Consider the following 57,671-nt stretch of genomic DNA (forward strand, 5'->3'; position numbering starts at 1 on the left):
ATCGATGATATTTTGAATGCGACTGAAGCGTCAGGCCAAGATGACATCGATGATATTTTGAATGCGACTGAAACATCAGGCCAAGATGATATCGATGACATTCTTGGCGAAACAGAGACCTTGCTTGATGAGTTGGTTGATGACGTTGACGAAAACGGCGAGGCGATAGTATCAGAAGAGATCGACGATAGTGACGATCTCTCTATCACGTCGGACAGCGATGATGTCGACATTTCAGAGTCTGATGCCTTGCTTGATGCGTTCCTCAATGGTGACGATGACGAAGATGCATTGGACGAAACCACGCTGCTTGATGAATCTGTGGATGACGACGATCTTCTTGACGAGGTGCTTGGCGAATCCGCGGATGATGAAGAAGTTGATCTCGGAGAAACCGATGTTCTGCTTGATGAGCTTCTGGGTGACGATGATCTCGACGACGAGAGTGCTGTTCTAGACGAACTGCCAGAAGATGGCGATGACTTGCTATCACTTGACGACGAAGACCTGCTATTAGCGTCTTCCGACGCTGATGAAATGTCATCTGACGACCTTTCCTCGTTTGATGATCCATTAGACATTGATGGGGTGACGGACTCTGCTGATGATGACAACACGACATCAGAGGATACTGACGAAAAAAAGTCTGAAGAGACGTTAGATGCTGACACCTTGTCAGCCCTTGATGTGATGGATGATCCGAGCGAATCGGATGATGATGTTGAGGCGCCACTCGAGACGCCTGTCGATGAAGCGCTGGAGAGTGATGAGTCGGCCGATGAGCTTTCAGCATTACTGGATTCTGTTGCAGAAGACGAGACAACGGATGAGCAAGCTGATGCTTCCTCCATTGATACCGACGAATTGGACGCGCTGGTTTCTGATGGTGTTGAATCTGATGAGATTGTTCCAGAGGCGTCTGAGACCGAAATGGGTCTGCTTGATGATGTGCTTGAAAATAGCCTGGACGAAGAGAACGATGCTTCTTCAGAGCTTGAAGACACCGTTAATGTCGATGAAGAGGATATCGCGGGCTTAATCGCAGAGGATGAGTCTGTTGAATTAGAGAGCGAAACCGAGGCATCGGACAGCGATTTAGCGTTACTGGATAGCCTGCTTGATGACGTCGATGATTCTGACGAAGAGCAACAAGCGGAAGAAAGCGAAAAAGCGGTTGAGTCTGCTGGTGATACAGAGCCATTGGAAGTGCCAGCCTCATATGCAGAGCTTCACGTTGCAGATGACGATACGCCGCTAGACCTGTCTGATTTCCCTGAATATGACGAAGAAGCTGCGCTGGCTGACAGTGAATCAGACGCGTCAAATGCTGAACGTGAATCGACAGCGCCTGACGCTTCAGCCTCTGATGAAGAGCAAGATGCATCAGATGATGAGTTCGACCTATCATCACTGTCTGAATATACGGAAGAAGATGCTGCGGCTGAGTTCGATGTACCTTCTTCTCGCAATGATCTCGATGTACCCACGTCTTCGCTTATCGAACAAGCCCTGCGTAACAATGACGTTGCGGTTGAAAGTGAGAATGAAACTGGCGTTGAAGATAACGTCTCTGCACCTTCTGATCTTGGTGACACCGACTTAGGCGAAGCTGACATAGGTGAAGCTGATTTCGGCGCTACAGAGAATCACACGTTAGCCTTCCCGCCTGTTGACGCCATTAGCATTGATGACTTGGGTGAATTTGACGAAGAAGATGCTCTCGGTGCAGCGCTTGATGAGCAAAGAGAGTTGGATGAGGCTGTTCCACCGAATAGCCATGGCGAGTTTTCACAACCGAGCGCACCGCAATCTCTGGCAATGGAGATGGATGAGCTTTCTTCCCTTGAAGATGACGCGCATCAAGTCGCGGGTCTCAACATGGATGCCTTACTCTCTGAGTCGATGGACGATGAGCCGATGGCATTGAATGGCTTTGAGACAGACAATGACTTAGCAACGTTAGAAACACTAGAAACGGATGACGAAGCAAGCTTCGACTCTGACGACCTGTCTTTCCCTGATGACGAGAGTGACATCTGGCAAGCCGAAATGGAGCCAGAGCCTGAGCTTGAAACGGAAGATTGGTCTGAGCAACCCGAAATCCTTGGCAATGATGTCAAAGACATGGATTTGGATGGTGATCTTGAAGGGTTGTTGGAAGACGCAGAAAGTGAGTTGATTGAAGAGTCTTCATCAGACGATGCTTACATCAGCATTGAAGAGCTGATGAAAGATGATGGCTCACCACAAGATGATCCTGATACTGTGCCGATGGACCTCAATGTCGGCTTAGATGATTTCCCCGATGTATTGGGGGACATTGAACCTGCTGACGTGGACAGTAGCGGAGAGGCTGCTACCAATATGGATCTCGCCAAAGCTTACTTGGAAATGAACGATGTGGATGGCGCACTTCAATTACTTGAAAAAGTGATGCGAGGTGACGATGCGGCACTTAAAGCTGAAGCCAAACAGATGATTGAGAATCTGAATTAAACACGCTCATTTTATAGCGATTGAAAAAACGGCAGGTAACCCTGCCGTTTTCGCATTTTGAATGGGTGTTCTTTTTCATCGTTGTTAGTCTACGGGTCATTGTCGCTGCATATTGGGTAGGTTTGGGTATAATGCGCAGCTTGAAATTGATAAATCAGTAATGCAGAGACAGAAAAATGAGAATTGCCCTGGGTGTGGAATATGATGGTGCGCAGTACTTCGGCTGGCAGCGACAGCGTGAGGTGCCCAGTGTGCAAGAGCATTTGGAAAAAGCCCTGACGAAAATCGCGAATGAGCCGATTGAAGTGCAATGTGCAGGTCGAACAGATGCTGGCGTGCACGGCACGGGTCAAGTAGTGCACTTTGATGTGAACTGCGACAGGCCAATGCGTGCATGGACGATGGGCGTTAATACGCACCTTCCTGATAGCATCGCAGTGCGTTGGGCAAAAGAAGTGCCTGAAGCGTTTCATGCGCGTTTCACCGCAACGGCACGTCGTTATCGTTACATTATCTTTAATAACGCATTGCGCCCGGGCATTTTACGGCACGGTGTGAGTCACTATCATGGTGACCTTAATGAAACACTGATGAATGAAGCGGGGCAGTACCTGCTTGGAGAGAATGATTTTACGTCTTTTCGTGCCGCGCAGTGCCAATCTAATTCTCCTTGGCGAAATATTCATCATTTAAATGTGACTCGACAAGGCGCATTCGTGATCATAGATATCAAGGCGAATGCTTTCGTGCATCATATGGTACGAAATATAACAGGAAGTTTAATAGCTGTTGGCTTGAAAGAGCAAAAACCTGAATGGATAAAATGGCTATTGGAAGCCAAAGATCGCAACCTTGCCGCTGCTACGGCAAAAGCAGAAGGGTTGTATTTGGTTGAAGTGGATTATCCCGCCGAGTATGCACTGCCTAGTTCTCCAGCGGGTCCGCTGTTTCTTCCTGATTCAAAGTGATTGTTTTATAAGGTGTGCCGATGCACACCTTGTTTTTAATGTCACGTAATTCACTGAAAAAAAGACGTAATTCACGAAGAGTTACGCCAGATCATCTTGAATCACACATAGTGGTAGAAATAATACGGTGCGTACACTGTGTGAGAAAGGCTAGACAAAAAATAGGTAGTACCAGTTTTTTGTCCAAAGTCTTAACAAGTTGTGTTTTAATTCTTGGTTGAATTCGTAGAAATCTAGGCCACTTGCCGCTAATACCTGCCCTCGTCATTAAGCACTTTCAAATGCAACAGGGACGCAACGCAGGCAAGTGCTCCAAATGAAAAGGTCGTTCATGAGCTGGCTTGAAAAAATTCTTACAAAAAGCAACATCGGTTCTTCAAGAAAGGCGTCCATTCCTGAAGGGGTATGGACCAAATGTTCATCTTGCGAACAGGTGCTTTACCACGCTGAACTAGAGCGCAACCTTCAGGTGTGTCCTAAGTGTGACCACCACATGCGTATGAGCGGCCGTCGTCGCCTTGAAACCTTCCTAGACAAAGATAACCGCGTTGAGTTGGCATCCGATCTTGAACCTAAAGATTTGCTGAAATTCCGCGATTCTAAAAAATACAAAGACCGTATTTCTGCTGCGCAGAAGTCGAGCGGTGAGAAAGATGCACTGATCGTCATGAAAGGTGAATTACTTGGGATGCCAGTGGTTAGCTGTGCGTTTGAGTTTTCGTTCATGGGCGGTTCAATGGGCGCCGTTGTTGGTGCGCGATTTGTTCGTGCGGTCGAACAAGCGATCGAAGACAAGTGTGGCCTTGTGTGTTTCTCTGCCAGTGGCGGTGCACGCATGCAAGAAGCATTGATGTCTCTGATGCAAATGGCGAAAACCAGTGCAGCCCTTGAGCGTCTTTCGAAAGAAGGTTTGCCGTTTATCTCAGTACTGACCGATCCGACGTTTGGTGGTGTCACAGCAAGCTTCGCGATGTTAGGCGATGTAAACATCGGTGAGCCAAAAGCGCTTATCGGTTTTGCTGGTCAACGTGTTATTGAGCAAACCGTGCGTGAAAAGCTGCCAGAAGGTTTCCAGCGTAGCGAGTTCTTGCTTGAACACGGCGCTATCGACATGATTGTTGACCGCCGTGAAATGCGTCAACGCATCGGTGGTATGCTCGCTAAAATGACCGGCCATGAATCCCCATTGGTGGTGTCGGTTGACAAGCCATTGGAAGGTGAGGTTGTCGAAGCTGAACCGGTTGATGAAAATACCGAACAGTAAACGGTATTAAGGCAAGAAGTACGCTATCGCAGCACAGCTTCAAACCTTCACGTCTAAAAAGAGCGCCTTATGGCGCTCTTTGTCTTTTAGCTGATATGATTGATGTATTACTAGCTGTAGTAGATTACTGATGTCAGAACATATTTCGCCCAACGCAAACGCACCACTTTCGCAGTGGCTGGCGTATTTAGAGGCACTGCATACCAGTGCGATTGATTTGGGATTAGACCGCGTATCCGCGGTTGCTCAAAAAGGTCAACTTACCAAACCTGCACCGACAGTGATCACGGTAGCAGGAACCAACGGTAAGGGTTCGACCTGCGCCATCATTGAAGCAATTTTGCTGAAAGCAGGCTACAAAACGGGCGTGTACAGTTCACCGCACCTGATTCGTTACAACGAGCGTGTTCGTATTAACGGTAAAGAATTGGATGACGAACGCCATTCAGAGGCATTTGCCGTCATCGAAGCATTGCGTGGTGAAACGAGCTTAAGTCTGTTTGAGTTCGGCACGCTTTCAGCGCTTTGGCTATTTTTGGATAACCGCGTTGATGTTGTGATCCTTGAGGTTGGTCTGGGTGGGCGTTTAGATGCCACCAACGTTGTCGACCACGACGTTTCGGTTATTACCAGCTTAGCCATCGATCATGTTGACTGGCTGGGGGATGACATTGAAGTCATTGGCTTCGAGAAAGCAGGCATCTTCCGCACCAATAAGCCTGCTGTGTGTGGTCAACCTGAGCCGCCGGCCAGTGTTGCCGCTCATGCGGATGACATTGATGCACAATTGCATCAAGTGGGTTATCAATTCGATTACCAAAAAGAAGGCGACGTCTGGCATTGGCAATGCGGTGCATTTGATTTGCGTGACCTTCCTGTTCCGAATCTTCCTCTTCCTAACGCAGCAACCGCGTTGATGGCGTTGGGCCTATCTGAATTAAATGTCACCGATGAGCACATTGTTGAGGGGCTAGCCTCTGTCAAACTCGCAGGCCGTATGGAGCGTGCTTTTGAGTCACCGTTGGTGCTGCTTGATGTGGCGCACAATCCGCATTCTGCGGCATACCTCGCCACACAACTGGCTGAGCTTAAGAAAGGAAGTGACGTTAAGGTGCATGCGGTGGTCGCTATGTTGCATGATAAAGATATCACCGCCACGCTTGAAGAAATGAAAGCCGTGGTTGATGTATGGTATCCAGCGTCATTGACTGGCCCTCGAGCGGCTTCTGCGTCGCAATTGGCCGAGCATTTACCAGAACATGTTATCTGTTTTGATTCACCGACTGCCGCTTTTGAGTCTGCAAAAGCTGCACTTAATGGGGTTTCTGATATGGTGATTGTGTTTGGTTCTTTTTATACCGTCGGTGAAATCGCCGATCTCCTATCTAAAGCGGAGTAATTGTGGCAACTCAGTTTCAACATCGTTTAGTCGGCACGCTTGTCTTGGTCTCTCTTGGCGTTATTTTTCTCCCAGACGTCTTTGATGGTGAAAAAGCACATTATCTAGAAAATTACGAAGCGATACCGCTGCGTGAAGACTTTGATACTGAACTACTCACTGCGCCCGTTGAAGCGCCTGAAGATGTTGAAGCCTTCATGCCGCAAGAGCCTGTGACGGTGACGATCAATGAATCTACCGACTCACCTCAACCTGAATCTGAGCCTGCGGCAGTTGCGCAGGTGGAAGCATCTGTCCCGAAGGCGGGCTATGAGGATTCGGCCTGGATCATCCGCTTAGGCACTTTTAGAAATATAGAAAATGCAAAAAACTTGGTTTCAACACTTCGAGGCAAAGGCTACCCCGCACAGCTTATGCCTCGAGATGTGAAGCAAGGTGAGCTCGCGCGCGTGGAGGTTGGCCCTAATGTGTCGAAAGACAAATTAGAGGCAATGACTGCAGATTTGGAGTCTTTGACCGGCTTGAAAGGTCAACTGCTTAGATTTAACCCACTCAACCCTTAAGAAAACGTTTGCGTCGTCATTTTTTCTGTTAAAATGCGGCGAATCGCTCAGATGAAATAAAGAATGAATTGGATTGATTACGTCATTATCGGAGTGATCGGCTTCTCAGCATTGATTAGCTTGGTCCGTGGATTTGTGAAAGAAGCACTGTCGTTGGTGATTTGGTTTGGTGCTTTTTTTGTTGCCAGCAATTTTTACCCACAATTGGCTGCTTATTTTTCGAATATTCAGGATGAAATGATTCGAAACGGGGCTGCGATTGCAGCGCTGTTTATTGCCACCCTGATAGTTGGTGCCGTCGTGAACTATGTCATTGGACAATTGGTCCAAAAGACTGGCTTGTCAGGAACCGATCGTGTTCTTGGCGTGGTATTTGGAGGGATTCGAGGTGTGCTTATCGTAGCTGCACTCCTATTCTTCCTTGATGCTTTCACCAGCCTTCCCGGCGCCAGCGAGTGGAAACAATCACAATTAATCCCTAAGTTTGGGGTAGTGATTGAATGGTTTTTCTCGTATTTGGAGCAAAGCTCCAGCTTTTTGCCCAAAGTAATTTAGGGCTCCCTCTAGCGTTACAAGGAACTGCAAACATGTGTGGGATTGTTGGAATTGTAGGTGAAACCTCGGTTAATCAGTCGATTTACGATGCGCTAACGGTGCTTCAGCATCGCGGCCAAGACGCTGCTGGCATTGTGACTATCGACGAAAACCGCTTTCGTCTAAGAAAGGCAAATGGCTTAGTCAAAGATGTTTTCCAACTCAAGCATATGCAGCGCTTGCAAGGAACAGTAGGGATAGGGCATGTGCGCTATCCCACTGCGGGAAGTTCAAGTGCATCAGAAGCGCAGCCTTTTTATGTGAACTCTCCTTACGGTATTACCCTCGCTCACAATGGAAACCTTACTAACGCTAATCAACTTCGAGAATCTCTTTTTGCTCAAGACCGCCGCCACTTGAACACCACGTCTGATTCTGAAGTGCTTCTTAACGTACTTGCGCATCAAATTGATAAAGCAAAGTCGCACCCAGTTACCGAAGACGATGTGTTTAACGCAGTGCGTTCAGTGCATGAGCAAGTGATGGGTGCGTATGCGGTTGTTGCGATGCTCATCGGTCATGGTTTAATCGGCTTTAGAGACCCTGACGGCATTCGTCCTTTGTGTTTAGGTAAGCGCAAAGTGAATGGTCGTGATGAGTACATGCTTGCTTCTGAATCCGTTGCACTTGATGCGGTGGGTTTTGATTTCGTGCGTGATGTTGCGCCAGGTGAGGCGGTTTACATTACGCTTGATGGCCAGCTATTTACGCGTCAATGTGCGGCTACGCCGTCTTTGTCGCCATGTATTTTTGAATTTGTTTACTTCGCCCGCCCTGATTCCTTTATCGATAAGATTTCGGTCTATGCGGCTCGCGTCAACATGGGTAAGAAGCTGGGTGCTAAAATTCGCCGCGATTGGGAAGACCTAGACATTGATGTGGTTATCCCCATTCCAGAAACGTCTTGTGATATTGCGTTAGAAATCGCTCAAGTGCTGGACAAGCCATATCGTCAAGGCTTTGTTAAGAACCGTTATGTTGGACGTACGTTCATTATGCCGGGTCAGCAACAGCGCCGTAAATCCGTTAGACGTAAGTTGAACGCTATTCGCTCCGAGTTCAAAGACAAGTCAGTACTGCTGGTGGATGACTCTATCGTCCGTGGTACCACGTCAGAGCAGATCATTGAGATGGCACGTGAAGCCGGCGCAAAACACGTCTATATGGCATCTGCAGCCCCTGAAATTCGCTTCCCGAATGTGTATGGTATCGATATGCCAAGCGCAAACGAGCTGATTGCTCACGGCCGTGAAGTGGATGAGATTGGGAGCATCATTGGTGCTGATGGACTTATCTTCCAAGATTTGTCTGATTTGGAAGAGGCGGTTCGTGAAGGCAACCCTGATATTCAACAGTTCGAAAGCTCAGTGTTTAGTGGTCATTATGTAACGAAAGACGTAAATCAAGAGTACCTAGATTACCTTGAAAGTCTTCGTAATGATGATTCGAAAACAGTTCGTGAGCAGCAGCAAGAGCTGGCGAACCTTGAGATATATAACGAAAGCTGATTTCAGTGCTTTTGCTAAAACTGGCCAAGTTCCAAATGGCTTGTGGCTGAAGTATAAATTGAAAAAGCGCAGAGAAATTTGCGCTTTTTTTGTGTTTGGTCAAATGTGTTTTTTTGAGGTGCGTGCTTGCCGTTAATTCATGAACATTGGGCCGAAGCCAACATTCCACATGATGACCGAGCTGGCGAGAATCGCTACCATCAGCACCAGTCCGCACGTCACAACGGAGCTCGCGTAGATAAAGCCTCTATCTTCAGGTATGTGCATGATGATGGGCACGCCGGTGTAAAGGAGGTATACCGAATAAGCCACCCCAGCAAGCCCTACCAACATAATAAACCATACGACAGGGTACAGCGCTGCTAAGCCAACCATGAACACTGGCGTTGCTGTGTAAGCAGAAAGCTCCAGTGCTTGCGTATATGTAGGCTCAGAACCGAACGTTCGACTCATCCATAACGTTAAGTAAGCGAGTGCCATAACGCCGGTAATCAAGGCGAAATACATGGCAAAACCTATGATCAGCGCACTTTGCGAGGTCAGGAAAATAGGATCCCCAACGCCAATTTTCCAGCCAAGATGAACGCTAGCGTAATAAGCACAAATGGGGGGAATTAGCGCGATGATGGCAATGTGACCAAGGCTGCTTCCTGTGCCTTCGTGACGGTCATAAATTGTCTGCCATTCTTCTTTTGGATGTGTGTAGAGGCCGAGCAAATGTCCCAAAATCATAGTTACTCCTTCCGAACATTGTTGTTGTCGTGAAGTAGCACATCAAAAGATGCATCACTGCGAGGTATTGGTACTAAATCAGTCAACAAGATCGATTTACATACCTATAACAATTAGCTCTGCGAACGATGCTTAGCAAGTTTTATAGTACAAAACTTAGTTGATTTTTTAACCACTTATCGTATTTGGGACATTTGCGGATGACGGTCACATTTTTAATGTGTTCTTTTGAAAATACTCAAGCGTAAAGTCAATAAATGCGCGCAATTTTTCCGGTAAATTACATTTATCATGATACATCAGATAGATATCTCTGGGGTTTGACGTCCAATCAGAAAGAACTTGAACGAGCTTTCCTGACGCAATGTCTTGATTCACGAGAACATCTGGCATGAGAGCGATGCCTAATCCATCTTTGGCGGCGGTTCTTACAACGCCTAACTCGGTGGATTCAATCCGCCCTTGTGTCGTAATACTGAGTTGTTGCCCTTGGGAGCTGGTTAAACGCCAACGTCTGAGCGGGTCACCCTTTAACAGTTGGTGGGTATCAAGCATCGTTGCGTCAGTAATAGGCGCTTGATTGGCAACGTACTGAGGGCTTGCGACGAGTATGTCTTTCACACATTGGAGTTTACGAGCAATCAGTGAAGAATCTCTTTGAGGGCCAATACGAAAAAATGCATGACGTTCTTCACAGTGATCTGGCGATGCGTCATTGGAAAGTGATAAGTCGAGCTTTATCTCTGGGTACTGCAGAAGAAATGCATTAAACAGAGGGTGGAGGAGCTTGGTGGCAATGTTGGAAGGCGCACTTATACGCAAGACACCTGATGCACCCTTACAGCTCTCTGAGAGTGTCTCTGTTGTGGCGATCAATTGCTCAAGCAAAGGACGGCAAGACTCATAAAATGAATGTCCTGCGTCAGTAAGTGATAGCCTTCGAGCATCTCTATGCAAAAGACGGATCTGAAGGTCGTCTTCAAGTGCTTGAATTCTTCGTGTTAATGTCGCGACAGGTATGCCTGTTTTCTTTGATGCCGACGTATAGTTTCCGTTTTCCACGATTAAACGGAACAAATTTAAATCATCTAGTTTCATTTGATTTCACGATCTTGCGATGGCCTTCACTGAAAGACACTGAAGGTGTCATTTCAAATTAACATGTGGGACTTTTCGTTGTCTCATATCAAGAAAGCGTTATTGTAATGTGTGAAAATGTATGCATATTTACGCATAAGAAGTTTTCAATGGTTCGTCTATCGCATTAACTTTTTTCTTCGGGTATACATCGTCTTAAGCACATTGTGTATGGGTTTTCTACTTACGGAACAACGCCCCGTGCTTTTTCAATCTATCCTAAGAATAAAGATATCCCTTTCCTTGGCAAGCATTACAAGGAGCGAGAAAGCGAATCCTATTTAGACAGGAGAACAAACAGTGTTAGATGGCAAAGAAGTTCTCATTGTTGAAGATGATCCGGTGTTCAGCAAGATCATCGCAAGTTTCCTTCGTCATGAAGGATGTGTCGTTAGAGAAGCGGAAAATGGTTTAGATGGATTGAAAGCATTGAGAGAAGGGATCCCTGACCTTCTTCTGAGCGATCTCTCTATGCCTGTAATGACGGGTTTAGAATTCGTGGAGGAAGTCAGTCTCGAGTATCCCATGCTTCCTGTCATCGTCATCTCAGGCACAGGAGGCATGTCTGATGTCGCCCAAGCTTTACGATTTGGTGTGAAAGATTTCCTCATTAAGCCTATTGACGACATCATGGTGGTTAAATCGGCCATTTTGTCGGTTCTGGAAGAGTCAGACAGCTGCACAACCACGGATACCGATTTTTCCCAGCAGTGGTTCAAAGTGAGCCAAAACGCTGAGCAGCCTCTTACTGAGGAACTCAAGTGGCACCTCGATGACCTATTAGATAACCCGGGCAGTGCACGTGACTTGCTGATGGGGTTAATGCCTGAACAAGATTCCCAACAGGGTGATTGGCGCCTGTCTTACCATTCGCTTCAATCGGCTGATTCTAATCCAGTTGTCCTTGATTATATGTGGATGATGGATGGAAAAATGGCGTTTTACATGGTCGACAGTGGTTCAGCTGGCAAAAATGGCACAGCCACGACACTGATGATTCGGGCTTTTTTCAACGAATACCTTCGATCTCAAGATGCTGATGAAAGAGGCTTTATTCACCTTGTTCATCAGATAGAGCACGCAATCAAGAAATCAACATATGCCAGCCCAATCAGAGCGATGTTTGGTATTTTGAATGCGTCAGATAATCAACTTGATGTGCTGTCCGCTGGCTTAAACGCAGTAGTAGATGGAACCGGCAATGCGGTCATTGTGAAGAATGATTTCTTACTAGGAATAGATGCAGCAAGCACCCAGTTTCAAGCGATAGACCTATCAGGTGGAAGCGTCCGCGTTTCTCTGAGTGAAGTTGGTTTAACAAGTTTTAGCCTAGATATACAGAGACTTACCGCCTAATCAGCATTTGAAGATGAAACAAAAAGCCGCTGCTTATGCAGCGGCTTTTTTGTGCGTAAAATGAGAAGTTCAATGTTTTGCTAATGAAAACATGAACCAGTGCAGACAAAATGACCAGTTACTGAGACTACGCTTGCTGCGAGGTTTCGAGCCTAATATACTCATGCGTTGCATCGCAAAGACGATGTAACATCGAATTGGCTAGAAAATCGGCGAGACGTATAATGAACCCATGGTATCTGCTCTATTGTAAACGCAGCGAGCAACAACGCGCAGAGCAGCACTTAAAACGCCAAGGCGTCGATTGCTATTACCCTCAAGTTTCTGTCGAGAAAATTCGACGTGGAAAGCGTTCCTCTATCTTAGAACCTCTCTTCCCTAACTACGTGTTTGCCTCGTTTGACCCAGAGAAAATTTCATTTACAACTATACGTTCGACGCGTGGTGTTGTTGATTTTGTTAGGGTTGGAGCTTTGCCTCAATTAGTGCCTGTAGACCTTATTAAAAACCTGATGGTTATCGAAGACAATGATGATCAGCGAGAGCGTCTAAGTGAAGTTTGGAAGCATGGAGATGCCATCGCTATCTCACAAGGGCAGTTTGAGGGTATGGAAGCTATCTACAAAGAAGCTGATGGAGAGTTGCGGTCAATTCTGATGATCAACTTGCTCAATAAGCAGGTTGAAGTCTCACTGGAAAACGAGGTTTTGGATAACAAATAGGGCAGTTTTAAGCCCGTAACAAGATGAATTTTCGTGCTTTGGGAACGACACCTAAGGGCGGTAGCGTACAAGAAATTTAAGGTAGCGAAAGTGACGGATAATAAAATGCAAGGAACTCAGGAAGGTTTAGAAGATCACAATTTGTATACTGAGTCTGATATATTTGATTTTAAGAAGCTATCTAAGTCGGTTTGGGATGGCAAAGTTATCATTCTATCCACGATTTTTGTGTTGTTACTTCTCTCTGTATTTTACGCGTTAAAATCCCAAGAGTGGTGGACCTCCAAAGCCACCGTAACAGAACCAACATTAAACAGTATTGTTTCTTTTTCACAGTTGGTTAAAAGCTATCAGCCTGCATTTAATATATTGGATGCGGATAGCGTGTTAGTATCAAGCGGAAAAGAGTTAGATGACCTTATAGATACAAAATACATATTTGACCGATTTCTACTCTCATACAACTCGACTGAACAGAAAAGAAAATTCTTATCAAGTAGTGAGATCTTTAAGGAGATGCTCTCTAAAAATGAAGATAGTGAGGTTAAGCTTGATCCGCTAACTATTGAACGTTGGCTGGGGAAAATCTCATCAGAAACTAAAGAGAACAAAATTAGTAAAACGTATATTGCTTATTTGGAATTCGAAGCGTATACGGCCGAAGAGTCAAATCTTCTACTCAGAGAGTATGTGGATTTCACAAATAGAAATGTAGCAGAAATTGTATTTAATGAACTTTTCTCTATTGTGGAAGTGAAGAAAAACGAACTTCAACAGCAATTGAGCTTTGACTTGAATTTAGTCCAGCGTAAGGTAGAGAAGGAAATTTCGCTTTCTGAGGTTGCGTATGAAATTGCGAAAGGAGCGAATATATCTAGGCCTGTTTCGAATCTTCAATTGAATGAATTACAATCCATAGCTTTAGGAACGGATGCTTTGGCTGCAAAGATTGAGACACTAAAATCATTAAAAGATTTTACGAGTTTTTCTCCTAACTTGGAACGAGTCAGTTCTCGCCTTGATATATTAAACAGAGAGCTTCCTAGCTTTGATAACTTTCAACAGCTTCAACTCTTCACTTACTTACAGTCGCCTACATTGCCTTTAAACCGAAGTGAACCTAACAGGAAGCTCATTGTAATATTAGGTTCTATAGTCGGATTATTGCTAGGCCTTTGTATAGTAATACTAAGAGCTTTTAGAACTGGTTTTAAAGAGAATAAATAATTAGTGTGTCAGAAAAGGCTGAGATAAAAATGAATGACAAGAAAAAGATTAGGATAGCGGTGGTTGGTTGTGGTCGTATATCAAAAAATCACTTTGGTTCAATTCAGCAACTTGATCAAGAATTTGATCTCATTGCAGTTTGTGACACTGATCTCGACACGCTAAAAGAGCATAGCGAACGTTACAATGTTCCAGGTTATTCATCATTGGACTCACTTCTTGAAAAAGAAAACGTTGATTTGGTAACGCTATGTACACCAAGTGGGGTTCACGGCCAACAAGCAATAAAAGCCGCAAAGCATGGCGTTCATGTAATCACTGAAAAGCCAATGGCTACAAAATGGGAAGATGGTTTGGCGATGGCACGAGCTTGCGAACAGGCTGGTGTGAAGTTGTTTGTAGTCAAACAGAACAGAAAAAACTCTACGCTACAAATGCTCAAAAGAGCCGTGTCTGAGGGGCGGTTCGGAAAAATTCATATGGTTCATCTCAATGTTTTCTGGACTCGTCCTCAAGAATACTATGATCGCGCTGAGTGGTCTGGTACGTGGGACATGGACGGCGGGGCATTCATGAATCAAGCAACACACTATGTAGATTTATTGCATTGGCTTATTGGTCCTGTAGAAAAAATCCATGCGTTTACATCAACTCACCGTCAAATTGAAGTCGAAGACACAGGGGTTGTAAACATCAAGTGGCGAAATGGTGGCATTGGTTCGATGGCTGTAACTATGTGCACATATCCAAAAAACCTAGAGGGTTCAATTACCATACTTGGTGAAAAAGGCACAGTGAGAATCGGTGGTGTCGCCGTTAATGAGATCCAAGAATGGAACTTCGAAGACGAAAGGGATTACGACGTTGAGGTAGCGAATGCAAACTATCAGACTACCTCCGTTTATGGTTTCGGTCACCCACCATACTTCCAAAATGTAGCAGACGTGTTGAATGGAAAGGCTAAGCCAGAAACAGATGGTCGAGAAGGGTTGAAATCATTGGAATTGTTGATAGCAATCTATCGTTCTGCTCGTGATGGTGTCGAAGTAGGCTTGCCTCTAAATATTTGAATATCTGGAATTTAAGATGAAATTAGAAAACCTTAGAATTGGTATAATCGGCCTCGGATATGTTGGCTTGCCGCTAGCCGTAGAATTTGGAAAGCAATACCAAACCATTGGTTTCGATATTAATTCTAGTAGAGTAAAAGAGCTCAAAGAAGGAAAAGACGCTACGTTGGAATGTACTCCTGAAGAATTACGAAGCGCCGAACTCTTGAATTACACAGATTCACTAGAGGAAATCCGAGATTGTAATTTCTATGTGGTTACTGTGCCTACACCGATCACAGAAGAGAATACACCTGACTTATCTCCATTAAAAAAAGCATCATTAGCACTTTCAAAAATTATCTCTAAAGGAGATGTCGTTGTTTTGGAGTCGACGGTGTACCCAGGAGCAACAGAGGAAGTGTGTATACCAATCATCGAGAAGCATTCTAAATTAAAATACAACGAAGACTTCTTTGCTGGCTACAGCCCAGAACGAATTAACCCTGGTGATAAAGTCAATAGATTAACAACAATTAGGAAAATTACGTCAGGTTCGACTTCTGAAATTGCTGATTTCGTCGATCTCGTATATGGCACTATTATTCCTGCGGGTACCCATAAAGCCTCTTCTATTGCAGTTGCTGAAGCTGCTAAGGTTATTGAGAATACTCAGCGTGACTTGAATATTGCAATCATTAATGAATTTGCGAAAATCTTTAATAAATTAAATATAGATACAGAAGAAGTTTTAAGAGCAGCAGGAACGAAGTGGAATTTTTTACATTTCAAGCCTGGTTTAGTAGGTGGTCACTGTATAAGTGTAGATCCATACTATTTGACACATAAAGCGCAAGAAGTTGGATATAGGCCTGAGGTTATCCTCGCAGGCCGAAGAATAAATGATGGTATGGGTGAGTATGTCGCCACACAGCTTGTAAAAAAACTAGCAAGCAAGAAAATTCACATTGATGAAGCAAATGTGCTGATCATGGGCTTTACATTCAAAGGTGATTGTCCTGATGTTCGGAATACAAAAATTATTGATATTGTAAGAGAGCTAAAAGATTACAATATGAATGTTGATGTTTACGATAGTTGGGCTGATAAGCGCGAAGTATTAGAAGAGTACGGCATTGACTTGATTGATGAATTGCATGAAGGGAAATATGATGCCATCGTACTTGCAGTTGATCATAGCGAAACAAAGAAAATGGGTGTCGATGCTATTCGTAGTTTGGGTAAAAAAGGGCATATCCTATACGACGTCAAACATGTTCTTAATTTAGGTGATGCAGACATACGTCTTTAACTGTCTAAGAATAAGGTAAATAAATGACTTATTTTAAGCATGACACCGCTATCGTTGATGACGGTGCGAAGATAGGGCAAGACAGCCGCATTTGGCATTGGGCGCATGTTTGTGCTGGAGCTGAAATTGGAAAGAGTGTGTCATTGGGGCAAAGCGTATTTATTGGCAACAAAGTTACAGTTGGTGATTTTTGCAAAATACAGAACAACGTTTCGGTCTATGACAACGTTCACCTAGGAGAGGGTGTTTTTTGCGGGCCAAGCATGGTCTTCACAAATGTATATAACCCTCGATCTTTGATCGAGAGAAAAGACCAATACCTCGATACTATCGTTAAAAAAGGAGCGACTTTAGGCGCTAACTGTACGATTGTTTGTGGTACAACGATTGGGGAATATGCCTTCATCGGTGCGGGTACTGTCGTGAATAAAGATGTCAAAGCGTTTGCTCTTGTTGTAGGTGTACCTGCGAAACAAATTGGCTGGATGAGTGCATATGGAGAACAGTTGGATTTGCCTTTGAGTGGCGACAAAACAATTAAATGCCCTTACACGAGCGCAGTATATACATTACGTGGTGACACGCTAGAAATGTCAGAAGAGTAATAATATGCAGTTTATTGACCTTGAGTCTCAGTACAAGCACCTTAAAGAGAAAATTGATGCCAGAATCCATAAGGTTCTAGATCACGGAGCCTACATTATGGGGCCAGAGGTTTTTGAGCTCGAAGACATGCTAGCAGAGTATGTTGGTGTTAAGCATGCTATTACATGTGCAAATGGAACAGACGCATTGACATTAGCGATGATGGCTCTGGATATTAAAGAGGGCGATGCAGTTTTTTGCCCTACCTTCACCTTTTTTGCGACTGCTGAAACTGTTGCTTTCGCCCGGGCCACACCAATCTTCGTCGACTCTGATGCTTCAACTTTTAATATCTGTCCAGAAGACTTAGAGCGAAAGATAGAAAAGGTTATAAAAGAAGGTAAACTAAACGCTACGGTTATTATTGCTGTGGACTTATTTGGTCTTCCCGCTAACTATCCACAAATAGAAAAAATTGCGAAAAAATACAGCCTAAAAATCATTGAAGATACCGCTCAAGGATTTGGCGGGACGATTGAGGGAAAGAAGGCTGGTTCCTTTGGAGACATTGCAACAACGAGTTTCTTCCCTGCAAAGCCGCTGGGATGTTACGGTGATGGTGGGGCTATTTTTACCAATAATGATGAGTATGCAGAGTTAATTCGTTCATATCGCGTTCATGGTAAGGGCTCGGATAAATATGACAATGTGAGAATTGGTGTCAACAGTCGTTTAGACACTATTCAAGCAGCTATCCTCATAGAAAAATTGAAAATCTTCCCAGATGAGCTTATCAAAAGAAACGAGTTAGCGAGTCACTATTCTGTAAAATACAAAGATAAGTGGATCGTACCGACCATACCAGAGGGCTACACTAGTTCATGGGCGCAGTACACCGTACGCTCTAACTCCCGCGAATCCGATATGAAAATGCTGGGCGAACAAGGTATACCTACAATGGTTTACTATCGCACATGCATGCATAAGCAAACGGCGTTTTCGCATTTTCAGATTGAAGAGTTTCCTGTTGCAGATGATCTATCAGAAACTGTATTTAGCCTACCGATGCATGCATATATGACTCTGGATTAGGAGCAGATGTTAAAGAATGTATTGCTCCTAGCGTCAGGTACCGGATTTGCGCAATTGATTCCGATTGTAGCAACTCCTGTTCTGGCGAAAATTTATACGCCAGACATGTTTGGTGAATTCGCTCTCTTCTCGACTTTTTTAGCAGTGCTTAGTGTGTTTTCTAGTGGAAAATACGAATTGGCTATTGCGCTTCCGAAAAAAACAAAGGAGTCAGAGAGCTTATTTTCTCTCGGTCTTTGGATTGCATTAACTTTCTCCGCTATTTTAGTGATATTTGTGCCAGTCATACAATTTGGGTTGACTAAATATTATGGGAAAGAAAATTTGGATTGGGTTTGGCTATTACCTTTTTCAGTGCTCTTCTTTTCCATTGTTAATCTATCGAGTTATATGTTAAATAGATTGAATGACTTTAATATCATTGCAAAATTAAGAGTGCTTCAAGCTGCACTTATTGCTGGAACTAGTATTATAATTGGGTTGTATGGAAACAGCCATGGGTTAATCCTAGCATCAGTGATTACTGGGTTTCTTGTATCGATTGTATATGTAAATAGATTGAAAGGTCACATACATAGCAGTGTTAAAAAATTTAAAGAACTCGGTTCAAGATATGATAAATTCCCCAAATTTCTTATCGTAGGCTCGCTGTTCAATACCGTTTCTTCACAATTGCCAGTGCTGATGTTCAGCGCTATGTATGGAGCGTCTATTGTAGGGACGATTTTCCTTGCCCAAAGAGTTATATCCCTACCGTCTGCTTTAATTTCTAAAGCAGTTGGTGATGCCGCTAGACAAAGTTTGAGTGAGAAAATCGTATACAAATCTGATGCATATTCTTACTTTAAATATTGCACAAAAAATCTTTTTTTAATCGGGCTGATTCCATTCTCATTGGCTTTCTTTGTGGGGCCAATTTTAATCGAAGAGTTTTTAAGCAAAGAGTGGTCTGGAATAGGGACTGTAATACAGATTCTGATTCCTATGTACTTTGTGCAGTTCTCGGTTTCTTCACTAAGTAGCGTAGTGATTCAGTTAACTGAGCGTTTAAAAATAGACTTAGTATGGCAAGTTTCATTGTTTGTAACTTCTGCTTCGGCGATGTTTTTAGCCAATAAAGTATATGACTCTGCTTACGTCACCTTACTTGCATATGCAACGGTATACTCTCTTCACTATTTTATTGCCTATCTATTAGCATGTTGGTTCTTGAAAAATGTCGACGAAAATTGCTCTATTCATAATTGATGACAGCTATATATTAAGCAAAGTATCTGAACTTGCTAATCATCTTGATATAGTTGGTATAAATAAAGATGATATAAAGGTGTTTTGTAAAAGCAAGAAGCTAAACAAATCCGTTGAACAACTTAGCTTTATAGAAAAGTTAAAGTTAAAAAAAAATAAACCTAGGGAAATATATGATTCATTGATATATCGTTTAAAACGAATTTTTTCAAAAAAAGCAATAAATAACGCACCTCTAGGGTTTGAGTTAGAACATATTGACTCAATAAACTCTGATAACTCAAAAGAAAAAATTAAAGACTTTGAACCTGATGTGGGTATTTTTATCTACTATGATGAAATCGTTAAAAAAGAAACGCTTGCTCTGATAAACAAGCCCTTCAACATTCATCCTGCTCATCTGCCTGATTATAGAGGCTGTCAGCCAATTTACTGGTTGTTAAAAAACAAAGTACATAGTAGCACAGTTACGCTTCATGTTATGACGGATGGTATTGATGAAGGTGATATAGTCTACGAGTATCCATATAGCCTTTCTCTTGAAAAAAGTATAGATGAAAATGTGAAAGTGACTGTTGATTGTCTACCTGAATTTCTTGCTTTCTCACTGAGAAGGATTGCCAGATTTAAGAATGATCAGTTTTTGAATCAAGATTGTTACTTGGGCGAAAGTAAGTATTATGGGAGACCTAACCATTGATCGTTCGGGCTCGACCAAGATATTTAGAAGTTGCTGAACTGGATAATTTACCTCCAGATCTACCTCGAGGAAGTGGTTTCGATAACGAGCTTTATTTCAATAAGGCCCGTGCTGCATTAAAGTTCTATATCGAGCAGCTAAACCTATTTACGAATAGGAAAAATCGAGTAGCGACTCAGGCTTTTAATTGTGAAGTGGTGGGTGATGCAGTTATCGAAGCCGGATCAACATTAGTTCTTATGGATGTGAAACTTGAAGACGCGTCGATATCGTTAGAAGAGCTAAAAAAAACTCCTGAACTAGATGTTCTCATTCTAACCCACTATCAAGGTCTGCCCAATATTGAATATCACGATATTGTAGATTACTGCAGAAGTAATAACATAGTGATCATAGATGATATCTGTTTAACTGAAGGTTCATGCATAGGAACTACCTTGGTTGGAAGTCTATCTGACGTTGCGCTGAAGAGTTTCGCTTTTGATAAACCAGTTACATGTCTAAATGGTGGAAGCCTGACACTAAATACAGAGTGTGAGTTCAATGAGTATCTCAAGGAAAAGTATCGTTTAATTCAGGTAGAAAGCAAACGACATGAACTCGCGAGTATTCGAGCATTAGGGTATAAATTAAAGTACACAAACATCAATATATATTATTCAGGCGCTAATGCTACAGATGTTCTAGTGTTGCTTAGCTATCTGAAAGTCCCTGAAGTAATTATACGTATGATGTCTCAGTGGAACTTCTTCGTTAGAGTGTCAAATTCATTAATTTCGAGATTCAGAAGTAAAGAAATTAAGATAATTAGATTAGGTAAACATAAGAAAAATTTAATTGGCATTCAGAATGATAAAAAAGGTTCTATAGAGAAGCCAATCAATAAAGATAGTATAAAAAAATGGATTTTGGATGTTTCCCCAAAATGTACATTCTTTCAAGAGTATGAATGTAGTGTCCATTGGAATAGGTTTTCATTGATCGACGAATCAGGAGAGTTAGTCGAATTTCTTAAATCAAAGGATATAGAAGCAGGAAATCATAACTGGCCGAAAACGCTTGATGAGCATCTCCATGGAAACAATTGTGTTGAGATTTTTGGAGAGTTAGAAAATTCCAAACATCTTGCTAAGTACATAGTAAACATTCCGACTTGGATTGATCTTGAAGAATATGTCAAATATTGAGAAGTATAGTGCGTTATGCGCAAAGGAACAAAGCATACCTATATTTATCCGCGACTGGTGGCTAGATAGTGTTTGTGGTGAAGGTAACTGGGATGTGGTTCTGCTAGAAAATAAGAGTGAGATTATAGCGGCTCTTCCTTATAATAAAACGAAAATTCGAAGTTTTGATGCCATTACAAACCCTTCATTATCTCAAAATCATGGACCTTGGTTAAAGGAAATAAAAGGTAAAAGTAATAAGCGTATTTCGACCGAATACAAGTTAATATCTGAATTGTATGAAAAGCTCCCGAATTTTGATTATTACTCTGCAAATTGGCATTACTCTCTAAAAAATTGGCTGCCTTTAAGGTGGCTTGGTTATACGCAAACTTCTTACTACACCTACATAATCGAAGATATTTCAGACCTTAAACGTGTTCTGGATGGTTTTACTTCCTCCTATAGAAATAAAATAAAAAAAGCAATGGAGATTGTAAGCATCCACACAGGTTTAGGGATAGAAGATTTTTACTATATAAATAAGAAGACGTTTGATAGACAAGGAATCGATATACCCTATTCTTTAGCGTTCATAAAAGACCATGACCGAGCATTAAGTGATAACAAATCGAGAGAGATATTTTTTGCTGAGGATAAAGACGGCAATATCCACTCTTCGTTATATTTAACGTGGGATCACGATAGCGCGTATGTGCACATGGTTGGCGAAGATCCTGACTTCAGAAATAGTGGTGCTGGTATACTCCTTATTTGGGAAGCGATACAGTATGCAAACAAGGTACTTGGAGTAAATCGTTTTGACTTTGAAGGGTCAATGCTACCTAATGTAGAACGAGTACGACGAGATTGTGGGGCTGTACCTGTTGCTTATTTTCATATCGAGAAATACAACAGCAAAGTACTCAAGACGCTAAAGTTTATTAAGTCGCTGTTATGATAAATATCAGATCGCCTTTGGGCATTGAAGTCGAAGTTACATACACACTAGATTTCATATTTAATACGTGCTTAAAAATCCCGTACTCGGTGACCTCTGAAGATAGAGATGATTTCCTGATAACTTTACCCTCTGGCAGGACTTTGTCTTTATCATCAGCTTGGTGGAAACACTTATCCTCCGGTGCACCAAGCGAAGCTTTATTACCCACATCTATAGCCAACGTTCCTTTGCAAGGTTACCCAGAAAAAGTAGCACCGGTTCTATTTGGTATTCCAGAGATGAACATATCTAACGATCGTATAGATTGTCAGATAGATGTCCTGGGAACTATCTTTTTCACACTTTCGAGAGTTGAAGAGATTATTGTAAAGGATAGAGATTCCCTAGGTAGATTTTGTAGCGAGCATTCCGCTGCTTACAAGTTTGGGTATCTCGAACGTCCAATAGTCGATGAGTATGTGTTTTATCTACATTATCTGCTACGAGAACTTGATTCTAACCTACCAGATATCACCGTTGATTCAGAGATCTTTGTTACATGCGACGTTGATTATCCCTTTGATATTTCTAATAACTCTTGGCTTTCGATCTTTAGGTGTGCAGCCGCGAAACTTTTAAGAGCTAGAAGTATAACGAAATCATTCTCGGCACTAAGTCATGGTGTTTTAGTAAAACTGGGATTGTCGGTAGACCACTATACCAATGCGGTAAAATCAATAATTCAAGATAATGACAGGGTAGGTAACAAAGTAGCTTTTTACTTTATCCCCAAAGTGACGAGTAAATTTGATCCTGATATAGATTTTCTATCACAAAAAGCTAAGGATGTAGTCAAAATTGTTGCCGATTCCGGACATGAAGTGGGTGTGCATCTGGGCTTTCAAACTGAGGCCGATGAGAAAGTAACCGCAGAGTCAATGTCTCGCTACGTGCAGGCTCTTCGAGAGCTCGGAATTTCAACGGATCATATTGGTTGTCGTATGCACTATTTGAAGTGGGACGCGTACAATACGCCAAGTAACCTCGAAATTAATGGGATCGCTTATGACACAACACTGGCTTTTGCCGACCGTTCAGGTTTTCGTTGTGGCACTTCGAAGAGATTCCCTCTCTATGATTGGAAGAATCGTCGCAAAAGTAACGTCATCGAAGTGCCACTTATAAATATGGAAGTTACTGTGATGAGTGATTCTTATGAAGGCGTATCAACGCCAAATGACTTGGTCCTTAGAATGAATAAGTTTAAGGCGCTAACTCGGAAGTATGGAGGTACTTACACGCTTCTTTGGCACAACAATAACTTGATTGAAAAACAATGGCGAGAGGCGTACAAGGAGCTTGTCCAGTGAAGATCACACACATTACTAATTACTTCATGGAAGGCTTAAACTACCAAGACACTGAGTTACCCATTCACCAAGCTGAGCTTAAATGCGATGTCTCTGTGATTACTTCTGAGCGTTACTATCCTTTTCCTAACTATTATGCTAGCTATAAAAAAATTTTAGGCGATAGAATAAGAGAGGAAGGGAATTACCGTTTCAAATCTTGTGATATATTTCGTTTAAAACCTAGGTTCGAGCGTAGTTCATCAAGTATTGTTATTCTACCTTTATTTCGGGTTTTCAATTTACTACGCAAACTCAGCCCCAAAGTAGTACATGTCCACGGCGAATTGAGCTTCAGTATTTTTGCGGCTGTACTCTATGCAACAACTAGCAACGCAAAAGTGTTTGTCGATTGTCACGCTGACAACGTCAACTTTAACTATAAGTCGTCCAGAAACGCTAGAATTCTTATAAATATATTCAGTGTTGCTCATAAACTTCTATCATCTAAGATTACGGGCTATCTGCCGATCACTCAAGCTTCCAGTGATTATCTTCAAGAAGCACTCAAAATACCCAAAGAGAAAATAACGCTTTTACCTCTGGGTGCTAAGGGTAAACAACCTGTTGTGAATGAAATCGCAAGAGATATAGCTTTTGTTTATAGTGGCAAGATTACTAGAGAAAAGGGTGTTCTAGAGGCTCTTAAAATAGTTCAAGGATTAACCAATCGAAATTTTCCTCATAATTTCAGCTTTAATGTTGTGGGTGAATTCGGTGATGCTACGTTTAAGAGTGAAGTCTTAGACGTGATACAGAAATTAGATTACAAGGTTAATTTATACCCTTTCCTCAACTTTGAAAAGTTGGAAAAAATTTACCGACAAAGCCACATAGGTATGTGGATTGGGACTGCTTCGAACTCTATACAAGACTGCGCTTGCGCAGGGTGCATAGTATTTATCGGGAAATCAAGAACGACAAGTCACCTTGCACTTGATGGTGAACTGATCTTAGATGCTGGTAATGTAGAGGACTCGGTGAATAAACTAGGCAATCTATTTGAAAATAGAGAAAAACTCGATAGTTTAGTGAAGCGCTCCCAAGAAATGATCAATAGATACACATGGGAAGAGATTGCGAAAACTTCAGTAAAAGTCTACCAGAATTATGAATAGTTACTCAAAAATACGATTCCAATATTACTTTCTACCTCTTTTTAATCTGGCTATATTTATTTTATATATTCTGATTAATATTCAGGCGAGTGGAAAATCTGTAGCACAGAGTATTTATATCATTGCTGTACTATCTAGTTTATTTTTAGGAGCAATCTCCGCGCGACGTATTAATGGTAATATCGATGTTAAATTGTTGTCACTATTATTTTTTTTCTTTGCGTATGAGTTTGTTATTGCGTCATTAACCGCAGAACCTGACGGAATCAGTTTCCCAAAGTTACTAGACTCTAACTTTGGTGCGGCATATAAGTTGCTTTTTGGTCTCTCTTTGGGGATCAACCTAAAATTGATAGTAGAATTCTTACGTATCCACCCATCCCCATCTAATGCATTGATATTGAAGAATTTCATTCTATTCTGTCTTCTGTCGATAGTTTCAATTCTCTTGATAAAGTTAGATACTTATGGGCTTAAAGTAACTAACATCGTACGGATAGATAAGAATCATGAGGGTTACCAAAGACTAGGCGTTATGACAATAATACTCAACATCATTTGCGGTGCGTTTTTGGTGATAAAGTCTGAAAGGAACTTCAGTATTTCTTCATATATTATTTACTCTTTTTTATGCTTAACTTCTGCTATTCTCTGTATTCTATCAATATCTAATATGGGTTTTGTGGCTAACATAATTCTACTATTTTCTACTACTTCAGTACTTTGGTTTACTCGGGGGAAACAAACATTTGATAATGTTTTTCTCGGGTTCTTCGTTAAGTATGGAGGTTTGTCGGTATTAGCTATCTTACTCTGCTTTCTCGTTTTGTTTGCTATTTATCCAGAGAAGGTTTCTAGCATTAGATTGTTTGACTTTTCTTCAAATTCCTCGTTCCTATCAAGGTACTTACTATTTGGAAATAGTTTCTTTTCACAATTTGGTGCATCGCCTGTTTTCGGCGATCTAAGTTCACACCTCAGAAGCGGCGAATCTGGGTCTTATGTTCATTCGCTACTCAGTCTTTTCACTCATTTAGGTTTGGTCGGTGTAACATTGTTCATAGCGCTGATTGCGTATTGCTTCTATGCATCGGTTATAGCAAGTGGTAAAGGATGTCGTTACGCATTCTTAATGTTAGTTAATCTTTCTATCTTTATTTTTATTGCGTTACTAACCAGTTTTTATGTATGGGTTCCATTATGGATCATCATTACAATGATGATTTTCTTAAAAGGGCAGAAAGGTTATCTGAATGTCGAATGAAGTGTTAAATGTTGTATGGTTTACTAACGTTTTAAGCCCTGATTTATGCCACAAAACGGGAGTGCCTTCAAATCCATATGGTGGTTGGCTTCATGAATCATCACGCCTACTTTCCAATAAAGAGAATATTAAGTTAACTATTATCTCACCCTATCATAAAGATATTGATATTGTTGAAGTGGGAAATATCAGTTATCTAACGTTTAGTCACTTAGATAAATTAGAAGAAATTATCTTAAAGTTGTCACCTGACGTTGTTCACGTGTATGGCACTGAACTTCCTCATTCTCTCAAAGTTGCAAAGGTATGCAGTAAATACTCGTTGAAAAGTGTGTTCTCGATACAGGGCTTAACAACAATATGTGGGCGCAAAGACTGTTTAACATCAGGACTACCTTTTAGGGTAGTCTTTGGTCAAACTCTCAGAAACATAATTCGTAAAGACTCAGTCATAGGATTGATGTCAAAGTTCAAGCAGCTAGCTAAAAGTGAAATTGAAACATTAAATTTGGTCACAAATGTAATCGGCCGTACACAGTGGGACAGAGAGTCTGTTTTTTCTATCAACCCAAATTTGAATTATTTTCACTGCAACGAAATCCTGCGTGAATCTTTTTACGCTTCCGAAAAGTGGTCTTTAGACTCTGCCAACAAATTTCAAATCTATGTCAGTCAAGGACACTATCCAATCAAGGGCCTACATTACATGCTTCAGGCTTTACGCTTGGTTGTTGATACATTTCCAGAAACAAAGCTGGTAGTTGGTGGAAAAAATGTAACGAACGAGAGTGTCAAAGGTATAGCGGCTAGAACAAAATACGCTGACTATTTACTCGAACTAATAGAAGAATTCAATCTAAAGGAACACGTTGAATTCGCTGGAGAATTGGCAGAGGACGGTGTGAGAAAAATGTTGCTATCATCACATGTTTCTGTTTGCCCATCCACGATTGAGAATAGCCCAAATTCAGTTGGAGAAGCGATGATACTCGGTGTTCCAGTTATCGCCTCTTACGTTGGTGGAGTGCCGGATTTGTTGATACCCGAGAAAGAGGGTTTATGTTATCCTTCTAACTCTCCTGAACTACTGGCATGTGCAATTAAAAGAGTGTTCTCAGATAGTGCGTTAGCCAATGAGCTATCACTTAGTTCGATTTTAAGGGCTAACAAAACACATAGCAGAGAGACGAACACGGAAACGCTTTTGTCAATATATCGAGACATCATCTAGGGTACAAAGAGCCATATGCAACAACGAAAGAACATACTTTTCCTAGGGTTCTCGATTCCAAAAAAACTCACCGAATCCATCAACAAGAGCGGTGCTGGGTTCACGATTCAGACACACAAATACTCTTGGGCGTTGCTAAAGGCTTTAGCATCTAATGGTTGTGTATCGGATTTACTGTCTGTTCCGCAAGTGCTTGATTATCCAAAGGCTAAGTTTGCATACAGTAAGGGCGCGTTCGCTGAAGAGAGTTTAAACGGGACGTATATTCCTTTTATTAATGTAACGCTCTTTAAGCATCTAACCAGAATGCTTAACTCCTTATTTATGGTCTGTGCTAAATTGAAATCAAAGAAATTTGATTGTCTTTTTGTCTATGGTTTGCACAGTCCATTTCTGATTGCAGCGAATATAGCGAAATATATCTTTAAGCTTCCTCTTATAGTCGTAGTGACAGACCCTCCATCTCTTATCACTGAGTATGATAATAAGCTCAAAACCGTGCTTAAGAAGATAGATCAAGCGTTAATTCGTAAGCTTCTCAAGCGCTTTGATGGTGCTGTTGTGCTATCTGAGCAAATTGCTAATGAATACCTGAAAGGCAAACCTTACGTGGTTGTTGAAGGTATTTATAACAGTGGTTATTCCATGGATTTACCTGAAAAGGATGAAGTTCGTGAACCTGTAGCCTTCACCTACGCGGGTAGCCTAGATAAAGAGTCAGGGATTGGAACGCTTCTCGACGCATTTAAGCGGGTAGGGAGTGATAACGTCATTCTAAATATATGTGGTGCAGGCGCACATTCGAAAATCTGTCAGCAAGAAGCTGATAAATATAATAATATTAATTTTTTGGGCTTGCTGGACCATAAAAGGCTAACTAATCTCATGTCTAACACTGATGTGATGATTAATGTGCGAAATCCAGCGGATGATTTTACTAAGTATTCCTTCCCTTCAAAGATTACGGAGATATTAGGATCGGGGCTACCGCTGCTATCTACAAAGTTATCTTCTATTCCAATAGACTATGACGAATATATTTATTATATCGATAGGTATAGTGAGGAAGGTATTGCAGAGGTCATAGAAAAGATCCTTAACTCTGACAAGACAGAATTAAGGGATAAAGGCCAGAGAGCCAAGCGCTTTATTCGTGATTCAAAATGCGAAAAGGCTCAAGGGAAAATAGTCTCAGATTTCATAGAAAAGGTGTGTATTGAAAATGTTTAAGAATAAAGTGCTTCTGATAACCGGTGGAACAGGCTCATTTGGAAATGCGGTACTCGAACGTTTTTTAGAAACTGATATCAAAGAAATACGTATCTTTTCGCGCGACGAAAAGAAGCAAGATGATATGCGTAAACGCTATAACAACAATAAACTAAAATTCTATATTGGCGATGTGCGTGATTATCAAAGTGTATTAAATGCAACTCGAGGTGTAGATTACATCTACCACGCAGCTGCATTGAAACAAGTACCTTCTTGCGAATTCCACCCGATGGAAGCGGTGAAAACAAACGTAATAGGTACAGAAAACGTTCTTGAAGCTGCTATCACTAACGAAGTATCTCGCGTCGTTTGCTTAAGCACAGACAAAGCTGTCTATCCGATCAATGCAATGGGAATTTCCAAAGCAATGATGGAAAAAGTGATGGTAGCGAAATCAAGAAACGTGGATGAGACCAAAACCGTTATTTGCGGAACTCGCTACGGTAATGTAATGGCTTCGCGCGGTTCAGTAATTCCTCTCTTTGTCGACCTAATTAACGATAGCAAGCCCTTGACCATAACGGATCCGAGCATGACTCGTTTCATGATGACATTAGAGGATGCTGTAGATCTTGTCCTTTATGCATTCGAGAATGGTAAAAATGGCGACATATTTGTCCAGAAAGCACCAGCAGCAACCATCGAAGTGTTAGCACTAGCGCTCAAAGATCTGCTCAATGTACCAGACCATGAGGTCAACGTCATCGGTACCCGTCATGGTGAAAAGCTATACGAGGCGTTATTGAGCCGAGAAGAAATGGTGTGTGCCATTGATCACGGTGATTATTATCAAGTACCACCAGATTTGCGTGACCTAAACTATGGCAAATTCGTCGAAGATGGTGATCCGCGCATCACTGAGTTCGAAGATTACAACTCCCATAATACGGAAAGACTCGATGTCGAAGGTATGAAAGCGCTCTTGCATAAACTCGACTTTGTAAGGGACCTGGTAAAAGCCGAAGCGAAGTAAAGGAAAGTTTCGATGAAAGTATTGATAACCGGAGCAAGCGGATTCATTGGTAAAAACCTGCGCTTTTTCTTGGAAGAGAAAGGAGAGCATGAGCTCTTTCTGATCGACAGAGATAACGCTGAAGCGGAACTTAATGAAGCTCTGAGCGCAGCAGACTTTATTTTTCACCTCGCGGGAATTAACAGACCAAAATCTGAAAGTGAATTTAAAGAAGGCAATACAGACCTCACTCAGAAGATTGTAGACAAGCTATCTGAGCTGGGTAAAAACACACCAATTCTTGTGACTTCCTCTATCCACGCTGATGGAGAAACGGCTTACGGTAAAAGTAAAGCTGGCGCGGAAGAGGCGGTGTTGACATATGGAGAGAAGACAGGGGCAGAAGTGTTTGTTTACCGTCTGCCGAATGTGTTTGGTAAATGGTGTCGACCAAATTACAACTCTGTAGTTGCAACCTTTTGTCACAACGTCGTAAATGGGTTGCCTTTAACTATCAACGATAGTGAAGCGAAGATAACGCTTGTTTACATTGATGATGTCTGTGAGGCTTTTTGCGCGCATCTAGATTCGCAAAGTTGCTCTGGTTATCAAAGTGTAGAAACCCAATACCCGACAACTGTTGGAGAAATTGCGGGTTTGGTGAATAAATTCAAAGAGAGCAGAGAGACCTTAATCGTGGGAAATGTAGGTCAAGGTTTAGAGCGAGCTCTTTACTCCACCTACTTAAGCTATTTTTCTCCGGAACAATTCTCCTACACAGTTCCATCATATAGCGATCCGAGAGGCACCTTTTGCGAGCTGCTAAAAACCAAGGATGCCGGCCAGGTTTCCTTCTTCACTGCACACCCGGGAATTACACGTGGTGGGCATTATCACCATACGAAAAATGAAAAATTCCTCGTCATAAAAGGGATTGCAAAGTTCAAGTTCCAACACATCGTGACAGGGGAATACCGAGAACAAACAGTAACGGGTGATGACTACTGCGTTGTTGAAACTGTGCCGGGCTGGACACATGATGTGACAAATATCGGTGAAGAAGAGCTGATTGTCATGCTTTGGGCCAATGAAATTTTTGATCGAGAAAAACCTGATACGTTTGCGAAGGTAATAGAATGAAAAAGTTTAAAGTAATGTCTGTTGTAGGCACAAGACCAGAGATCATCAGACTGTCGCGCGTACTGGCGAAACTGGATGAGCATTGTGAACACATTTTAGTTCATACCGGTCAAAACTATGATTACGAACTTAACCAAGTATTTTTTGATGATCTTGGTGTAAAGAAACCGGACTACTTCCTTGACGCCGCAGGTGCCAGTGCAGCGGAAACGATTGGACAAGTAATCATTAAGGTTGATCAGGTATTAGCGACCGAAAAACCAGAAGCAATGCTTGTGCTTGGTGATACAAACTCATGTATTTCGGCACTCCCGGCTAAGCGTCGAAAAGTGCCTATCTTCCATATGGAAGCGGGTAATCGTTGTTTTGATCAGCGAGTGCCAGAAGAAACAAACCGAAAGATTGTCGATCATATCTCAGACATCAACCTGACCTACAGCACCATTGCGCGAAATTACTTGCTTGCAGAAGGTATAAGTGCAGACCGCATCATTAAAACAGGCAGCCCGATGTATGAAGTCTTGCACCACTACATGGACAAGATCGATGCTTCAGACGTTCTGTCTAAATTAGGGTTGGAAGCGAACAAGTTCTTTGTGGTTAGTGCGCACCGCGAGGAAAATGTAGATTCACCAAAACAGCTGGCTAAACTTGCTGAGATACTTAACACGATTGCAGAAAAATACGGTTATCCGGTAATCGTGTCGACTCACCCAAGGACTCGTGCTCGTATCGAAAGCCAAGGTATCAGTTTCCATGAGAACGTTCAGTTACTTAAACCAATGGGCTTTCACGACTATAACCACCTACAAAAAAATGCGAAAGCGGCGTTGTCAGACAGTGGCACCATCACAGAAGAGTCCTCTATCATGAACTTCCCAGCGCTTAACTTGCGCGAGGCTCATGAACGTCCTGAGGGCTTTGAAGAGGCGTCAGTGATGATGGTAGGCCTAGAAGTTAATCGTATTCTTCAGGCTCTGGAAATTTTGGAAACTCAGCCAAGAGGCGAACATCGTCTTTTACGTGAAGTGTCCGACTACACGATGCCAAATGTTTCTGACAAAGTGGTTCGTATAATTCATTCATACGCGGACTACGTAAAACGCGTAGTGTGGAAAGAATACTGATAATAAGAGCCAGCGTTAAGTTGGCTTTTTTAGGTTGAGTTGTTTTGAAAATTTTATTGGTGACGCAATGGTTTGACCCAGAACCTACGTTCAAAGGGCTGCTATTTGCACAAGAATTAAAACGAAATGGGCATGAGGTAGAGGTTCTTACAGGATTTCCTAATTATCCTGGTGGTCGTATATATGACGGCTACAAAATCTCGTTGTACATAAAAGAGGAGATAGATGGGATTACCATACATCGTGTTCCTCTTTACCCAAGCCACGATAGCTCAGCGATGAAAAGAATCGCGAACTACGCCTCTTTCTGCTTTAGTGCACTGCTTGGTGGCTTAATGAAAACCAGACATATAGATGTCATATACAGCTATCACCCACCGTTAACGACGAGTCTGGCTTCAGTCATATTGGGTAAGTTGAAAAGAGTACCAGTGGTTGTCGATATACAAGACCTATGGCCTGACACACTCTCAGCGACTGGCATGATAAACAACGAAAAAGTGCTATCTGTCGTTGGGAAAGTTTGCTCGCTGGTCTACAAGATGGCAAGCCGTGTCATAGTGTTGTCTCCCGGTTTTAAGTCTCGGCTTGAAGAGCGAGGGGTGCCTGCTCATAAGGTTCAAGTTATATATAACTGGTGTAACGAGCCTGCGTTAAACAATTTCGAAGAGTGTGCGGAGAAATTGCCTGAAAACGGCAACATAAATCTCCTGTTTGCTGGCAACTTGGGTTTCGCTCAAGGGTTGCCCACAATCACCGAAGCTTGCAAGTTATTGCAATCTAGAAATGTACCGGTCAATGTCGTGTTACTGGGTGATGGTGTTGCCAAACAGGCAGCGATAGAAGAGTCTGAAAAAGCTGGGCTGAATAACATTCATATTTTGCCAAGGGTGCCAATGGCTCAGGTCGGCTCATTGCTTTCAAAAGCCGACATGCTACTTGTTCATCTCAATGATAGTGAACTCTTCCGAATCACTATACCTTCACGTACTCAAGCCAATCTAGCGATGGGGAAACCCGTCATCATGGGCGTAAAAGGTGATGCGGCGGATCTTGTTATGAAAGCTGGCGCAGGCATCGTTTGCGAGCCGGGTAATAGCGAAGAGCTTGCGAATGCCATTCAACAAATGGTCTCCATGTCAGCATCGGAGAGAGCTGAAATGGGTGAAAATGCACGTGCATTCTATTATGAAGAGCTTTCGCTAAAACACGGTGTCCAACGTTTTATCGAAGTATTTGAGGAGGTTAAATGAAACGTGCCTTTGATTTTCTAGCATCGCTCATGGCCTTAATTCTACTTTCACCGATTATCGCCATTGTAAGTTATAAAATTCGTAAAAACCTCGGCTCTCCTGTGCTGTTTCGTCAGCAAAGGCCAGGAAAAGATGGTAAACCTTTTCAAATGGTGAAGTTCAGAACCATGAAGGATGCCGTCGACAAAGATGGCAATGCTTTACCAGATGCAGAGCGAATGACAGATTTCGGTAATAAATTGAGAAACACAAGTCTCGATGAGCTGCCAGAACTATTGAATGTACTTAAGGGTGAAATGAGCTTAGTTGGTCCTCGCCCTTTGTTGATGCAATACCTCCCGCTTTATACAGCGGAACAGGCAAAACGACATGAGGTGCGTCCTGGCGTGACTGGCTGGGCTCAAATTAACGGCCGAAACGCAATCAGCTGGGAAGGTAAGTTTAAGTTAGATGTGTGGTATATAGACAACCAATCCTTCGCGCTTGATATAAAAATCCTTTTTAGGACCGTCAAAAAAGTGCTCTTTAAAGAAGATATATCTGCGTCAGACCATGTAACTATGCCTGAATTCAAAGGTAGTAATAGTGAAAAATAACGTCCTCATCCTTTCAGCAGGCCGACGTGTTGAATTGGTTCAAGCATTTCAGCACGATCTTAAACAGCTTAATGTGAGTGCATTGGTTTATTGTACTGACATGTATCCCGAGCTTTCATCCGCGTGTCAAGTTGCTGATGGAAGCTTTAAAGTTCCTCGCGTAACAGACCCCAGTTATCTCAGTATCATTGCGTCGATATGTATCGAAAATGGCATCACATTGGTTGTGCCGACTATTGATACGGAGCTTTTACTTTTAGCTGAGGCGAGAGAGACGTTTTTAGAAAAAGGGATAGAAATTGTCATTTCCTCAACTCCACTTATCAGTGAATGTCGAGACAAACGAAAAACGGCAGATTTGTTTACAAGGCTCAATGTCGATCAACCTGAGATCTACGATAGAAATGATCTAACATTCCCTTGTTTCTGCAAGCCTTATGATGGCAGTTGCAGTATTGGTGCACTTGCATTACCTCATCGAGAAGCGTTGACGCAAGACTTGCTAGATAATCCCAAAAATATGTTTATGGAGCTGATCCCTAAAACGTATTGTGAATACACTATCGATGCATACTATTCAGCCGCTGGAAACCTGAAATCGCTGGTTCCTCGAAAGCGCCTTGAGGTAAGAGGCGGCGAGATCAGCAAAGGGGTGACCCGGAAGAACTTTGTCTATGACTATTTGCTATCAAGAGTTGAGACACTTCCTGGTGCCAGAGGGTGTATCACTTTTCAACTCTTTGTGAATGAAGAGACAAAACAAATAAAAGGCCTTGAAATCAATCCAAGATTTGGTGGTGGTTTCCCACTGGCTTATGATGCAGGCGCACGTTTCCCTAAATGGCTAATTGAAGAATACCTCATGGGTAAAACCCCCGTATTTGAAGATAATTGGGAGCCGAACTTAGTCATGCTCAGATACGATGCGAAGGTGCTTGTTCGTGAAAGTGAGTAAAAATACCGTTTGGGTGTTTGATCTGGATGATACCTTGTATTCTGAAGCTGAATATCAAGCCTCTGGCTACGCCTACTTGGCTGAGCGTATCAACGAGCTGTACAATGTAGATGTTCGTTCAGTAATACAATCCGCGATTGCAGACAACAAAGATGTGCTTGTGGAAATTTGCCAATTTGTATCTTTACCGCTGAGCGTAAAAGAAAGCCTACTTTGGATGTATCGGCTTCATAAGCCAGACATCAAGCTCACCGACAGTGTGAAAAGTACACTAGCGTTTATCGAGTCAAACGCACTAGCATCAGCAATACTTACCGATGGGCGCTCCTATTCTCAGCGTAGCAAAGTGCATGCATTAGGGCTTGGTGAGATGCAGTGTTTGGTTTCTGAAGAGTGGGGTGAAACAAAGCCCGGTAAGAAACGGTTTGTTCATATTCAACAAAGCCACACGCTTGCCGATAAATTTATCTACGTTGGTGACAATATAAAGAAAGATTTTGTGACTCCTAACCACCTTGGATGGTTAACCATAGGTCTCAAAGACAAAGGTACAAATATTCATCCGCAAAACATCGACGTAGAAAGTAACAACTACATGCCTCAGATTTGGATTGAAGAACTGTCTGAGTTAAAGGATTTCATATGCTAAACACTTCGTTTTCTCCTTGGCCATCATTTACACAAAAAGAAGCTGACGCCATTAGTCAAGTTCTGCTATCAAACAAAGTCAACTACTGGACAGGGAATGAGTGTAGAGAATTTGAAAAAGAGTTCGCTGCATGGACTGGGTGTGAATACGCTATTGCCTTGGGCAATGGTACGTTGGCTTTAGATTTGGCACTAAAAGCTCTGGGTATTGGAGCTGATGATGAAGTTGTTACTACACCACGTACGTTTTTAGCCTCGGCTTCAAGCATCGTGACAGCAGGTGCAAAACCTGTTTTTTCAGATGTTGATTTAAACAGTCAAAACATAACAGCAGAATCTATAGAAGCAGTGCTGACAGAAAAAACGAAGGCCGTGATCGTGGTTCACCTCGCAGGTATGCCTGCTGAGATGGATGCAATTATGGAGCTAGCTGAAAAGCACAACTTTTTTGTTATAGAAGATTGCGCACAAGCGCATGGCGCTATGTATAAAGGTCGCAGCGTTGGCACTATTGGTCACATCGGCGCATGGTCATTTTGTCAGGATAAAATCATGACTACCGGTGGAGAAGGTGGCATGGTGACAACGAATGATAAAGCACTCTGGTCAGCAATGTGGTCCTACAAAGATCATGGCAAGAGCTACGACGCGATATATAACCGCCAACATCCCCCCGGTTTTCGTTGGTTTCACGAAAGTTTTGGCACTAACTGGCGTATGACAGAACTACAGGGAGTGATTGGTCGAATTCAACTCACGCGCATGCAAGAGTGGACTGCAGCTCGTCAAAAGAATGGTGCAGCAATTGACGAAGCGGTTGCAGACCTCTCTGTTGCTCGAACCGTTAAGGTTCCGGAGTATATTGAGCATGCTGAATACAAGCACTACCTCTTTGTAGCGCTGGATAATCTCAAACCTGATTGGACGCGAGACCGAATCGTCGAAGAGATCAACGCGCTAGGCGTACCTGCTTATCAGGGAAGTTGCTCAGAGATCTATCGCGAAAAAGCGTTTGATGGTACATGCTACAGACCATCGGAAAGGTTAGAGAATGCTGTGAAGCTTGGTGATAGTAGCTTGATGTTCTTAGTTCACCCAACACTGAAAGAAGAGGAAGTATCAAAGATGTGCACTGTTGTCAGACGTGTACTGATCGAAGCATCTAAATAAAACAAATCAACAAATAGATGCAAAGTTAGCTTTGTGAAAAATAGGAAAATTATGGATTGGCTGAATGTCGTCTGGGATTTATCGCGGTTTAATAAACGCGTAGTGAGTGTCATCTGCGATATCATTTTTATCGCAGTATCATTCTATGGTGCATACTGGACACGCCTAGGGAGTGCTCCTCCCTTCCATGTTGAATCGATTCACTATGTATTGATAGTTTCAACCATCATCACAGTGATGGTATTCAGGTACTTGGGACTCTATCGAGCCGTTCTTCGTTATCTTACCTTTCACATACTGGCAGTCGTGTGCGGCGGAACGATTATTTCAGCCGTTTCTCTGGCCTTCTTTGCCTTTTATTTTGACGCGCCTATTCCTCGTTCGGTGCCAATCATTTATGCCGCGTTTCTTTGCATTTCCTGTGGTGGAGTAAGGCTAAGTGTTAGAAGTCTATTTAACCAGTCCTGTCAGAGCGCTAAAGTACCCGTTCTAATTTATGGTGCGGGCACTGCTGGTAGACAATTGGCTGTAGCGCTTCGATCGTCGGATACTCATAAAGTTGTGGCTTTCATCGATGAGGATCGCACATTGAGAAGCACTGTAATACTCGGGCTAAATGTGCACTTAGCTGATGACGCTGCGCGTCTGACTGAGAAATATGGCGTTAAACAAATTTTGTTGGCAGTACCTAGCGCGAGCCGAGCAAAAAGAAAGCAGATTATTGATTCTCTTGTTCACCTTTCTGCTGAAGTACTGACTGTACCTAATATGAAAGACATCGTCGAAGGGCGTGCAAAGATCGATGAACTAAAAGATGTAGATATTGACGATCTTTTGGGTCGAGACCCCGTCGAACCTCAAAAAGCACTGATGGAAAAAAACATCCGTGACAAGGTAGTAATGGTCACTGGTGCCGGCGGTTCTATCGGTTCAGAGCTCTGTAGGCAAATTGTAAAGCTAGGTGCAAAAAAGCTAATTCTTTTCGATGTATCAGAATTTGCGCTTTACAACATTGATCGCGAATTGCGAGCAACAATTCTTGAAGAAAGTATTCAGGTTGAAGTTGTGCCGCTGATAGGTTCTGTTCAGCGCATTAATCGGCTTTCTGTCATCATGAAGAGTTTTTGTGTCCAAACAGTTTATCATGCAGCAGCGTATAAGCACGTACCACTCGTTGAATTTAATGTTGTTGAGGGCGTGAGAAACAATGTATTTGGAACCTATTATGCCGCGAAGGCGGCAAGTGATGCTGGTGTAGAATCCTTTGTTCTTATTTCAACAGATAAAGCAGTTCGTCCTACAAACGTTATGGGTACAACCAAGCGAATGGCGGAACTTGCGCTTCAGGCGATGGCTGAGTCGGAGAAAGCAAAAGAGAAAAAGGGTACTACCTTCTCAATGGTTCGATTTGGCAATGTACTTGGTTCATCGGGTTCAGTGATACCACTTTTTAAGAAGCAAATAGAGAAAGGTGGTCCTGTAACGGTGACGCACCCGGATATTATTCGTTACTTTATGACCATTCCTGAAGCAGCCCAGCTTGTTATCCAAGCTGGCGCGATGGCTAGAGGGGGAGATGTCTTTGTGTTAGATATGGGTGAGCCAGTCAAAATCGTCGATCTTGCTCAGAACCTCATTAAGTTGTCTGGATTGGAAGTAAAAGATGAGCGTAATTTAGACGGTGACATCGAGATCCAATATTCGGGCTTGAGGCCGGGAGAAAAACTATACGAAGAGCTTCTAATTGGCAGCGAAGTTGAATTGACTGAGCATGAAAGAATTATGACCGCCAATGAGAGGTTCTTGCCGTTAAGGGAGTGCCAAGAGTTGCTGGGTGAACTTGACAGCGCCTGTCACAATTTTGACCATGAAGAAATACGTAGAATTCTACTTAGTGCGCCAACTGACTTTTCTCCGACAGATGGCATTGGTGATCTGGTTTGGAAACAATCGGCGAAATCACAAAAGATTGTTCGTCTAAAAAAGTCAGCTAGCTAGCGTTATTACTCTACTATCAAAGCAGCTTTCGAGCTGCTTTTTTTTAACTTCTTTCGATTTGAGCAGTACTTGGCTTAGTGTAAGATGTTGTGAATTTTATCATTCTGATAATAAGTGGAAAGAAATCTGGTAGCTTGCTGCAACGAGAGGTTTTTTTCTTACAGAAGGATGCATGCAAAACAATAAATCCATCGCGTCATAGTGTGTTTTAATATACCATTTCCGCTGGTTTAAGCAGAGAAGACACGCAATGAGTAGTCCAAAAATCCATGTGATTAGTTTGTTAAGAAGTCAGGATCGTCGAGATAACGTCTCACGTCATATGGCAGAAAGGCAGTTGGATTTTACGTTTTTTGACGCCGTTGATGGTCGAATTGGCAAACCTGCGTTGGCAAACGATTACGACTACAAAAAGCGCTTGTGGCTAACGAGTGGAAAAATGCCTTCCTCTGGTGAAGTAGGTTGCTATGCAAGTCACTATTCATTATGGCTGAAGTGTATAGCATTAGGACATCCGATTGTTGTATGCGAAGATGATATCGAATTAAATCAAAATGCCTCAGTTATTGTTGAAAAAGCACTAGAAAAAGCGGGAAAATATGGATTTGTTCGCTTGGAGGCATTTGAGCATAAGGGGGAGCATACAAAAATCGAGCAAGAGGGGGAGTTTACGCTAAGCTTAATGGAAGATAATTATGGCGGATTAAGGGCTTACGCAATTTCTCCGAACGCCGCTCAGTGCCTTATAAAGCACCGATGGTGTTTGCCGGTAGATTGTTTTGTGGGAGCAACCTATATTCATGGGCAGTATTCTTACCAGCTTTCTCCATGTCTGGTTGTAAAGCACGGCAAACATGATTCAACTATCCAAATCGCTGATGGTAACAAAACAGCATTTTATCGAAAGCCAACTCGAGAATTGTATTCCGCATACAAAAAATTCATGCTTAGGCGAATGTACGAGAAAAAGCGCAAAGAGCTAGATGTTTAAGAGCAGTATTTAAACGTGTTTATAGAGCACAGGCTGCCTTATAAATACTCGAAGTTTATAGTGAAAAAATGCAAAATGTAAATCCAACTAAGCTTGTTCGCGCGAGCGGAAGAACAGTAATAGAAGCCTTATTCTTGCTGAGTCCGTTGGCAGTTTTACTGCTCTTAATTTTTAACATGACAGATACAAAGTGGATTCTTTCTAGGTTGATTCCCATAGTTTGTGTTTATTGTGTCATTTTTCATCGAGACTCGTTTAAAAAGAATTGGCAAAGCCCAGAGTTGCAAATTTCGTTAGTTGCTGGAGGGGTAGCTTTTATTTACTTTACTCTTGGGCACGTGTTCAGGGGAGATAATTTTGGTTTTGCTCGAACACTAATTGTTTGTTTAGGGTATATCGCTTTGGTACCTTGGCACAGAATCACTGCGCCAGTGGTTAAGTGTCTCATCCTAATTGGCGCACTAACAAGCGGTATCAATGCTGTTTATGAGTATGTTGTGTTGCATCAGGGGAGAGTAGGAGTTGCTACAAACCCGATTCCCCATGCACTTTACTGTTCAATCATGGCGTTGGTATCGATTTGTCTTTTGGTGTCTAGCAAAAATAAACTCTTTAGAGCGGTTTGTGTGCTCGCAATAGCGTTGTCTACAATCGCATTGTTTCTCACTGAAGTTCGTGGCGTGATGTTGTTCTTTCCAATTGTTGTGATATTTCTTGTAGAGAGATTGGCTTTTAGCAGGGGATGGAGTCGCAAACTGGCACTGGTAATTACACTCTGCTGCATTACTGTTGGCTATTTTACCTTTAAAGAAAAAATTGACACACGTATTACTCACACGATCTCAGAGTTAAAAATGTCGAAAAGTGAAATCGCGATAAACTCAGTTGGAATTCGATTAGAGCTTTGGTCTAGCGGAATAAATACGGGTTTAGATAATATCGTTTTGGGTGTGGGAGATAATATGTTACATGAGAACATAAAAGCGCTTCCAAACTCTGGTGCAGCGATTCAACCTCATTTACACAACCAGTTTATTGATACCTTTGCGCGATATGGAATATTAGGATTAATGATTCTTTTGTTTTGGGTATTTGCACCATTGGCATATATGTGCGGAAAAGGACGAAAAATTTCGTTTTCCGACAATCCCGCGGTAGCGAGCATCGTGTCTATGATTTTTTTGGCTGGACTAACTGATGTTCCTTTCCATCATACTCATATTGTGTACTTATTTACTATATTATCCTGTGTGTTGTTAGTGTTAAAGTTGCCGCCAGGTGACGTGCAATGAACTATTTCTTTAAAGTGAATAGATTGATTCAAAAGTAAAGGAGCAAGTGAATTTTTATTTGCTCCTTTGAATAGGCTTATTATTTTAGCACCTACGAACCAAACTGCTCACACGCCAACAGCGTGTTCTCAATCAGCGTCGCAACGGTCATAGGCCCAACGCCACCAGGTACTGGCGTAATATGTGTCGCTTTTTCTTTTGCCACGTCATATTCCACGTCACCGACCAACTTGCCGCTATCTAGTCTATTGATACCAACATCAATCACAACCGCACCCGGTTTGATCCAATCTCCAGGGATGAAGTTTGGTTTACCTACCGCAACAACCAATAAATCAGCCTGACGAACGTGATGCTCGAGATCTTTTGTAAAACGATGACACGTTGTCGTTGTGCAGCCTGCTAAAAGCAGTTCCATCGTCATCGGGCGGCCAACAATGTTCGAAGCACCTACTACCACTGCATGCATACCACGCACGGGAATGTTGTAGCGATCAAGCAGTGTAATGATGCCTTTTGGGGTGCAAGAGCGGAGCTTTGGCATACGCTGGCAAAGACGGCCAACATTGTATGGATGAAAACCGTCTACATCTTTTTCTGGATTGATGCGTTCGAGAACATTGGTGGAGTCCATCTGAGCTGGCAGTGGCAACTGCACGAGGATGCCGTCAATTTCTGGGTCATTGTTTAATTCGTCAATGAGTGCCAGTAGGTCTGACTCACTCGTGCTCGAAGGCAGATCGTAGGATTTAGAGATAAAACCAACTTCTTCACATACACGGCGCTTACTGCCTACATAGACTTGTGATGCAGGGTCGTCTCCGACAAGAACGACCGCTAGACCTGGTGCTCGTAGCCCCGCAGATTTGCGTGCGTCGACGCGAGCTGCAACTTCTAATCGAACCGTTTGAGAAATAAGCTTTCCATCAATAATTTGAGCGGCCATTGTGTTCCTTTGGCAAAACGAGAGCAGGAAAATTTGGCGTATTTTGACAAAAAAAATGTGATATGGCTATAGCGCAAACGTTTGCTATTTGTTTGCACTCTGAAATAGTCGGCTCAGATCATTGTTGGTGAGTCTTATCAAGGGTGAGGGTTAAACGTGGGCGTTGTGTTGGTGAAAAAGTCATCAGTTAGAGAGGGAACATCAGCAATGAGCGTATCCATATCAAGGCCGTAGTAACTTTCAATTGAATCGGCTATCCAGTCTTTAATATGAAGGGTAGAAACGAATACGCTAGTTCGCTCATTCCCTAATTCTCGTCCATCTAGTAGTTTGAAACTAGAGCCTGACATGCCAGAAATGATGCCGACTAACTCACCTTTCTCGTTGAACGTTCCGCCACCACTCATGCCTGATTGAATGGGCGCATCCATAATGCTCGCAGGGCAATTGGCGAAGAGGCTACTATCGACAAAATTCACATCTAAATAATATTTCCCTTCACCAACGATGGCTTTTCCCGAAAAGCCAATTCCGTAAGTCTTCACGTTATCATTTGCTGAGACCCTACCTAGCGGTGCGAGTCGTTTGTTTCGATTATCTTCTTTTATTATGGCGACATCACAGCTTGGGTGATAAGCAACTACGGTGCTGTAATCAAGTTTAGCGACGTGTTTGGCTGTCAGGCTTAGGTCTTCTGTTAGAGGAACACTTGAACCGTGTCCACCCAGTACAAAAGGAATCCCTATAGGGAGGTAATTGATGCTCGGCGCGTTCGTTTCGTTCGCGTATTCAGTCGGGCCATTAATTAAAATACAACCTGTGAGTAAATGCATAGAAATGGCGATGACAAAAATCGAGCGCAGTGTTCGTAACATAAATTCCTCCCTCAACGCTGACGCAAGAACAAAAATCGCGTCAACATTTCTAGCGTAGGGAGTGAAAGTTATAACGTACAAATTCCTATAAATAATTCACTCAATAAATTATTAGGCCTCTGATTTTTATTGGTTATTTTTGACCCTTCATACCTTGTGGTTGTTGAGAAAGTCGGATGGAAGATGTTTTTTCAAGTTTGTATATTTTTCGATGCAGAATTAAGTGACAAAAAATCAATAGAGGGGTTTTTTAGAACAAGGGATGTTTGAATATGAACTTAATGGAATTGCGTGCGATTAGATAATTAATTAACAAAAATAATATACATTCAAAATAAAACAGTCACATAAGAAGTAAGTAAGTGTAGGTATACGCGCTGGATGAGGGGTAACGTCAATTATATTGCGGATTAAGTACGGTAATTGGTTACGTTCTAGATGAGTTGTATTTATAGTCAGACAGAAAGAGTGTTACTTCCTGTCTAACCATTTAGTGGCTATGTAGCCTACGTATTTAGATATCTACAGTTGCCGTGTCTTCGACACCGCCTGCGCCGCTGCGACGATTGCGTTTCGTCGAAATCAGCATGAAGATCAGCGTTGCTGCGAAGCAGATAGCGAAGTAAATCATCAACCCTTCTTTTGTACCCATCACTTCTCCAGCGACCACAGGGCCAATAACTGAACCAACACTGTAGCTCAGCAGCATTAACTCGGCAGCTGCCACAATTTGAGAGTCAGAAACCTTTTTACACGCCAATGTGATTGCGACAGGGTAAAGCGCAAAAGCAGAAGCACCCAGCAAAAATAGGCCTGTCATTAGTCCCCCTGTTACTGTCGCGATTTCGATCATCGCGATAGATAACAGACCTGTGAAACAAAACACAGCCATTAAGAGTGCTTTTTCAACACGCGCATTGAGCCAACTGACTAATGGTTGAACAGTCATGCCACCTAAAATGACGATGGCCATCAGTGAGCCAACTTGCTCTTGGCTGTATTTACTTTCCAGTTCCAACGGTAACAAACCATAGATAGAACCTAAAACTAACCCAGATACGATGCAGCCAATATACGCCGCAGATGGCAAGTTTTTCATCTCACCTAGCTTAATACTTGAGTGTGCCATTGCTTTAGGTTGGCCTTTGCGTACAACCAGTGGTGGCAAAATCGCTGCAAACATCAGTACCGCAACAACCATCATAGGTAACACACCTGAAGTACCAAAAAGGCCGATGCCTAGCTGTCCAAGTGCAGAGCCGCCATAAAGTGATGCCATGTAAAGGCCAAGGCGCTTTGCACGTGCTTTCTCTGTGTCTGCCATAAGTAACCAGGACTCAATGACAACAAAAACACCCGCAACAGCAACACCTGCAACAAAGCGAGCACTGAGCCAAAGTGATGGTTGAGAGAACACTGCCATTGCACTAACGGTCGCAACAATCACCAAAAGAAAGAGCACAAGCGCGCGTCGATGACCCAGAAGACCGACGATTTTTGCACTGATCAAAGCACCGCCCAACAAGCCCGCATAAAAAACGCTGGCAAGCCAAGAGGCTAGATCTAATGACATCCCTTTTTCGACAAGCGCCAAAGGGATGAGACTCATCAGGAAACCGGATGCAATGGCAAATAGGCTTAGGCTAATAACAGGCACAAGCGGGCTGTTGCCTTCAGCCCTGATTTCTGGGTTCTGTTGCAATGCTTTTCTCAAATAGTAAAGGTGTGAATGAAAAAACCTGTCCGGAAGGGACAGGTTTTAGAAATTGTTTGAGGCTCTCTGCACCAGAGTGGTGGAGGGGGAACCTGCAGTAACTTGCTTACTTTCGTCGCGATTATTATTTCGCCAGCTCGAAACGTAAAGTGAGATTATTTACTCGTGACGATAAGAGATATTGATTGAAATGGCTATGCAGCTAAGATGCTTTTAATCTTTGATTTCGGAATGTTTTTCCGTCTTTTTACGTTTCTCTTTCCAATGTTTATGCACGCCTTTTCGAAGTGCAGAAAATGTTGTTTCAACTTTATCTATCCCTACGAGAACGAAGAGCACGAAACCACAGAGAAGCAGTGCTTGGCGACCATAATCAAATGCGATAATCATTCCCAATCCGGCCATTAACCAGACGACAGCTGCCGAGGTGACACCTTGGATTTGACCATCTCTTGCCATCATCACGCCCGCTCCTAAAAAGCCAACGCCTGTGACGATTTGACCCAATACCCTTGCGTGGTCAAGTGAGTTATCAGAAAGTGAAATGGCGAGACGCATAAACACATACGTACCCAACACAATGAGAATGGCTGTGCGTATTCCAACGGGCTTTCCCCTCAGTTGACGCTCAATACCCAAAAGCCAACCACAGGTGGCACACAACAAAACGCCTTCCCAGCTGAAAGGTGTGATGTCCCAAAACACTGTCATGTTAAATGTTCCTGATTGTAAAAATAGAGGGGAGTTTATGGCGTATTCAAAAATCGCGGTATAAACAGGGCGAACTATCGACTTGAAGAAAGAAAAGCTCAAGTGTTGTTGTGATGAAAAGTTTTTATAGAACCTGTGACGAATTCTTATCACCCTTGTTTTTAGGTTTTTTTTACGATCTATTGGCCATGTGACGCTTTATTCGCCGTTTGGTCATGAAGTCTAAGGAAAACCGTTGACGAGACGCTTTGTCTCCTTATAATCCCGCTTGCACTCGCACTTTGTGTGTTTGATGCGCCCTTAGCTCAGCCGGATAGAGCAACGACCTTCTAAGTCGTGGGTCACAGGTTCGAATCCTGTAGGGCGCGCCATCAAATTCAAAAAAAAGGCCAGAGATTTAAATCTCTGGCCTTTTTGCGTGTTGACCCACCCTAAATTATCCCGGTGTAGTTACCCAACAAAAATTATGTCGCTCCTGACTGAAACAGTTGAATGATCGCATCCATTTCGTCAGTTGTTAGCAAGGGGCTGTCTTCAATAGAAGTACGCGACACTTTTCTCATCCTCCCATTGTTAGAAAGGATTTCTTTCAACATGACTTGTTCGTCTTGACTTAATTGTATGACGAATTGTTTTAATGATTGGTAGCTATGATGATTTTCGTTCATCGGTGAATCCTATCTCTGTGCTAACCATCATGACCGAAAGAGTATGCATGATTATTGCTTGGTTCAGTTGCACGTAATATTCCCGACTACTCAATAGGATACGTCATTTTATTCGCTATGGTTTGGCGAGAAAGTAACCTGTTCTACCACTTTATATCGGGATCTGAATCACGTTAATGTCTAATAATATAATCATTAATGTCTGACTATATTTTTAATGAGGGTTGAGGACGTGAACGTATTCCGCTAGACGCTGTCTTCAGAACCTCATTCTGTGACATGTTTTGATTATTGATTATTGATTATTGATTATTGATTATTGATTAAGGCCTGCTTTGACTGCGAACGTTTACCGCGAGGGTTGTACGAGCTCTGTCAGCAATGTCATACGATAAATCGTTAACATTCGGAGAGGGAAAATCTGAAAATCGCATCACTTTTTCTTCTCTCCCCCTTGAAAGTTCATTTCTAGTCCCAATCTCACAGAAACATCATGAATCATAGAGCCCGTCTCGACTCATAAGGTTGGTGTCGCTATAATGGCGCGTCTTAAAATCCAGCCTCTATGTAATAGGGCAAACAGATACTTCGCGTTTGAACGCTATGTATCCCGTTTCACAGGCGTTATGGCGAAAAAGTCGCTGTAACACGAAAGGATGCTACCGGAAAAAATACCGGGCAACATCACTCAGTTACCTGAGTAAGTTTTGAGGTTATATATACAATGCAAGTTACCGTTGAAACCACAGAAGGCCTAGAGCGCCACCTGACTATCACTGTTCCAGCAGCAAACATCGAAGACGCTGTGACTGCAGAACTACGCAACATTGCTAAAAATCGTCGTTTCGATGGTTTCCGTAAAGGTAAAGTGCCTTTGAAGATGGTTTCGCGTATGTACGGCAAAGCAGTACGTAACGACGTGATGGGTGAAGTGATGCAGCGTCATTTCATCGAAGCAATCATCAAAGAAAAAGTAAACCCAGCGGGTGCACCAACATTTACACCAGTCGATGTTGAAGAAGGTAAAGACCTAGTATTCAAAGCATCTTTTGAAGTTTATCCAGAAATCGCACTGAAAGATCTAGACAAAGTTGAAGTGGTTAAGCCACAAGCTGATGTTAAAGATGAAGACGTTGCTGAAATGATCGAAACGCTTCGCAAGCAGCAAGCTTCTTGGTCTGACGTTGAAGCAGCAGCTGTTGCTGATAGCCGTGTGACGATCGATTTCACCGGTTCTATCGACGGTGAAGAATTCGAAGGCGGTAAAGCAGAAGGCTTCGCGCTAGCGATGGGTCAAAACCGTATGATCCCTGGTTTCGAAGACGGCATCGTGGGTAAAAAAGCAGGTGACGAATTCACTATCGAAGTGAGCTTCCCTGAAGACTACCACGCAGAAAACCTAAAGGGTAAAGCGGCGAAATTCGATATCAAACTAAGCAAAGTTGAAGCACAAGCGCTTCCAGAACTGACTGATGAGTTCGTTGCACGTTTCGGTGTTGAAGAAGGCGGTGTTGACGGTCTTAAAGCTGAAGTGCGTAAGAACATGGAACGCGAACTGAAGCAAGCTGTTAAAAACCGCATCAAAGAGCAAGTCATTGACGGTCTTGTTGAGCAAAACGATATCGATGTACCTGCTGCACTTATCGATCAAGAAGTTGAAGTACTGCGTAAGCAAGCGGTTCAGCGTTTCGGTGGCAACATGGAAAACGCACCAGAGCTTCCACGTGAATTGTTCGAAGAACAAGCGAAACGTCGCGTAGTTGTTGGCCTTCTTCTTGGTGAAGTCATCAAGTCTGAAGAGCTAAAAGCTGACGAAGAGCGCGTTAAAGCACTGATCGCAGAAATGGCTTCAGCATACGAAGATCCATCAGAAGTTGTTGCTTACTACGAGCAAGACCAACGCTTGATGGAAAACATGCGTAACGTTGCACTTGAAGAACAAGCTATCGACGCATTGCTAGCTAAAGCACAAGTTTCTGAAAAAGAGCAAGCTTTCTCTGAGCTAATGAACCCAGCTCAAGCTTAAGTGCTAGAATTGTTGAGTGGACAATTGACTTAGAATTCACTCTTCTGATAACAATGGTCCGTATGAAGTTAATTCATCCGGGCCATTTATTTTAGGGAAATAACACTATGAGCTTTCAAGAAAAAAACGGAATGCCTTCAATCATGGATGCGCTGGTACCGATGGTGGTCGAACAAACCTCTCGTGGTGAACGTTCTTATGACATCTATTCCCGCCTGCTGAAAGAGCGTGTGATTTTTTTGACCGGTCAAGTTGAAGATCACATGGCGAATTTGGTGGTTGCACAGCTGCTGTTTCTCGAATCAGAAAATCCAGAAAAAGATATCTTCCTGTACATTAATTCACCAGGCGGTTCAGTGACTGCGGGCATGTCAATTTATGACACCATGCAATACATCAAGCCAGATGTAAGCACTGTGTGTATGGGACAAGCTTGCTCGATGGGTGCGTTCCTGTTGGCGGGTGGTGCAAAAGGTAAGCGTTACTGCCTACCAAACTCTCGTGTAATGATTCACCAACCACTTGGCGGTTTCCAAGGCCAAGCATCAGACATCCAAATCCATGCGCAAGAAATTCTGACCATCAAGCAAAAACTCAACACGCTGCTGGCTGAACACACTGGGCAACCATTAGAAGTGATTGAGCGCGATACTGATCGTGATAACTTCATGGCCGCGCAAGATGCAACGGATTATGGTCTGGTTGACGCAGTTCTAAATAAACGCGATTAATTTTTAATTCTGAGACAGTTAGAGTCGGTTGATATTGACTGTCTTGGAATCGAGTCTTTAACACTTCGGAAATTTCCGACGAGTTGATGTAGACTCAGATCATGGCAAACATGGGCAAATGCCTAAAGAGGTTAGCGAATGACAGACAAGCGAAAAGACGGTGGCAGCGGAAAGTTGCTGTACTGCTCTTTCTGCGGCAAAAGCCAGCATGAAGTACGCAAGTTAATTGCTGGGCCTTCTGTTTATATCTGCGATGAGTGTGTTGACCTATGTAACGACATCATTCGTGAAGAAATAAAAGAGGTCATGCCGAAGCGCGACAGCAACGAACTTCCAACTCCAATGGAAATTCGAGCGCACCTTGATGACTACGTAATTGGTCAAGACAAAGCCAAAAAAGTGCTTTCAGTAGCGGTATATAACCACTACAAGCGTCTGAGAAATGGCGACACCAATGCGGAAGGCGTTGAGCTTGGTAAAAGTAATATTCTGCTTATCGGTCCAACTGGTAGCGGTAAGACTCTGCTTGCAGAAACGCTGGCGCGTTTTCTTGATGTACCATTCACTATGGCTGATGCAACCACGTTAACCGAAGCGGGTTATGTGGGTGAAGATGTCGAGAATATCATCCAGAAATTGCTTCAGAAGTGTGATTATGATGTATCGAAGGCCGAGCGCGGTATCGTGTACATCGATGAGATTGATAAAATTTCACGTAAATCGGACAACCCATCTATCACCCGTGATGTTTCGGGCGAAGGTGTTCAACAGGCATTGTTGAAATTGGTCGAAGGTACGATTGCTTCTGTTCCGCCACAAGGCGGTCGCAAACACCCACAACAAGAGTTTTTGCAGGTAGACACTTCTAAAATTCTCTTCATCTGTGGTGGTGCGTTTGCTGGCCTAGATAAAGTGGTTGATCAGCGTGTAGCGAAAGGGAGCGGCATTGGTTTCGGCGCAGAAGTGCGTTCAAAAGACCAAGAAGCAACTTTGAGCGACCTGTTCAGTAAAGTGGAACCTGAAGATCTTGTTAAATACGGGCTGATTCCTGAATTTATTGGTCGTCTTCCAGTGAGCGCCATTTTGGGCGAACTTGACGAAGATGCACTTGTTCAAATTCTTCGCGAGCCGAAGAACGCCTTGACCAAGCAGTATGCTGCTTTGTTGGAACTTGACGGTGTTGAGCTTGAATTCAGAGACGATGCGTTAACGGCTATTGCACACAAAGCAATGGACCGTAAAACCGGTGCTCGTGGTTTACGTTCAATCGTTGAGGCTGTGTTGCTGGATACGATGTACGATTTACCATCGAACAAAGATGTCACGAAAGTGGTTATCGACGAATCGGTGATAAAAGGTGAATCAGAACCACTACTGATTTATGAAGCAACAGAAAATCAGGCAGCGGGTGCGGAATAACACCTTCCTACCATAAGGTTAAATTGCGTATTTAACCAACAAATTATAAGAAAAAAGGGGGCAATCGCTCCCTTTTTTGTTTTCTGCTGCACATGCCGTTGAATACTGACATTCTATCCCCATATACTCTTTAATATCTAAAACGGAAGAGAGAACAATATGAACTTGGAGCGTTCCGAGCGCATTGAAATTCCGGTCCTGCCTTTGCGTGACGTGGTTGTTTATCCCCATATGGTTATTCCGCTGTTTGTTGGAAGGGATAAATCGATCCGTTGCCTTGAAGCAGCGATGGACAACGATAAGCAGATTCTATTGGTTGCTCAGAAAGATGCAGCAACGGATGATCCTGCTATCGAAGACCTCTATGAAGTGGGTACTGTTGCCTCGATATTGCAGTTGCTGAAACTGCCTGACGGCACGGTAAAGGTACTTGTTGAGGGACTTCAACGCGCAGAAATCAAAAAATTCCGTGAAGATGACTTCTTCATTGCTGATGCTCAGTATATGCAAACGCCAGAAATGGATGAACGTGAGCAAGAAGTATTGGTTCGCACGGCAATCAGTCAGTTTGAAGGTTTTATCAAACTGAACAAAAAAATCCCGCCAGAAGTTCTGACTTCGCTAAATGGTATTGATGAAGCTGCACGTCTTGCAGACACTATTGCTGCGCACATGCCGCTTAAATTGCATGATAAACAGCAAGTATTAGAAATCATTGATATCGCTGACCGCCTCGAATTCCTGATGACCATGATGGAGTCGGAAATTGATTTGCTACAGGTTGAGAAACGCATTCGCAGCCGTGTTAAGAAGCAGATGGAAAAGAGTCAGCGCGAGTATTACTTGAACGAGCAAATGAAAGCCATCCAGAAAGAACTGGGTGAGCTGGATGATGCGCCTGATGAATTTGAAAGCCTGAAGCTGAAGATCGAAGAATCTAAAATGCCTCAGGAAGCCAAAGAGAAAACTGAGCAAGAACTTCAAAAGCTAAAAATGATGTCACCGATGTCAGCAGAAGCCACTGTGGTTCGTAGCTATATCGATTGGATGGTCAGCGTGCCATGGTCGAAGCGCTCGAAAGTGAAAAAAGATTTGGCAAAAGCTGAGGAAATCCTCAACTCGGACCATTACGGCCTTGAGCGCGTAAAAGAGCGTATTTTGGAATACCTCGCAGTACAAAACCGCGTGAACAAGCTTAAAGGTCCGATCCTTTGCCTTGTGGGTCCTCCTGGTGTGGGTAAAACATCATTGGGCCAGTCTATTGCAAAAGCGACAGGCCGTAAGTACACCCGTATGGCGCTGGGCGGCGTGCGTGACGAAGCGGAAATTCGCGGTCACCGTCGAACCTACATTGGTTCGCTACCGGGCAAACTTGTTCAGAAAATGGCAAAAGTTGGCGTGAAAAACCCGCTATTCCTACTCGATGAAATCGACAAGATGTCATCTGATATGCGTGGTGATCCGTCATCAGCCTTGCTGGAAGTGCTTGATCCTGAGCAGAATAATGCGTTCAACGACCATTATCTTGAAGTGGATTACGACCTGTCCGATGTGATGTTCGTGGCGACGTCAAACTCCATGAACATTCCAGGTCCTTTGCTAGACCGCATGGAAGTGATTCGTCTTTCGGGTTACACCGAAGATGAAAAACTCAACATTGCAAAGCAACACTTGGTGGATAAGCAGGTTAAGCGTAATGGCTTGAAGCCAAGCGAAGTGACTATCGAAGATTCCGCAATCATCGGCATCATTCGTTATTACACGCGTGAAGCCGGTGTGCGTAGTCTTGAACGTGAAATTTCGAAATTATGCCGTAAGGCGGTAAAAGAAATTCTGCTGAACAAAGATCTGAAGTCTATTGCTATCAATCAAGGCAACCTCAAAGATTTTCTTGGTGTTCAACGATTTGATTTTGGTAAAGCGGATGAAAGCAACCGTATCGGTCAAGTGACTGGTCTGGCTTGGACGTCTGTGGGCGGCGACCTGCTGACCATTGAAACCGAATCTATGCCGGGCAAAGGCAAGCTGACTCAAACTGGTTCGCTTGGTGATGTGATGCAAGAGTCGATTCAAGCGGCCATGACGGTAGTGCGTACTCGCGCAGAAAAACTGGGTATCAATAACGACTTCTATGAGAAGCGCGATATTCACGTTCACGTTCCAGAGGGCGCGACACCAAAAGATGGCCCAAGTGCGGGTATAGCCATGTGTACAGCGCTGGTTTCTAGCTTGACAGGCAACCCTGTGCGAGCAGAAGTCGCGATGACGGGTGAAATTACCCTACGTGGTGAAGTATTACCTATCGGTGGCCTCAAAGAGAAGCTACTTGCAGCTCACCGTGGTGGTATCAAAACTGTGGTGATTCCGAAAGAGAACGAACGTGATCTCGAAGAGATCCCTGATAACGTGAAAGCAGACTTAGACATCCACGCAGTGCGATGGATCGATGAAGTTCTGACGTTAGCGTTACAGAACAACCCTCTCGGAATAGAGCTTGTGACGCCGAAAAAGAGTGACGTGCAGCAAAATTAAGCAACGTAAAGGGCTGACAGCCTGCAAAAGGCTTGTCAGCTTTTTTGTTGAGGGCTAACTTAATGTAAACGCTGCAAGCCCTTAATTCATAACAGCTACAGCGTTTTGATAGAAATATTTCAATAAATTTGTTGGGTAAAAACACCCATCACCGCAAAAAATGGGATTTGTGGTTCGTTTGTAAAGGGGATGAAAAAGTGAACAAGTCGCAGTTAATTGATACAATTGCAGAAAATGCTGACCTGTCTAAAGCGTCAGCGGGTCGCGCTCTAGATGCACTGATCGATGCCATTTCTGATACACTGAAAGACGGCGATCAGGTAGCTCTTGTTGGTTTCGGTACGTTCTCTGTTCGTGATCGTTCAGCACGTACTGGTCGTAACCCTCAAACTGGCGCGGAAATCAACATTCCGGCTGCTAAAGTACCTGGCTTTAAAGCGGGTAAAGCTCTGAAAGACGCGGTTAACTAATCTATTTGTACCGTCTTGCTCTATGTCGCAGCATCTATAGTTTAAAGCTGTAAAGTCCGCGACATCAGCGTATAATCAGGCTCAGTCAGAGTGTAAAGGCGCATCTCATGATGCGCTTTTTTAGTTTTATACCTCAGCCACTTTTCAGTCGCTAGCATAGACATCAAACATACAGTGTGATGTTTTTAGGTATAACCAAAACGAACGTTTAAATTTGTAGGAGTGACGGCACGTTATGATGGAGCGACTACGCGAAGGCGTGAATAGCCTCGCGGTTAAGATCATCTTAAGCCTTATTATTTTTTCCTTTGTATTTGCAGGCGTCGGTGGCTACCTATCAGGTGGTACTGTTGCTCCTGCTGCAAAAGTGGGTGATCAAGAAATTAGCCGCAACCAATTTGAGCAGGCTTACCAAAACGAGCGTGCGCAGATGCAAGCTCAAGCCGGAGACTTCTTTGCAACCCTGCTTAGTGATCCTAACTACCTTGCACAATTCCGACGCAATGTACTTGACCGCATGGTTAACCAAGCATTGCTAGACCAGCAAGCTAATGCGCTTGGGTTACGTGTTGGTGAAGGACAAATCAAGCAATCAATTCGCGAAATGCCAGCATTCCAAGGCACGCTAGGTTCGTTTGATAACGACTTGTACCTAGAGGCACTTCGTCGTAATGGCCTAACGCCGGACCAGTTTGCTGAGTATGTACGTCAGGATTTGGTGCGTGACCAACTTGTTGGCGCACTTCAAAACAGTGAATTTGCCTTAGAGGGCGAATTAGAATCACTGTATAAGCTTGAAGGCCAAACTCGTACAGTGCGTACATTGTCACTGCCTGTTGCTGATTTTGCTGCGAAAGCAGACGTCACTGCAGAGCAGAAACAAGATTTCTATCAACAAAATCCGTCTCAGTTTGTTCGTCCAGAGCAGTTCAAAATTTCATATGTTGAGCTTTCTGGCAACGGTATTGCTGATGTTGCAGAAGTGACCGAAGAAGAAGCGAAGGCTTACTACAAAGCGAACTTGGCATCTTACGGCACTGCAGAGAAACGTAAAGTTAGCCATATCATGATCCAAGGTGATGATGATGCTGCTAATGAAAAAGCAGAAGCGGTTCTTGCAGAACTCAATGCGGGTGCGGATTTTGCTGAATTGGCAAAAACACGTTCTGATGACACATTCAGTGCAGAGCAGGGCGGTCAACTTGACTGGTTTGACGCTGGTGTGATGGATCCTGCGTTCGAAGAAGCGGCATTTGCGCTTGCGAACAAAGGTGATGTGTCAGGTGTGGTTAAATCAGATTTCGGTTTCCACATCATCAAGCTAGATGATGTGAAAGCGTCTGATTCAGAACCTTTTGAAGCAGTACGTGATGAAATTGTCGCGCAGCTTAAGCAACAGCATGCCGCTGAAACGTTCTTCGCACTGTCGAATGATCTTGCTGAGAAAGCGTTTGAAATGCCCGATAACCTTGATGACGCAGCCAACGCTGTGGATCGCAAGGTTCAACACACTGAGTTTGTTTCTCTGAGCGATTTGGAAGGCACACTGGCGAATGCCAATGTTCAACAAGCCTTACAACTTGCTGAGGTGCGTGAAGATGGTCTGAACTCTGACATCATTGAAATTGCGCCGGAGCATGTTGTTGTTGTTCGTGTTGAAGATGTTCGTCCAGAAATGGTTCTACCGTTTGATGACGTTGAAACACAAGTGACTGAGTTGCTAAAACGCCAAAAAGGTGAAGAGGCCGCACAAGCACTTGCAACCACTTTGGTTGAAGAGCTGAACACGGGTAATGAAGCAGGTTTGAGCGCATCAGGTTACGCATTTAGTGACGCGGCTGATATTGGTCGTGTATCTCCAGAGCGCGATGTTGTTGAGTTAGCATTTACAATGCCGACACCAAATGCTGGTTCGAGTGAATATGCTCAAACGCGCTCAATCAGTGGTGATGTGCTTGTTGTTGCTTTGGATGGTGTAACAGAGCCTGAAACTGCCGATATCAGCCTTGAGAGCCAAATGGCTGACCGCGTAGCACGTTCGCTGGCGAACACTGAACTTGCAGCAACCATCGAACAACTTAAAGACACAACTGACGTGGTTTATTCATTAGAAACCGCTGAGCAGTAATGGTTTAAAAAACTTATGCGCCAAGTGAAAGACTTGGAGCGAATTACGACTTCTTTGTAATTGATAAGTTACTTTGACGGGGCACCTTTGGTGCCCCGTCGTTTTTTCTACTATTTAACATGCATTGATGAACACCGCTTATTACCCTGCCTTCTCTATTCACGGAAAGCTAAGTAAAGGAACCATCAATGCTTAAGAAAATACTCACAACACTGACATTTGCGGTCGCGATGTTTGCTGCGCCAGTTGCACTCGCACAAGACAATCAAAGTAATGCGGGAGCAGATGCACCGTTTGAAGTGAACATCAATACTGCTGACGCAGATGAACTTGATAAGTATTTGGACGGTGTCGGGAAAAGTAAGGCGCAAGCTATCGTTGATTTTCGTGAAGAGTTCGGACAGTTTGAGTCGTTAGATTCACTGAAGAACGTCAAGGGCATTGGCGGTGGTATCATCGAAAAAAACAAAGATCGCATAGTTCTTTAAAGGAGCTTGGTACGCCGCTACCAAACGTGGGGAGAACGATCTCCCCAATATCTCCCATAGCAATTCTACGTTTACACGCGTTTGCTTTTCAGATAATTCCTTCTCACGTAACAATGTTGATCGTAACAACAACGCGGGTAACAACAACGCAGGTAGCAAGACTGTTTGATCGCTGTCTTTTGTCTGTTTTTGTTCGTTGCTAGGCCTCCACGTCTTATTCATCCCACGGTTTTTTGTTTTAGAGACTTGAGAAAACAAGCCGACACTAACAGAATGGTGTCAGGATACTTCTTAGACCAAGGCCAAGGACGTTATGAGTCAGAAAACCAGTCACTTTTTTGCCCACCTCGCGAGAATGAAACTTATCTATCGCTGGCCTCTTATGCGCAATGTGTTCAACGAAAATATCTCCGAACATAGCCTTCAAGTTGCATTTGTTGCGCATGCTTTATCTCTGATTGAAAACAAGAAATTTGCCGGTAGTACAACGCCGGAACGTGTGGCTTTGCTGGCAATGTTCCATGATTGCAGCGAAGTGCTAACAGGTGATTTACCTACGCCGATTAAGTACTTTAATCCGGCCATTGCTGATGAATACAAGAAGATAGAGCGTATTGCCGAAGACAAATTGGTTTCGATGCTACCTGAAGAGTTCCGTGATGATTACCGCCCGTTAATAGACAGCGACAGCATTGACCAAGAGGAATACCGCATCGTGAAACAAGCGGATGCGATATGTGCCTACCTCAAGTGTTTGGAGGAGCTGTCAGCGGGTAATCACGAGTTTGAACAAGCCAAGCGACGCTTAGAAAAAACGATGAAAGATCGCAGCTCCGATGCGAGCGAGTATTTTATGTCAACGTTTGCCAGTAGCTTTACGTTGAGCCTTGATGAGATCAGTGATGAGCAATAATTTTTTCGCGGCACAGGCGCTTTCACCATTGTGGGAAGAAAGGCTCGCGAGCGAGAACAAACAGCGCCGACATGACAAACGTACGGTGTTTCAACGGGACCGCGCACGTATTCTTCACTCTGCCGCGTTTCGTCGCCTACAGGCCAAGACACAAGTGCTCGGCGCCGAACACAGTGAGTTTTATCGCACGCGTCTAACGCACTCGCTTGAGGTGTCCCAAATAGGTACGGGTATTCTCGCTCAGCTCAAAGACAAACAGCCCGAGTTTCGGCCACTGCTTCCTTCTACGAGCCTATTGGAAAGTCTCTGTCTCGCGCATGATATTGGCCATCCACCTTATGGACACGGTGGCGAGATAGCCCTTAATTACCTCATGCGGAATGATGATGGGTTTGAAGGTAACGCACAGACGTTTCGTATTGTCAGTCTGTTAGAGCCTTATACGGAATCCGACGGGATGAACTTGGCAAGAAGAACGCTGTTGGGTTTGCTTAAATATCCCGCATTGCTTAGCGAGACGCGCCGTTTCTCGCTTCCGCCAGATGTGTCTGAGTTTCGTCATTTAAGAGCCTCTGAGTGGCATCCCGCGAAAGGGTTGTATCGTGATGATCTTGACCGGTTCAATTGGGTGTTAGCAGGCATGACAGAACAAGACGTTGCGCTATTTACGCGTCTAAAGCGCCAGCCCAATGACAATCACCATGGTAAAACCGAGTTCAAATCCCTTGATTGCTCGATCATGGAGCTGGCCGATGACATTGCTTATGGCGTGCACGATCTTGAAGATGCCATTGTGATGGGCATTGTCCAGCGCGATCAATGGCAGGAGGCGGTAGCCAGCAAATTGGCTGAATGCGGAGACCCATGGTTAGAGGCGAACATTAGCCATTTGAGCGAGCAGATGTTTGGGGCGCATTATGAGCGAAAAGATGCCATCGGCGCACTGGTGAATACCTTACTTACTTCAATAGCCATTGAACCTTCTCTTCAAGATGGCGTGAACAGCTTTGATGATCCTATTTTGCAGTGGAATGCGCGTCTAACCGATGTTATGCACGGCGTGTTGGCGGTGCTTAAAGCTTTTGTGAGTGAGTACGTGGTGCAAAAGCCCGAGCTGCAGATCATTGAATACAAAGGCCAGCAACTTGTGATGGGGCTGTTCGATGCTTTTGATGCAGATCCAAGGCGATTGCTGCCCGTTCCAACACGAGAGCTTTGGTTAAAAGATGTGGCTGATGGAAAGAGTGGCCGCCGAGTGATAGCAGACTACATTTCTGCCATGACCGACGGCTATGCTCAGCGCCTACATGCCACCATGTTTACTGCGGACAGCCAAGGGCCGATGTACCAAATACGCTAAGGGGTAAATAGGTCAACGAGGTCGGTGCTGAACGAGAAGGGCTATCTTTTTATTCGTTTTCGTTTTCGTTTTCGTTTTCGTTTTTGCCGCCATAATGTCGCTCGTAGACACCGGGCGGCATTTGGCTGATTTGAAACTCTATCATGCTATTAAACGCCGCCATCAAAGGATGAAAAAGCGTTTGATCCCCTGTCATGGTTGATAGCGCATAAA

At 43.3% G+C, this 57,671-nt stretch carries 51 protein-coding genes and 1 tRNA gene (1 of these 52 cut by a window edge); 44 read left to right on the forward strand and 8 right to left on the reverse strand.

Annotation, left to right across the window (positions count from 1 at the left end; genetic code table 11):
- The 7 genes from BM082_RS07505 to purF all read left to right on the forward strand — a co-directional run.
- Nucleotides 1–2,496: FimV/HubP family polar landmark protein (locus BM082_RS07505; protein WP_280138441.1), on the forward strand; the 2,496-nt coding region annotated here is incomplete at its 5' end.
- 176 nt (nt 2,497–2,672) lie between these two features.
- Entirely contained in the window at nt 2,673–3,464 is a 792-nt protein-coding gene (gene truA / locus BM082_RS07510; RefSeq protein ID WP_074926259.1) for a tRNA pseudouridine(38-40) synthase TruA, read from the forward strand.
- Between the two features lie 331 nt (nt 3,465–3,795).
- Entirely contained in the window at nt 3,796–4,728 is a 933-nt protein-coding gene (gene accD / locus BM082_RS07515) for an acetyl-CoA carboxylase, carboxyltransferase subunit beta (protein ID WP_017014177.1), read from the forward strand.
- Nucleotides 4,729–4,858: 130 nt separating this feature from the next.
- The gene (folC, locus tag BM082_RS07520; RefSeq protein ID WP_074926261.1) at nt 4,859–6,127 is read left to right on the forward strand and encodes a bifunctional tetrahydrofolate synthase/dihydrofolate synthase; all 1,269 of its coding nucleotides are present in this window, start codon (nt 4,859–4,861) and stop codon (nt 6,125–6,127) included.
- Between the two features lie 2 nt (nt 6,128–6,129).
- Complete coding sequence (locus BM082_RS07525) at nt 6,130–6,690, forward strand: SPOR domain-containing protein (RefSeq protein ID WP_074926263.1); 561 nt, start codon at nt 6,130–6,132, stop codon at nt 6,688–6,690.
- A 63-nt stretch (nt 6,691–6,753) separates the two neighbouring features.
- Nucleotides 6,754–7,245 (forward strand): CvpA family protein, encoded by a 492-nt coding sequence (locus BM082_RS07530; RefSeq protein WP_074926266.1) that lies wholly within the window; start codon nt 6,754–6,756, stop codon nt 7,243–7,245.
- 32 nt (nt 7,246–7,277) lie between these two features.
- Nucleotides 7,278–8,792, forward strand: coding sequence for an amidophosphoribosyltransferase (gene purF / locus BM082_RS07535; protein WP_074926270.1), 1,515 nt, complete (start codon nt 7,278–7,280; stop codon nt 8,790–8,792).
- A gap of 132 nt (nt 8,793–8,924) precedes the next feature.
- Here the strand turns inward: purF and BM082_RS07540 are convergent, their stop codons facing one another.
- The gene (locus BM082_RS07540; protein ID WP_017011983.1) at nt 8,925–9,524 is read right to left on the reverse strand and encodes a Yip1 family protein; all 600 of its coding nucleotides are present in this window, start codon (nt 9,522–9,524) and stop codon (nt 8,925–8,927) included.
- 207 nt (nt 9,525–9,731) lie between these two features.
- Nucleotides 9,732–10,622, reverse strand: coding sequence for a LysR family transcriptional regulator (locus BM082_RS07545; RefSeq protein WP_074926273.1), 891 nt, complete (start codon nt 10,620–10,622; stop codon nt 9,732–9,734).
- Between the two features lie 339 nt (nt 10,623–10,961).
- On the opposite strand from BM082_RS07545, the gene BM082_RS07550 reads away from it, so the two are divergent.
- From BM082_RS07550 to BM082_RS07685, 27 genes are all read left to right on the forward strand, one after another.
- On the forward strand, nt 10,962–12,017 hold the full coding sequence (locus tag BM082_RS07550; protein ID WP_017016080.1) for a response regulator: 1,056 nt from the start codon (nt 10,962–10,964) through the stop codon (nt 12,015–12,017).
- 224 nt (nt 12,018–12,241) lie between these two features.
- On the forward strand, nt 12,242–12,739 hold the full coding sequence (gene rfaH, locus BM082_RS07555; RefSeq protein ID WP_074926274.1) for a transcription/translation regulatory transformer protein RfaH: 498 nt from the start codon (nt 12,242–12,244) through the stop codon (nt 12,737–12,739).
- Between the two features lie 90 nt (nt 12,740–12,829).
- Complete coding sequence (locus tag BM082_RS07560) at nt 12,830–13,966, forward strand: LPS O-antigen chain length determinant protein WzzB (protein WP_139218775.1); 1,137 nt, start codon at nt 12,830–12,832, stop codon at nt 13,964–13,966.
- Between the two features lie 29 nt (nt 13,967–13,995).
- The gene (locus tag BM082_RS07565; protein ID WP_074926276.1) at nt 13,996–15,036 is read left to right on the forward strand and encodes a Gfo/Idh/MocA family protein; all 1,041 of its coding nucleotides are present in this window, start codon (nt 13,996–13,998) and stop codon (nt 15,034–15,036) included.
- Nucleotides 15,037–15,052: 16 nt separating this feature from the next.
- Nucleotides 15,053–16,327 (forward strand): Vi polysaccharide biosynthesis UDP-N-acetylglucosamine C-6 dehydrogenase TviB, encoded by a 1,275-nt coding sequence (gene tviB, locus BM082_RS07570; RefSeq protein ID WP_074926279.1) that lies wholly within the window; start codon nt 15,053–15,055, stop codon nt 16,325–16,327.
- Between the two features lie 23 nt (nt 16,328–16,350).
- Entirely contained in the window at nt 16,351–16,932 is a 582-nt protein-coding gene (locus tag BM082_RS07575; RefSeq protein WP_074926282.1) for an acyltransferase, read from the forward strand.
- Nucleotides 16,933–16,936: 4 nt separating this feature from the next.
- Nucleotides 16,937–18,004, forward strand: a complete 1,068-nt coding sequence (locus BM082_RS07580; RefSeq protein WP_074926286.1) for a DegT/DnrJ/EryC1/StrS family aminotransferase — start codon at nt 16,937–16,939, stop codon at nt 18,002–18,004.
- Between the two features lie 6 nt (nt 18,005–18,010).
- Nucleotides 18,011–19,252 (forward strand): oligosaccharide flippase family protein, encoded by a 1,242-nt coding sequence (locus tag BM082_RS07585; RefSeq protein ID WP_074926289.1) that lies wholly within the window; start codon nt 18,011–18,013, stop codon nt 19,250–19,252.
- Nucleotides 19,221–19,952 (forward strand): formyltransferase family protein, encoded by a 732-nt coding sequence (locus tag BM082_RS07590; protein ID WP_074926292.1) that lies wholly within the window; start codon nt 19,221–19,223, stop codon nt 19,950–19,952. The genes BM082_RS07585 and BM082_RS07590 overlap by 32 nt, the downstream gene beginning before the upstream one ends.
- Complete coding sequence (locus tag BM082_RS07595) at nt 19,949–21,139, forward strand: DegT/DnrJ/EryC1/StrS family aminotransferase (protein ID WP_074926310.1); 1,191 nt, start codon at nt 19,949–19,951, stop codon at nt 21,137–21,139. The genes BM082_RS07590 and BM082_RS07595 overlap by 4 nt, the downstream gene beginning before the upstream one ends.
- A complete protein-coding gene (locus tag BM082_RS07600) occupies nt 21,126–22,079 on the forward strand; it encodes a GNAT family N-acetyltransferase (RefSeq protein WP_074926315.1) in 954 nt (317 codons plus the stop codon). The genes BM082_RS07595 and BM082_RS07600 overlap by 14 nt, the downstream gene beginning before the upstream one ends.
- Nucleotides 22,076–23,431 (forward strand): DUF7033 domain-containing protein, encoded by a 1,356-nt coding sequence (locus BM082_RS07610; RefSeq protein WP_139218777.1) that lies wholly within the window; start codon nt 22,076–22,078, stop codon nt 23,429–23,431. The genes BM082_RS07600 and BM082_RS07610 overlap by 4 nt, the downstream gene beginning before the upstream one ends.
- Entirely contained in the window at nt 23,428–24,588 is a 1,161-nt protein-coding gene (locus tag BM082_RS07615; RefSeq protein ID WP_074926327.1) for a glycosyltransferase, read from the forward strand. The genes BM082_RS07610 and BM082_RS07615 overlap by 4 nt, the downstream gene beginning before the upstream one ends.
- Nucleotides 24,581–25,852 (forward strand): hypothetical protein, encoded by a 1,272-nt coding sequence (locus BM082_RS07620; RefSeq protein WP_074926330.1) that lies wholly within the window; start codon nt 24,581–24,583, stop codon nt 25,850–25,852. Before BM082_RS07615 ends, BM082_RS07620 begins: the two co-directional genes overlap by 8 nt.
- Nucleotides 25,842–27,083: a glycosyltransferase family 4 protein gene (locus BM082_RS07625; RefSeq protein WP_074926333.1), complete on the forward strand. Its 1,242-nt coding sequence runs from the start codon at nt 25,842–25,844 to the stop codon at nt 27,081–27,083. Before BM082_RS07620 ends, BM082_RS07625 begins: the two co-directional genes overlap by 11 nt.
- Nucleotides 27,084–27,098: 15 nt before the next feature.
- Nucleotides 27,099–28,313 (forward strand): glycosyltransferase, encoded by a 1,215-nt coding sequence (locus tag BM082_RS07630; protein WP_074926336.1) that lies wholly within the window; start codon nt 27,099–27,101, stop codon nt 28,311–28,313.
- Complete coding sequence (locus tag BM082_RS07635; RefSeq protein ID WP_074926339.1) at nt 28,306–29,328, forward strand: polysaccharide biosynthesis protein; 1,023 nt, start codon at nt 28,306–28,308, stop codon at nt 29,326–29,328. The genes BM082_RS07630 and BM082_RS07635 overlap by 8 nt, the downstream gene beginning before the upstream one ends.
- A gap of 12 nt (nt 29,329–29,340) precedes the next feature.
- Nucleotides 29,341–30,447, forward strand: a complete 1,107-nt coding sequence (gene wbjC, locus BM082_RS07640; protein ID WP_074926342.1) for a UDP-2-acetamido-2,6-beta-L-arabino-hexul-4-ose reductase — start codon at nt 29,341–29,343, stop codon at nt 30,445–30,447.
- Nucleotides 30,444–31,574 carry a non-hydrolyzing UDP-N-acetylglucosamine 2-epimerase gene (gene wecB, locus BM082_RS07645; RefSeq protein ID WP_074926345.1) on the forward strand — a complete coding sequence of 377 codons (1,131 nt, stop codon included), beginning with the start codon at nt 30,444–30,446 and terminating at the stop codon, nt 31,572–31,574. The genes wbjC and wecB overlap by 4 nt, the downstream gene beginning before the upstream one ends.
- 44 nt (nt 31,575–31,618) lie before the next feature.
- Nucleotides 31,619–32,827: a glycosyltransferase family 4 protein gene (locus tag BM082_RS07650; protein WP_074926348.1), complete on the forward strand. Its 1,209-nt coding sequence runs from the start codon at nt 31,619–31,621 to the stop codon at nt 32,825–32,827.
- Nucleotides 32,824–33,423 carry a sugar transferase gene (locus tag BM082_RS07655; RefSeq protein ID WP_074926351.1) on the forward strand — a complete coding sequence of 200 codons (600 nt, stop codon included), beginning with the start codon at nt 32,824–32,826 and terminating at the stop codon, nt 33,421–33,423. Before BM082_RS07650 ends, BM082_RS07655 begins: the two co-directional genes overlap by 4 nt.
- Nucleotides 33,413–34,378 (forward strand): ATP-grasp domain-containing protein, encoded by a 966-nt coding sequence (locus BM082_RS07660; protein ID WP_139218778.1) that lies wholly within the window; start codon nt 33,413–33,415, stop codon nt 34,376–34,378. The genes BM082_RS07655 and BM082_RS07660 overlap by 11 nt, the downstream gene beginning before the upstream one ends.
- On the forward strand, nt 34,365–35,027 hold the full coding sequence (locus BM082_RS07665; protein WP_083417918.1) for an HAD family hydrolase: 663 nt from the start codon (nt 34,365–34,367) through the stop codon (nt 35,025–35,027). Before BM082_RS07660 ends, BM082_RS07665 begins: the two co-directional genes overlap by 14 nt.
- Complete coding sequence (locus tag BM082_RS07670; RefSeq protein WP_074926359.1) at nt 35,021–36,196, forward strand: DegT/DnrJ/EryC1/StrS family aminotransferase; 1,176 nt, start codon at nt 35,021–35,023, stop codon at nt 36,194–36,196. The genes BM082_RS07665 and BM082_RS07670 overlap by 7 nt, the downstream gene beginning before the upstream one ends.
- A 51-nt stretch (nt 36,197–36,247) precedes the next feature.
- The gene (locus BM082_RS07675) at nt 36,248–38,194 is read left to right on the forward strand and encodes a polysaccharide biosynthesis protein (protein WP_074926362.1); all 1,947 of its coding nucleotides are present in this window, start codon (nt 36,248–36,250) and stop codon (nt 38,192–38,194) included.
- A gap of 250 nt (nt 38,195–38,444) precedes the next feature.
- Nucleotides 38,445–39,185 (forward strand): glycosyltransferase family 25 protein, encoded by a 741-nt coding sequence (locus BM082_RS07680; RefSeq protein ID WP_074926365.1) that lies wholly within the window; start codon nt 38,445–38,447, stop codon nt 39,183–39,185.
- 68 nt (nt 39,186–39,253) lie between these two features.
- Entirely contained in the window at nt 39,254–40,477 is a 1,224-nt protein-coding gene (locus BM082_RS07685) for an O-antigen ligase family protein (protein ID WP_074926367.1), read from the forward strand.
- A 91-nt stretch (nt 40,478–40,568) separates the two neighbouring features.
- Here the strand turns inward: BM082_RS07685 and folD are convergent, their stop codons facing one another.
- From folD to BM082_RS07705, 4 genes are all read right to left on the reverse strand, one after another.
- Complete coding sequence (gene folD, locus BM082_RS07690; protein ID WP_074926369.1) at nt 40,569–41,423, reverse strand: bifunctional methylenetetrahydrofolate dehydrogenase/methenyltetrahydrofolate cyclohydrolase FolD; 855 nt, start codon at nt 41,421–41,423, stop codon at nt 40,569–40,571.
- Nucleotides 41,424–41,560: 137 nt separating this feature from the next.
- Nucleotides 41,561–42,298 (reverse strand): S1 family peptidase, encoded by a 738-nt coding sequence (locus tag BM082_RS07695; RefSeq protein WP_074926371.1) that lies wholly within the window; start codon nt 42,296–42,298, stop codon nt 41,561–41,563.
- A gap of 514 nt (nt 42,299–42,812) precedes the next feature.
- Complete coding sequence (locus tag BM082_RS07700; protein ID WP_074926373.1) at nt 42,813–44,000, reverse strand: MFS transporter; 1,188 nt, start codon at nt 43,998–44,000, stop codon at nt 42,813–42,815.
- Between the two features lie 225 nt (nt 44,001–44,225).
- Nucleotides 44,226–44,723, reverse strand: a complete 498-nt coding sequence (locus BM082_RS07705) for an MgtC/SapB family protein (protein WP_074926375.1) — start codon at nt 44,721–44,723, stop codon at nt 44,226–44,228.
- Nucleotides 44,724–45,017: 294 nt separating this feature from the next.
- Between BM082_RS07705 and BM082_RS07710 the strand changes: the two genes are divergently transcribed.
- A tRNA-Arg gene (locus tag BM082_RS07710) sits at nt 45,018–45,094 on the forward strand.
- A 93-nt stretch (nt 45,095–45,187) separates the two neighbouring features.
- Here the strand turns inward: BM082_RS07710 and BM082_RS07715 are convergent.
- On the reverse strand, nt 45,188–45,391 hold the full coding sequence (locus tag BM082_RS07715; protein ID WP_017017782.1) for a hypothetical protein: 204 nt from the start codon (nt 45,389–45,391) through the stop codon (nt 45,188–45,190).
- Between the two features lie 724 nt (nt 45,392–46,115).
- Between BM082_RS07715 and tig the strand changes: the two genes are divergently transcribed.
- From tig to BM082_RS07760, 9 genes are all read left to right on the forward strand, one after another.
- A complete protein-coding gene (gene tig, locus BM082_RS07720) occupies nt 46,116–47,417 on the forward strand; it encodes a trigger factor (protein ID WP_017008460.1) in 1,302 nt (433 codons plus the stop codon).
- Nucleotides 47,418–47,524: 107 nt separating this feature from the next.
- Nucleotides 47,525–48,148 carry an ATP-dependent Clp endopeptidase proteolytic subunit ClpP gene (gene clpP, locus BM082_RS07725; protein ID WP_017008461.1) on the forward strand — a complete coding sequence of 208 codons (624 nt, stop codon included), beginning with the start codon at nt 47,525–47,527 and terminating at the stop codon, nt 48,146–48,148.
- 138 nt (nt 48,149–48,286) lie between these two features.
- Entirely contained in the window at nt 48,287–49,567 is a 1,281-nt protein-coding gene (clpX, locus tag BM082_RS07730) for an ATP-dependent protease ATP-binding subunit ClpX (protein WP_017008462.1), read from the forward strand.
- Between the two features lie 159 nt (nt 49,568–49,726).
- Nucleotides 49,727–52,099 (forward strand): endopeptidase La, encoded by a 2,373-nt coding sequence (lon, locus tag BM082_RS07735; RefSeq protein ID WP_017008463.1) that lies wholly within the window; start codon nt 49,727–49,729, stop codon nt 52,097–52,099.
- A 197-nt stretch (nt 52,100–52,296) separates the two neighbouring features.
- Nucleotides 52,297–52,569, forward strand: a complete 273-nt coding sequence (gene hupB / locus BM082_RS07740; protein ID WP_026024439.1) for a nucleoid-associated protein HU-beta — start codon at nt 52,297–52,299, stop codon at nt 52,567–52,569.
- Between the two features lie 235 nt (nt 52,570–52,804).
- Nucleotides 52,805–54,697 carry a peptidylprolyl isomerase gene (gene ppiD / locus BM082_RS07745; protein WP_074926377.1) on the forward strand — a complete coding sequence of 631 codons (1,893 nt, stop codon included), beginning with the start codon at nt 52,805–52,807 and terminating at the stop codon, nt 54,695–54,697.
- A gap of 188 nt (nt 54,698–54,885) precedes the next feature.
- The gene (locus tag BM082_RS07750) at nt 54,886–55,185 is read left to right on the forward strand and encodes a ComEA family DNA-binding protein (RefSeq protein WP_017017780.1); all 300 of its coding nucleotides are present in this window, start codon (nt 54,886–54,888) and stop codon (nt 55,183–55,185) included.
- A 313-nt stretch (nt 55,186–55,498) separates the two neighbouring features.
- On the forward strand, nt 55,499–56,098 hold the full coding sequence (gene yfbR / locus BM082_RS07755; RefSeq protein ID WP_017014148.1) for a 5'-deoxynucleotidase: 600 nt from the start codon (nt 55,499–55,501) through the stop codon (nt 56,096–56,098).
- Nucleotides 56,088–57,458 (forward strand): anti-phage deoxyguanosine triphosphatase, encoded by a 1,371-nt coding sequence (locus BM082_RS07760; protein WP_074926379.1) that lies wholly within the window; start codon nt 56,088–56,090, stop codon nt 57,456–57,458. The genes yfbR and BM082_RS07760 overlap by 11 nt, the downstream gene beginning before the upstream one ends.
- Before the next feature lie 49 nt (nt 57,459–57,507).
- Here BM082_RS07760 and BM082_RS07765 read toward each other — a convergent pair whose 3' ends face one another.
- A protein-coding gene (locus BM082_RS07765; RefSeq protein ID WP_074926381.1) for a tRNA-uridine aminocarboxypropyltransferase crosses the window boundary here: on the reverse strand, nt 57,508–57,671 show its end. The gene runs 505 nt beyond the window's last position; the window shows 164 of its 669 coding nt (coding positions 506–669); the start codon falls outside the window, past its right edge; the stop codon is at nt 57,508–57,510.

It is taken from the genome of Enterovibrio norvegicus DSM 15893 (assembly GCF_900115495.1).
Classification (GTDB): Bacteria; Pseudomonadota; Gammaproteobacteria; order Enterobacterales; family Vibrionaceae; genus Enterovibrio; species Enterovibrio norvegicus.

Coding starts and splice junctions, on each gene's coding strand:
- clpP (WP_017008461.1), top strand. CDS start 47,525: ATGAGCTTTCAAGAAAAAAACGGAATGCCTTCAATCATGGATGCGCTG.
- truA (WP_074926259.1), top strand. CDS start 2,673: ATGAGAATTGCCCTGGGTGTGGAATATGATGGTGCGCAGTACTTCGGC.
- BM082_RS07685 (WP_074926367.1), top strand. CDS start 39,254: ATGCAAAATGTAAATCCAACTAAGCTTGTTCGCGCGAGCGGAAGAACA.
- BM082_RS07625 (WP_074926333.1), top strand. CDS start 25,842: ATGTCGAATGAAGTGTTAAATGTTGTATGGTTTACTAACGTTTTAAGC.
- BM082_RS07715 (WP_017017782.1), bottom strand. CDS start 45,391: ATGAACGAAAATCATCATAGCTACCAATCATTAAAACAATTCGTCATA.
- BM082_RS07530 (WP_074926266.1), top strand. CDS start 6,754: ATGAATTGGATTGATTACGTCATTATCGGAGTGATCGGCTTCTCAGCA.
- yfbR (WP_017014148.1), top strand. CDS start 55,499: ATGAGTCAGAAAACCAGTCACTTTTTTGCCCACCTCGCGAGAATGAAA.
- lon (WP_017008463.1), top strand. CDS start 49,727: ATGAACTTGGAGCGTTCCGAGCGCATTGAAATTCCGGTCCTGCCTTTG.
- BM082_RS07585 (WP_074926289.1), top strand. CDS start 18,011: ATGTTAAAGAATGTATTGCTCCTAGCGTCAGGTACCGGATTTGCGCAA.
- BM082_RS07610 (WP_139218777.1), top strand. CDS start 22,076: ATGATAAATATCAGATCGCCTTTGGGCATTGAAGTCGAAGTTACATAC.
- wbjC (WP_074926342.1), top strand. CDS start 29,341: ATGAAAGTATTGATAACCGGAGCAAGCGGATTCATTGGTAAAAACCTG.
- BM082_RS07620 (WP_074926330.1), top strand. CDS start 24,581: ATGAATAGTTACTCAAAAATACGATTCCAATATTACTTTCTACCTCTT.
- BM082_RS07630 (WP_074926336.1), top strand. CDS start 27,099: ATGCAACAACGAAAGAACATACTTTTCCTAGGGTTCTCGATTCCAAAA.
- tig (WP_017008460.1), top strand. CDS start 46,116: ATGCAAGTTACCGTTGAAACCACAGAAGGCCTAGAGCGCCACCTGACT.
- BM082_RS07590 (WP_074926292.1), top strand. CDS start 19,221: ATGTCGACGAAAATTGCTCTATTCATAATTGATGACAGCTATATATTA.
- BM082_RS07565 (WP_074926276.1), top strand. CDS start 13,996: ATGAATGACAAGAAAAAGATTAGGATAGCGGTGGTTGGTTGTGGTCGT.
- rfaH (WP_074926274.1), top strand. CDS start 12,242: ATGAACCCATGGTATCTGCTCTATTGTAAACGCAGCGAGCAACAACGC.
- ppiD (WP_074926377.1), top strand. CDS start 52,805: ATGATGGAGCGACTACGCGAAGGCGTGAATAGCCTCGCGGTTAAGATC.
- BM082_RS07750 (WP_017017780.1), top strand. CDS start 54,886: ATGCTTAAGAAAATACTCACAACACTGACATTTGCGGTCGCGATGTTT.
- BM082_RS07635 (WP_074926339.1), top strand. CDS start 28,306: ATGTTTAAGAATAAAGTGCTTCTGATAACCGGTGGAACAGGCTCATTT.
- BM082_RS07545 (WP_074926273.1), bottom strand. CDS start 10,622: ATGAAACTAGATGATTTAAATTTGTTCCGTTTAATCGTGGAAAACGGA.
- BM082_RS07580 (WP_074926286.1), top strand. CDS start 16,937: ATGCAGTTTATTGACCTTGAGTCTCAGTACAAGCACCTTAAAGAGAAA.
- BM082_RS07695 (WP_074926371.1), bottom strand. CDS start 42,298: ATGTTACGAACACTGCGCTCGATTTTTGTCATCGCCATTTCTATGCAT.
- BM082_RS07600 (WP_074926315.1), top strand. CDS start 21,126: ATGTCAAATATTGAGAAGTATAGTGCGTTATGCGCAAAGGAACAAAGC.
- BM082_RS07575 (WP_074926282.1), top strand. CDS start 16,351: ATGACTTATTTTAAGCATGACACCGCTATCGTTGATGACGGTGCGAAG.
- BM082_RS07680 (WP_074926365.1), top strand. CDS start 38,445: ATGAGTAGTCCAAAAATCCATGTGATTAGTTTGTTAAGAAGTCAGGAT.
- folD (WP_074926369.1), bottom strand. CDS start 41,423: ATGGCCGCTCAAATTATTGATGGAAAGCTTATTTCTCAAACGGTTCGA.
- wecB (WP_074926345.1), top strand. CDS start 30,444: ATGAAAAAGTTTAAAGTAATGTCTGTTGTAGGCACAAGACCAGAGATC.
- tviB (WP_074926279.1), top strand. CDS start 15,053: ATGAAATTAGAAAACCTTAGAATTGGTATAATCGGCCTCGGATATGTT.
- BM082_RS07705 (WP_074926375.1), bottom strand. CDS start 44,723: ATGACAGTGTTTTGGGACATCACACCTTTCAGCTGGGAAGGCGTTTTG.
- accD (WP_017014177.1), top strand. CDS start 3,796: ATGAGCTGGCTTGAAAAAATTCTTACAAAAAGCAACATCGGTTCTTCA.
- folC (WP_074926261.1), top strand. CDS start 4,859: ATGTCAGAACATATTTCGCCCAACGCAAACGCACCACTTTCGCAGTGG.
- purF (WP_074926270.1), top strand. CDS start 7,278: ATGTGTGGGATTGTTGGAATTGTAGGTGAAACCTCGGTTAATCAGTCG.
- BM082_RS07675 (WP_074926362.1), top strand. CDS start 36,248: ATGGATTGGCTGAATGTCGTCTGGGATTTATCGCGGTTTAATAAACGC.
- BM082_RS07655 (WP_074926351.1), top strand. CDS start 32,824: ATGAAACGTGCCTTTGATTTTCTAGCATCGCTCATGGCCTTAATTCTA.
- BM082_RS07540 (WP_017011983.1), bottom strand. CDS start 9,524: ATGATTTTGGGACATTTGCTCGGCCTCTACACACATCCAAAAGAAGAA.
- BM082_RS07760 (WP_074926379.1), top strand. CDS start 56,088: ATGAGCAATAATTTTTTCGCGGCACAGGCGCTTTCACCATTGTGGGAA.
- clpX (WP_017008462.1), top strand. CDS start 48,287: ATGACAGACAAGCGAAAAGACGGTGGCAGCGGAAAGTTGCTGTACTGC.
- BM082_RS07670 (WP_074926359.1), top strand. CDS start 35,021: ATGCTAAACACTTCGTTTTCTCCTTGGCCATCATTTACACAAAAAGAA.